This window comes from Paenibacillus chitinolyticus NBRC 15660, from assembly GCF_000739915.1.
GTDB lineage: Bacteria > Bacillota > Bacilli > Paenibacillales > NBRC-103111 > Paenibacillus_F > Paenibacillus_F chitinolyticus.
Genome location: NZ_BBJT01000003.1, coordinates 169,541 through 227,211 on the forward strand (window position 1 = coordinate 169,541; position 57,671 = coordinate 227,211).

Annotated in this window: 23 protein-coding genes (2 of these 23 running past the window's edge); 9 read left to right on the forward strand and 14 right to left on the reverse strand. The window is 53.4% G+C overall.

What is annotated here, in order from left to right; translation table 11 throughout:
* Positions 1–1,036, reverse strand: the 5' portion of a protein-coding gene (locus PCH01S_RS06330) for an extracellular solute-binding protein (RefSeq protein WP_042227780.1). It extends 590 nt beyond the left edge of the window; only the first 1,036 of its 1,626 coding nucleotides appear in the window; the start codon lies at positions 1,034–1,036; the stop codon falls past the left edge of the window.
* Between the two features lie 318 nt (positions 1,037–1,354).
* Between PCH01S_RS06330 and PCH01S_RS06335 the strand changes: the two genes are divergently transcribed.
* Both PCH01S_RS06335 and PCH01S_RS06340 read left to right on the forward strand, forming a co-directional pair.
* Positions 1,355–3,100 carry a sensor histidine kinase gene (locus PCH01S_RS06335; RefSeq protein WP_042227781.1) on the forward strand — a complete coding sequence of 582 codons (1,746 nt, stop codon included), beginning with the start codon at positions 1,355–1,357 and terminating at the stop codon, positions 3,098–3,100.
* A 327-nt stretch (positions 3,101–3,427) separates the two neighbouring features.
* On the forward strand, positions 3,428–4,012 hold the full coding sequence (locus PCH01S_RS06340) for an SMI1/KNR4 family protein (protein WP_042227783.1): 585 nt from the start codon (positions 3,428–3,430) through the stop codon (positions 4,010–4,012).
* A gap of 89 nt (positions 4,013–4,101) precedes the next feature.
* On the opposite strand, the gene PCH01S_RS06345 is transcribed toward PCH01S_RS06340, so the two are convergent.
* Positions 4,102–5,007: a LysR family transcriptional regulator gene (locus PCH01S_RS06345; RefSeq protein ID WP_042227785.1), complete on the reverse strand. Its 906-nt coding sequence runs from the start codon at positions 5,005–5,007 to the stop codon at positions 4,102–4,104.
* A gap of 118 nt (positions 5,008–5,125) precedes the next feature.
* On the opposite strand from PCH01S_RS06345, the gene PCH01S_RS06350 reads away from it, so the two are divergent.
* On the forward strand, positions 5,126–5,851 hold the full coding sequence (locus tag PCH01S_RS06350) for an O-methyltransferase (RefSeq protein WP_042227786.1): 726 nt from the start codon (positions 5,126–5,128) through the stop codon (positions 5,849–5,851).
* 116 nt (positions 5,852–5,967) lie between these two features.
* Here PCH01S_RS06350 and PCH01S_RS06355 read toward each other — a convergent pair whose 3' ends face one another.
* On the reverse strand, positions 5,968–6,705 hold the full coding sequence (locus tag PCH01S_RS06355; RefSeq protein ID WP_042227788.1) for a YheC/YheD family protein: 738 nt from the start codon (positions 6,703–6,705) through the stop codon (positions 5,968–5,970).
* A 321-nt stretch (positions 6,706–7,026) separates the two neighbouring features.
* On the opposite strand from PCH01S_RS06355, the gene PCH01S_RS06360 reads away from it, so the two are divergent.
* From PCH01S_RS06360 to PCH01S_RS06370, 3 genes are all read left to right on the forward strand, one after another.
* Complete coding sequence (locus PCH01S_RS06360) at positions 7,027–9,759, forward strand: PAS domain S-box protein (RefSeq protein ID WP_042227790.1); 2,733 nt, start codon at positions 7,027–7,029, stop codon at positions 9,757–9,759.
* A gap of 175 nt (positions 9,760–9,934) precedes the next feature.
* Complete coding sequence (locus PCH01S_RS06365; protein WP_009674103.1) at positions 9,935–10,378, forward strand: MarR family winged helix-turn-helix transcriptional regulator; 444 nt, start codon at positions 9,935–9,937, stop codon at positions 10,376–10,378.
* A gap of 87 nt (positions 10,379–10,465) precedes the next feature.
* Positions 10,466–11,827 (forward strand): serine hydrolase domain-containing protein, encoded by a 1,362-nt coding sequence (locus PCH01S_RS06370; protein WP_042227792.1) that lies wholly within the window; start codon positions 10,466–10,468, stop codon positions 11,825–11,827.
* A 330-nt stretch (positions 11,828–12,157) separates the two neighbouring features.
* Here PCH01S_RS06370 and PCH01S_RS06375 read toward each other — a convergent pair whose 3' ends face one another.
* Positions 12,158–13,558: a sensor histidine kinase gene (locus PCH01S_RS06375; protein WP_241688867.1), complete on the reverse strand. Its 1,401-nt coding sequence runs from the start codon at positions 13,556–13,558 to the stop codon at positions 12,158–12,160.
* 193 nt (positions 13,559–13,751) lie between these two features.
* Here PCH01S_RS06375 and PCH01S_RS06380 point away from each other — a divergent pair, with 193 nt between their 5' ends.
* Both PCH01S_RS06380 and PCH01S_RS06385 read left to right on the forward strand, forming a co-directional pair.
* Entirely contained in the window at positions 13,752–14,405 is a 654-nt protein-coding gene (locus PCH01S_RS06380; protein ID WP_042227797.1) for an EAL domain-containing protein, read from the forward strand.
* Positions 14,402–15,949: a sensor domain-containing diguanylate cyclase gene (locus PCH01S_RS06385; protein ID WP_042227799.1), complete on the forward strand. Its 1,548-nt coding sequence runs from the start codon at positions 14,402–14,404 to the stop codon at positions 15,947–15,949. The genes PCH01S_RS06380 and PCH01S_RS06385 overlap by 4 nt, the downstream gene beginning before the upstream one ends.
* 109 nt (positions 15,950–16,058) lie before the next feature.
* Here PCH01S_RS06385 and abc-f read toward each other — a convergent pair whose 3' ends face one another.
* From abc-f to PCH01S_RS06400, 4 genes are all read right to left on the reverse strand, one after another.
* Positions 16,059–18,029: a ribosomal protection-like ABC-F family protein gene (gene abc-f / locus PCH01S_RS06390; protein WP_042227801.1), complete on the reverse strand. Its 1,971-nt coding sequence runs from the start codon at positions 18,027–18,029 to the stop codon at positions 16,059–16,061.
* Between the two features lie 101 nt (positions 18,030–18,130).
* Positions 18,131–18,274, reverse strand: a complete 144-nt coding sequence (locus PCH01S_RS31595) for an RAxF-45 family protein (RefSeq protein ID WP_170318615.1) — start codon at positions 18,272–18,274, stop codon at positions 18,131–18,133.
* Between the two features lie 137 nt (positions 18,275–18,411).
* Positions 18,412–18,690 carry a hypothetical protein gene (locus PCH01S_RS06395; protein ID WP_009672538.1) on the reverse strand — a complete coding sequence of 93 codons (279 nt, stop codon included), beginning with the start codon at positions 18,688–18,690 and terminating at the stop codon, positions 18,412–18,414.
* 124 nt (positions 18,691–18,814) lie between these two features.
* Positions 18,815–19,543 (reverse strand): RNA polymerase sigma factor, encoded by a 729-nt coding sequence (locus PCH01S_RS06400; protein ID WP_042227804.1) that lies wholly within the window; start codon positions 19,541–19,543, stop codon positions 18,815–18,817.
* 324 nt (positions 19,544–19,867) lie between these two features.
* Here PCH01S_RS06400 and clpP point away from each other — a divergent pair, with 324 nt between their 5' ends.
* A complete protein-coding gene (clpP, locus tag PCH01S_RS06405) occupies positions 19,868–20,455 on the forward strand; it encodes an ATP-dependent Clp endopeptidase proteolytic subunit ClpP (RefSeq protein ID WP_042227806.1) in 588 nt (195 codons plus the stop codon).
* Positions 20,456–20,551: 96 nt separating this feature from the next.
* On the opposite strand, the gene PCH01S_RS06410 is transcribed toward clpP, so the two are convergent.
* The 6 genes from PCH01S_RS06410 to PCH01S_RS06435 form a co-directional block, all read right to left on the reverse strand.
* Entirely contained in the window at positions 20,552–21,544 is a 993-nt protein-coding gene (locus PCH01S_RS06410; protein ID WP_042227808.1) for an HD domain-containing protein, read from the reverse strand.
* A gap of 172 nt (positions 21,545–21,716) precedes the next feature.
* Positions 21,717–23,000, reverse strand: a complete 1,284-nt coding sequence (locus tag PCH01S_RS06415; RefSeq protein ID WP_042227809.1) for an MFS transporter — start codon at positions 22,998–23,000, stop codon at positions 21,717–21,719.
* 14 nt (positions 23,001–23,014) lie between these two features.
* Positions 23,015–31,114, reverse strand: a complete 8,100-nt coding sequence (locus PCH01S_RS06420) for a non-ribosomal peptide synthetase (protein WP_241688866.1) — start codon at positions 31,112–31,114, stop codon at positions 23,015–23,017.
* Between the two features lie 41 nt (positions 31,115–31,155).
* A complete protein-coding gene (locus PCH01S_RS06425) occupies positions 31,156–37,725 on the reverse strand; it encodes a non-ribosomal peptide synthetase (protein ID WP_042227811.1) in 6,570 nt (2,189 codons plus the stop codon).
* 94 nt (positions 37,726–37,819) lie between these two features.
* Positions 37,820–45,778 carry a non-ribosomal peptide synthetase gene (locus PCH01S_RS06430; protein ID WP_042227813.1) on the reverse strand — a complete coding sequence of 2,653 codons (7,959 nt, stop codon included), beginning with the start codon at positions 45,776–45,778 and terminating at the stop codon, positions 37,820–37,822.
* Between the two features lie 23 nt (positions 45,779–45,801).
* Positions 45,802–57,671, reverse strand: partial view of a non-ribosomal peptide synthetase gene (locus PCH01S_RS06435; RefSeq protein WP_042228837.1) — the 3' portion only. The gene runs 868 nt beyond the window's last position; the window shows 11,870 of its 12,738 coding nt (coding positions 869–12,738); the start codon falls outside the window, past its right edge — the gene reads right to left on this strand; its stop codon occupies positions 45,802–45,804.

A 57,671-nucleotide genomic window follows, 5' to 3' on the forward strand; every position in this document is an offset into this window, starting at 1 on the left:
CCACGCCCAGCCCGATCTGGGACTTGGCGGGTTTGCCGTCCGAGGAAGGAAGCGGGAAAACGCCCCACTCCTGCACGACTTTGCCGTCCTTGACCGCTCCGCTTGCCAGTTGGGCCGGCATCCACTCCGCCCCGTAGACCATACCGATGCTGTCGTTATACAGCATTTCGGAAGCTTTGGTCGCATCCTTAACCGCAAACTCCGGGTCGATCAGACCTTTCTTGTACAGATCTTGAAGACCCCGCAGCGCGTCTTTCATCTGGGGCTGAATATCCCCGAACTGGAGCTTGCCGGTTCCGTCATCCAGCCACTGGTTCGTGTAGGCGTGATAGCCGTTCAGGAAACCCGTGACACCAAGGGCGCCGTCGAACAGATTTTTGTTGAAAGCCAGGCCGTAAGCTTTTCCCGTTCCACCGGGGTCCTTCGTTTTAAAAGCCTCCGCGATTTTGGCAACGTCCTCCATCGTTTTCGGCTCGGGCAGGTTCAATTTCTTCAGCCAGTCCGTCCTCACCCACAAGAACTGGGCGTAATAAGGATTGGATGTTGAGGGAATCGCCATCAGCTTGCCGTCGAACGTGGCCGACTTCATCTGGAGGCCGCCGTCCATGGTCATCATTTTCTTTGTGTTTTCGGTGGCGACCTTGTCGTATACGGGTGTCAGATCCAGGATCATGTCCGCTTCGATAAGCTGCTGTAGCTGAGCCGCATCTACGGGAAAGAAATCCGGAATCTCGTTGGAAGCGATGGACATTTTCAGCTTTTCCGCGAACTGGCTTCCGTCGGCCACCCATTTGTTGGTGATTTTAACCCCGGTTTCTTTCTCGTACGCCGCGTAAACCGCATTGTTGTCGAAGGTTTCGCCCAGATCGAATTTCAGATACGGATCGCTTGCCCGGACCGTGGATACCTCCATGACTCCGCCCGTTTCCGGCGTTTTCGCCTCTTCGGGCGCCGCTGTGCTGCATGCTGTAACCGTTAACATTGCGGCTATGACGGCTGCCGGAAGCAGCCCTTTATGTCTGTTTTTTCTGCTCAATGCAATCCCTCCTGGGTATTGTTCCTGTACGGGCCGCTGTGACCGGCCTCTCGTTCCTTGCGTAGCTTAAGTATATGAAACGGGGTCCCGCGCTTCCATATACTCCTATTTACATTCGTATACACCTCTTGACTGACCTTGGCTCAATAAAACGCCGGGCACGGCAGGCAATGCCGCATGAAGCCTCGAATCTCCGCTTCTTAACCGCTTGGCTCCCCGTTCCTATCTTGTGTGAACTCACCCAGTTTTTGATATTGTAGAACGAGGTCGAATAACTTAGAATGATGAGGGAACTATGCGTTCGAAGGGAACTAGAAAATGTCTATAAAACGATTATCTGTCCTATTTTTAGCTGTTATTATGGCCATTCTGCTCGTCAATGACAGCGTCTTTTATTTTTCCACGAAAAAATCCCTAACGGCGAACATGGAAACGGAGTTGTTTTCTCTTTCCCAGCAAATCCAGTTAAGCATTGACCACGTGGAATATTCATCTCAAACCCGGGATAAACTCTTGTCCGATTCGTTAAGGCAAGTGGCCCTCGGCGTCAAAGCCTCCCTGCCTTCCCGTTACCGGGATATCGACAACAGCATGCTGGCAGAGCTCAGAGTCAAATATAACGTAAGCAACCTCACCTTGTTCGCCCAAATCGGGGACGAGATCGTCAGCGTCCGTTCCTCGGACCCCAAGGAAATTAACCTGAACGCGAAGTATTGGGGCAATTACCGGATCGCGCTCGAACAATTGTTCAGACTGGAAACGGTTACCGTATCCGAAGGCACTACGCTTCAGAGTTTCTGGGCGGGTAAAATATCGGGTTCCGCCTCCAATCCCGGTTCAAAAAGAAACAAATTCGGCTTCTATTACGACGGAACGACCGACTATATCATTAATCCGACGATGAACAGCTCTCTCATCGAGCAGTTCGATCAGAACGACGGCTCGGAGTTTATCGTTGCGGAGACGTTAAAGAACAACAAAAGCCTGCTCGAAATTACCGGATTCAATCCGCGGACCTTCTCCAAGCCCGATGACGATCCCAGCTTCTATACCGTAACGAACGGTTCCAAGAACATCCGGTACTCCGAACGCAAAATATTGTTCGGCCAGTACAACAGCAGATCGCCGGAGGACGTCACCCTGATCGAACAAGCCGTTAAACTCGATAAGCCGATCTTCTTCCCTACTAAAATCAACGACAAAAACGTGCTGAAAATTTTTTATCCGGTTAAGAGCGAACGCGTTCAGTTCCCATACGTAATCGGCTTGGTCAACGACATGGAGTATATTCACAATTCCTTGAACAAACAGCTGCTGAATTTCTTCCTCGTCATCGTTTCGGTTTCGATTGCCAGCCTGATCATGGTCTACTTTATTTACAAAGGGGTTAACCGGACGAAAGACGCCGTAGCCCAGACGATCCAAGAAAATTATACGGATGAAATGAACAGCCTTATGGTCGCGATCAAAGGACAGAATCACGATTTTACCAACCATCTGACCACGATCAGCTGTATGGTCCAGTTGAAAAAATTCGAAGAAACCAAAAAATATATCCACGAGCTAGTGGAAGAAACCAGACTCGTCAACAGCATCGTCCATGTGGGGCATCCGGCCCTCGCTTCCCTGATCAGTTCCAAGATTACGCAGTCGCAATTGAGAAAAATCCACTTCACTTACGAGCTGGACTTGGCGGACGATCTCACGAGCATTTCCGGACTGAAATCCGTCGATCTCGTGAAAATTTTAGGCAATTTGATCGACAATGCTTTCGATGAAGTAAGCGGAATGAACGTGGAGCAAAGAAACGTGCATCTTCTCGGCTATACGGAAGAGAACCGGCTGATCTTCAAACTGTCCAACCATATCAGCAAGAGCTTGTCCGAGAAAGATCTGCAGGCCATGTTTACAAGCGGTTTCTCCACGAAAAAAGACGGCGTCCACAAAGGCCTCGGTCTGGCCATCGTAAATCAGCTTGTTCAGCGGTACAAGGGAACGGTCTCCGCTGAAATTTCCGGAGCGAATACGATCCAATTCACCGTGATTCTGCCGATTTATTCCTAATCCGGAAGAACGAAAAATACGGATTGGAAGGCCGTGTCCCGTCTCGCAAGCTCCGACGTTCCGCCAAGAAGAAACACGGCCTGCTTCCTGCAGACCGTGTTTCTTCGCTTAACGGTTCAATTCGCGAAGAGCGCCGTAACCCGGATTATACCGCGTCCGTCCCTTAACCACACGGCATTTACTTACGACTGGGGACCGGCCCTCCGCTGCAATCCCATTTGTAACGCTTTATGGTGTGGCGCCTGTTTCACACGTTTTACCTCTTCCTTATCCTTCCTGTATACTGTGAATGAACCGTTTAATGATACCGTTACAGGAGGAACCGGAATGATCAAGCATCACATTGATAGGCTGGAAAAGCTGCTTCCCCTCAAAGTGGGAGAAGACTGTCAAGAAGAGTACGAAACCTATCTCAAGCTTGAAGGCGCAGGAGAAGAGCAGTTTGCTGTCCTGGAAATGAAATACGGCGTGATCCTGCCCGACGATTTCAAGGAATTTTACCGCTACAAAAACGGCAGCGGCTACCATTTCCATATTTTTTATCCCTCTTACGGTGAAGGGGCCGTTTCTCCTTTTTATCTGCTTTCTCTGGAGGAAATCGACAAACTGAAAGCTTATTTCTGCAGCGAGGACATCCTGCTCAGCGAGCATTTCGAGGAAGACGAAATCGCCCGGCTCGATAAACGGATCCGGCCTTACTACGGCAACCGAAAATGGCTTCCCATTGCGCAGCTCGCCGGAGGCAGCCTGTATCTGATGCTGGATTTTGACCCTTCCGAACACGGTAAGGCGGGACAAGTGATCGCATTTGTGCATGATCCGGACTTCATTTATTATGCGGCGGACAGCTTTGCGGAGCTGCTGGATATTTCCAACAAGAACCTCGAAGACTGGGAAGAAATTGATTATTAAACGCGAGACCGGACCGGCCGGCTCTGCAGCCGGCAAGCCATAAAAAACGGAGTGCGGAGCCTAAGCTCGAACACTCCGTTTCGTTTGTTTCAAGGCAGGGCTTGTCCCGCTCCTACGCTGGCTTTAATCATTTGAATGAACCGCTCCGCAGGGGGCGACAGAACCTCATCTGTACGCGTACATACCGCGATGATATTTTTTAACAGGATGTCCTTCACATATACCCGGGCCAATGCCCCGCGCTCCACATGATCCCGGACGACAAGCGAGGAAATAAAGTTCGTCCCGTACCCGGCCATCACCGCACTGATCGTCTCATTCAAGCCGTTGAACTGCAGGGCGATCTGGGGCGGACTCACATTATGCACCCTGCATAAGGAAAAAAGCCACTCCCGAGTCGAGCTTCCCTCTTCCCTCATAATGAACGGCTCCTTCACGATCTCGGCCAGAGTGATGTGCTCGTTGGCATACTTGTGATGGACGGGCACTACAAACCAAAGCTCATCCTCGAACAACTCCTCCCAATGGATGCCGGGCTGCCTTTCGCCCGCTCCGCCGTAAACGGCAATTTCGGCTTCGTAATTGAGCAGGCTGTCGAAAGCGCCCCGGGAATTCGTCGTGGTGATGACGAAATCCACTTCTTCATGGTCCCGTTTGAATTTGGCGACCCAAGCCGGGAGCAGGAAATTGGCCGGCAGATAGGTGGATACGAGGCGGATCGCACCGTTTCTTCCCGACGTGTAACCGTCGACAAAAGCTTCCATTTCCTCCTCCAGGGCAAACAGCTTTCTCGCATACTCCAGCAGCTTTTGTCCGGCATCGGTTAAGGAAATCCCTCTTCCCCGTGCGGCAAACAGCCGCATCCCGATTTCCTTTTCGAACCGTTTGATCTGGGAAGTGACAGCAGGCTGGGAAATCCGAAGCACCTCGGCCGCTCCCGTTATGCTCCCCGCTTTGGCCGTTTCGTAAAAAATCCGCAGAGCGTGAAGATTCATTTCGCACGCACCTATTCTTAACTAAAATTTATACTTTGATAATAATTATATATTTTATTTATGGATCATTCCAGCATACAGTAGAGGTAGATTCCAATACGAAAGGAGTTTTACCCCTATGACGCTTTCAAATGAATCTCCCGAAGTCCGTAACACTCCCGCCCAGGCCGAGGCCGACCTGTCCGGCAAATGGTCGCATGTGGATGCCTGCCTGAACGAATGGCTTGTCCCTGCCGACCCCGTCATGACGGAGGTTCTCGCAAACAACGCCAGCGCCTCCCTCCCGCCCATTGATGTGGCGCCCAACCAAGGGAAACTGCTCCACCTGCTCGCTAAAATCCAAGGAGCCCGCTCCATCCTGGAAATCGGCACGCTCGGCGGGTACAGCACGATCTGGCTCGCTCGCGCGCTGCCCGCGGACGGCAAAATCGTCACGCTCGAGTACGATCCTCACCATGCGGAGACGGCCCGCCAAAATTTGAGCCGGGCGGGCGTAAGCCATCTCGCGGAGCTGCGGATCGGCGAAGCGCTCGTGTCGCTGGAGCAGCTTTACGCGGAAGGGGCCGGGCCGTTCGATCTCATCTTCATCGACGCGGATAAACCGAACAACCCCGATTACTTCAAATGGGCGCTGAAGCTGTCGCGCCCGGGCAGTCTCATCATCGGGGACAATGTCATCCGCGACGGGGAAGTCGCCAACCCGCACAGCGACGACCCGCGCGTTCAAGGGGTCCGCACCTTCCTCGAGCTGATCGCGGCCGAGCCGCGGGTTACCGCGACCGCTCTGCAAACCGTCGGCAGCAAAGGCTACGACGGGTTTGTCCTCGCGCTGGTGACGGCCTGATTTAAGCGGAGGTTGTCCCGCTGCTGCACAGGAATGACTCCCGCGAAGCACCCGGGTCCGCCCAGCCGATCAGGAAAGTTCGGCCAAGGCGGGCCTTTTCATTGTCCGCGGCTTTGCTAGGCATGCCCGTGATATTTTTGGTAGCGCAGCATCTTCCGGTAAATGCTTTGATCCTTCAATGTTTTGAATCCGCGAATTTTGGGACGGGGATTCGCTTCCAGAATCCAAGGGTGCAGGTTAGGGTCCAACCCGATGTCCAATCCCACTTCTTTAATCCGCGGAAATGTTTTATTGAGATGGCGGGCCGCCCTGAGGCCCAAACTCCGCAAAGATGCCTGGTACCGTTTGATGTCCGCCCCATGCTCTTTAAGAAGAACCTCAACAGGTTTGGAAGAACCGCCCCTGCATAAGTTCGTAACGATTTTCCGGGGATGGCCGATGCGGCCGATGATACCGGTCGTTTCCCAGACTCCACTAGGATTTTTCTGGATCATGATTCTCAAATCGAAGAGCCGCCCCTTGTGGCGGAGAAGATGAATCCCCTGCTGAATAACGTAGGGGGTTTTTTTAATCCGTTTCCGGAGGGCCGCTGCCATGCTGTCAAAGTCCGGAAATTTTTTCACAAAAGTATGAAGCTGAAAGCTGTACCCGTTCTCTTTACGTTCCACCCGGATAACGCCATTGCCTCCCGTACCGCTGTTCGGCTTCACATACACCATTTTATACGTATCTAGCATCGTTTTTAATGTCCCTTTACTGTAAAGCCGGGTTTCCGGAACGTTCCGGCTGATTTCTCCCTGTTTCAGCAAAGAATCAGATACGTTCTGTTTGGTCGCATAGCCTCCCAAGTTCATCCATCCTTTCTTGATTCGTGGCACTAGTCTATCGATATGCCAGGATCTTGCCCTTGCTTGTGCGCATACCCACACGGGCTTTTTTCGATTCAGCCGGAGTTCCTTATGTAAAGCGTTGTTTCTCCATAGCCGTACACGAACAACCGTCTGATTAGCGGCAGTAAAAAAAGTGTAATCCAAGATAGATCGAAGTCCGGTTAAAAGATCATTCGCGCAAACCCGTCCCCTTACCGGGGATACCTGCGTAGAAGAGACCTTACATTGCCCTGCAAAAATGAGGTATACTGAACTGGCAATCCTTAGCCTGAGGAGACTGTTGGCATGAAACCCTTTGAAGATAAATGGTTGTTTGAAATAGCCTACGAGAACGCGCCGTTTGCCATGGGCGTTTATTCGCTGGCGGAAGACCGCTGGCTACGGGTCAACCCCTCCTTTTGCCGCATGCTCGGGTATACGGAGGACGAGCTGGTGAACCTCTCCGACAGGCGGATCACTTACCCGGAAGATATCGCGCTGTCCGGCGCTGATCCTTCCCTTTTCCGCTTCGAGAAAAGATATGTGCACAAAAACGGCGGAATCGTCTGGGCTGCCGTCGGCCTCTCCCCGCTTCCTCCGGACTCCGCGGAACCTGCCGCTTTTCTGGTTCAAGCCGTTGATCTGACGGCCAGTAAAGTACGGGAAGAGCAGCTTCTGGACATTGAACGCCAGTACCGGCTCATAACGGAAGCGTCGCTGGACTGGATCTCCAGGCACGCACCGGACGAGATGGCGACCATGACCTATTCGTCTCCCGTCTGCAAAACCTTTTTCGGCTATGAGCCCGAAGAAATGATCGGACAGGCCGCGATTCCTCTTGTTCATCCAGATGACCTGGACAGAGTTCTTATGTTCCTGGAACGGAACCGGCATACGGAAGGCGACAAGGTAACGTTCCGGTTTCGCTGCAAAAACGGCGTCTACGTCTGGCTGGAATCGACCACCCGCTACACGTACGATAAAGACGGGAATGTGAGCGAAATCGTTTCGATATCGCGGAATATTACCGAGCGCAAAAAAGCGGACCAGCAGCTTCAGGAAAGCGAACAGCGCTACAAATCGTTGTTCGACCACAACCCTGCCGCTGTCTATTCGATGAATCTGGACGGCGATTATAAAACCGCCAACAAAAATTTACAGAAAATCACCGGGTACACGCTGGAAGAGCTTATCGGCATGTATTGGGGACCGATCGTCGCCCCCATAGATCTGCCCAAAACGCTTCACCACTTCGAGCTCGCCAAGCAGGGCTTCCCCCAAAGCTATGACTTGACCATCATTCACAAAGACGGGCACCCCGTCGAAATCAATTCGACGAATATTCCGATCATCGTCGATAACGAAGTCGTCGGCGTCTACGGCATCACGATCGATATTACGGAACGGCAAAGATATCTCGAGCAAATCGAGAAGCTGAGCAGCGAGTATACGCTGATTTTGAATTCCGTGACAGAAGGTATTTTCGGCGTCGACTTCTCCGGTAACGCCATGTTTATCAATCCGGCCGGGGCGGACATGCTCGGATTCGTCCCCGAGGAACTCATCGGCAAGCCGTATTTAGGGCTGCTGCAAAACACGTTTGGCAGCCCCGCCCAACAGTCCGAGGATGAACAGGTTATTTACCGCGCCATCCGGGAGGGCCGCTCCTACCATAACAAGGAAGCGGTGTTCTGGCGCAAGGACGGCTCCAGTTTCCTCGCCGACTATCACGTGTCGCCGCTCATCGATAACGAGGAGCTGCGGGGCGCCGTTGTCGTCTTCAAAGATATTACGGGCGAGAAAGAAATCATACGGGCCAAAGAATCCGCGGAAAAAGCCGATCAGGCCAAGTCCGAGTTTCTGGCCATCATGAGCCATGAAATCCGGACGCCGATGAACGGGATTATCGGGATGGCGGATCTGTTGGCGGAAACGGAGCTGTCCGAGGAACAGCGGAGCTATGCCGACATTATTTTGCAGAGCAGCTACGCCCTGCTGCGGATTTTGAACGAGATCCTCGATTTCAGCAAAATCGAAGCCGGGAAAATGGTCGTTACCCACGAACCTTTCGATGTCCGCTCCGTTTTGAATCATGTTGCGGAGCTGTTTCATCCGAAAGCCGCGGAGCGCGGCATCCGTTTGACGTACGAATTGGACGGGAGCATTCCTTCTACACTTATCGGAGACGAGGGCATTTTGCGGCAGATTATCGTCAATCTGGTCGGGAATGCGATCAAGTTCACCGAGAAGGACGGCCATGTCTCCATCTCAGCCAAGCTGGACAAGATACCCGGACGCAGCGATGCCGTGCTGCAATTTTTCGTCCGGGATACGGGCATTGGAATTCCTGCCGACAAGCAGAGCCAGCTGTTCCAGTCCTTCACACAGCTGCACCCGACCATTAACCGCAAATACGGCGGCACGGGGCTCGGGCTTGCCATCTGCAAGAAGCTGGTGGAGCTCCTGGGCGGGGCGATCGGCGTCGACAGTCAGGTTAACGTGGGGTCCACGTTCCATTTCGTGCTGCCCTTCGAGCTGCCCGGCGAATCGCCTGCCCCGGATTCCGCTCCGGAAAAAACGCAGCGCAGCAAAACGGCGTCATCACTTGTAAGCGGCAGAGAAAGCGGCGCCCTTCCTTCGCCCAAGTTCGGTCCGATGAAACTGCTCGTTACGGACGATAACCCCGTAAACCGCCTGCTGCTGATTACCCTGCTCAAAAAACTCGGATACGAAGCGGACTATGCGGAGAACGGTGCGGAAGCGCTGCAGGCGGTCCGGTCCGACACCTACGATATGGTGTTTATGGACCTTCAGATGCCGGAAATGGACGGCTTCGAAACGACCGCGGCCATCCGCCGGATGAAAGGAGAAGCCTCGCGCCCGGCGATCGTGGCGGTGACCGCTTTTGCCCAGAAAGAAGATATGCAAATGTGCCTCGCTTCCGGCATGAACGATTTTATAAGCAAGCCGGTGTTTGCTCCGGAAGTTGAACGCGTCCTGAAGATATGGTCGCCTCACTGCAAGCAGGACCGAATCTGATCCCCCATCTTGAACATCTTCGCCTCGGCGGAGGTGTTTTTTTGTGAGTGCCGTGTACATCTGGCTTGAATAGACATCTCACGCAGGTACCAAACGGTCCTGTTGACAAGTGAACGTTCGGAGCATATACTGAGAGTATAAATAATTAAGTTAACTTAACAATTAAGGTGATGACATGGACGAACGCTTATACCAGACCGTAAAGGAGATTAACGAAGCCGAATATACGGCGAACCTGCTCCTTTTACAAGAGTACAACGAACTCCTGCAAGCAGATCTGACCTCCAAGCAAGCGGTCGTTCTTGAACACATTCACAAACACAAGCGTCTGACGGTCAAAGAACTGGCGGACCTGATGCTGATCACTTCCAGCGCGGTTAGTCAGCTCATCGGCAAGCTCGACAAGGAAGGCTACCTCAAGAGAGAGATTAACCCGAACAACCGCCGGGAAATTCTCGTCGAGCTCGATCAAGCCGGATGGGATTATTTCGAACGTCAGCAGAAGGTCGAGAAGAGCATCGCGGAACGTTTTTATTCCAAACTGGACCCCGAGGAATTAAGCGCGCTGCGCAAAATCACGTTCAAGCTTCAAAAAATTATCGAAGCCGAACTAAGGTGACGTCCAACGTCGCTTTTCGTCCAATATGTAAGATGCCTTAATTATTATGTTAGCTTAATTATTTTTATAAAAATAGGAGGGATTACCATGCAGAACAAACAAAAACAGCTTCAAGAACTTTTTGCGGCCATGTCGGAGAAAGGAGTTTTCAACGGGGTGTTTTTGGCGGCGGATAAAGGAGAAATCGTTTTTGAAGGCGCGTATGGCCTCGCGGATAGAGAGACGGGGCGCGCTCTGACCGTTCATTCCGTCTTCGAACTCGCTTCCGTTTCCAAAACCTTTACGGCCATGGGCATTCTTATTCTCGCCGAACAGGGAAAACTTTCTTTGAGCGATTTCGTGGAACAATGGATACCGGATTTCCCCTACAAGGGCATCACGGTGAAGGACCTTCTCCGGCATACCTCCGGCCTGCCCGACTATACGCCGCTTTTCATAAAAGACTGGGACCGCTCCAAAATCGCCACGAACTGGGACGTTCTGGAGTATTTCAATGTCCGTCGGCCTCCGCTGCAATTTCAGCCCGGCGAGAACTGGGAGTACACCAATACAGGGTATGTTTTACTGGCCTTGCTGATCGAAAAGATATCGGGTCTCTCCTTCGCCGAATATATGAGTGAAACGCTGTTCAAGCCTCTCGGCATGCATTCCACGCGGATTCATAACCGGCGTCTTTCCGGAAACGTGCCCCCGGATTTCGCTTTCGGATACGTATATTCCTTCGAAACGCACAGCTATCACCTGCCGGACGAACAGCCTGCGACCGATTTTGTCGTATACCTGGACGGAATCCAGGGAGACGGGACCGTAAATTCCACGCTGCACGATCTATTGCTTTGGGATCAAGCCCTGTATACGGAGAAATTGGTCAGCAAAAAGACACTCGACGAAGCTTTCACTTCCGGAAAACTGCCGGATAACAAACCTTATTCGTACGGGTACGGCTGGATCGTCGAACAGAAGGAGCACCTGGGTAAAGTCGTTTCTCACAGCGGCGGCTGGCCCGGCTACAGTACGAATCTGGCCCGTTACACGGATCACGGAAAAACGGCGATTTATCTTTCCAACACGGATCGCCAGCTGGACATTCAGCAGCAGATTATCAACGAGGCGGAGAACATTCTGTTCGGGCTTCCCCACTCCGTTCCCGATGTTCCGGCGGAACTCAGGTCCGTTAAGATCGACAAAACCGTGTATATGCTGTACCGGGGAGTTTACAAGATGGATATGGGGCTCGACCTCAGCGTAACGACAGGCCCCGAGTATGATCAGCTGTTCATCCAGCTAAGCGGACAGCCCCAGTACGAGATTTTACCGCTGTCCGAAGAACGTTTTTTTGTCCGGGAGCTTCAAATCGAAATTGAGTTTGCAGCCAAAAAAGCGGGTAAACCCGCCCACGAGCTTACGCTGTTTCAGTACGGCGAGCATCGGGGCGTAAGAGTGACGTAAACGGATGCCGCAGTAATGACGCGCCGCGCCGCACTGTACGCAGGCAGCCGCGTGCGACGCGTCTAGTAAGCGCCCGCCGCTAAACGCCCAAAAGGATTCCCCTGCACGTTAGGCGTGCGGAGGAATCCTTTTTTTATGGAGCCAGTGGTTCGGTAGTGCCGTTTTATTACAGGTATTCGGTTCATACGGTTCCGTGTGCATGCCTTTAATGCGGCATTATCAGCGGCTCTTTTACTTGGAGAACATGTACGTTCATTTGTTTATATTCCGGCAAAATAAGATTGAACAGCCCCTTACTGCGAACCTAGTCTGCCGCTGAATCCGCCATCTTCAGACCGACACAAACGTTCCGTGCGGCGGGATCACATGCAGAACCGGTTTCAACGGAATGCTGACCTGCATCTTTAATCCGCTCTTGTCCGACACGCACTGAATTTCTCCTTGAAGGCTCCGGACTCTCTGCTGCATTCCGTAAATCCCCATACTTCCGAACCCGTTGTCCGCCTGTTCCCTGGTTTTTGTGCCCACCCCGTTATCCCGGTAGGACAGAAGCAGATTTTGTTTGCCGCCCGTCAAAATCACATGGACCTCATCTGCCTTGGAATGCTTCATCGCATTGGACATAAGCTCCTGTGTAATCCGGTACACCGCAATCCGCTGTTCATCGTTCAAATAATCCCTGAAATGCTCCGCTTCGAAATAGATCGTAAAGTCCGCGTGTAGCTGGATGTGATCGAACAGGGCCTCCAGAGCCTGTACAAGCCCCCACTCTTTAAGAAAAGGAGGCCTGAGTTCGTTGCAGGTCAGGCGGATCTGGTACATCACATCGAGAAGACCGTCTCCGATTTGAGCGAGGCCTTCTTTAAGCTCGTCCGGTCCAAGGCCCGAAGTCCGAAGCTGCTCCAGCTTCCGGTACCAGATAATTTGCTCCTGAAGGGCCGCATCGTGCAGATCCTGGGACAGCCGCTTCCGCTCGTGCTCGGACAAACTGAAGAACAGGCGCAGCAGCCAGGGAGGGGTCTCCTGTTCCTCCATCGTCCGCTTCAGCTCAGCCGATAAGTCCTCGATGACAATGAGATTTTCATACACGACGTTTACGTAACGGATCAGAGTTTTCAGCCAGATTCTTTTGACGGGAAGACGCATACTATCCGTCAACTCCCCGAATATGAGCCAGAACGTCCTGCCTTTGAATTCCCCTATTTTCAGAAAAGATCCTTCTTCATATTCGAAAACTTCGCCGATCGAAAGCTGCTGGCCCTGGTGCTGCCGGATTTTGTTCAAAACGGCCCTAGGTACCTTACCGGTTCCCGTTTTTACCGAGCAGGACGGATGACCCGCTTGAGTTTCAATCAGGGAGACGCAGTCGATTTGAAAAATTAACTTCACTTCGGCCAGCAGCCGTGCCTCCAGCTCCGCGATTTTCATAATGCCGAACAGATCATGAGAAAAATTGTCGAGACTCGCCTGAAGCGCGGAATATCTCTCGTCAATGCGACGCAGCTGTTCCCTGCTGATATGGAGCTCCTCATTAATCAAATTCAATTCGGCCGCATAATAGCGGGCTCTATCGTAAAAACCGCCCAGAAAATAAGCGATGACGGTGCAAACAACGGCACCCGCCGCCTGCATTTCCCAGGCCTCCTCGATTACGAAATAGTAATATAGAAAAAACATAATCCCCACAACGGTCGTAAATCCGGCACCCGCAAGACGCCCAGTTCTTTTCATACGCAACGTTCAGCTCTCCTTCAAACTTCTTGGTGCATGTCCATCTTCGCCAATATATCATCCCCGGAACGAACCGATCACGCAAATTTTTTGCGTGTGCACGCAAAAATTTCCGATCCTGTAGAATCCGAATTATGTCCAGTGCTATGATTCTAGTTAACCCAAGCCCCTTGACACAGGAGAAACGATAAAAATGGAAATTCCAATAGAAAAGGGTCAAGAAGAGCTTCCCTTTTATCGGACCCTAATTACAGTCCTGACCGAACATACGCCAGTCGGCATCTATGCAATGGAAAACGGCGCCTTAACATATGCGAACGATTCTTACGCCAAGCCTGTCGGCTATGCCGCGAAAAAAATCCGCCCGGCGGAGTTTGGTTTTCTCGAACCGGGTGACTGCCCCATGACCGTACCTCTTTTTTCCGAACCGGACGACAGACGGAAAGGCGCCCCCCTCCGTATCCGGACGCGTCATAAAGACGGACATTGGCCTTTTTTTGCCGGACATGTCCTGTCAATTATGAAAGAGGACGGAAATGGAATTTCTTTTGACGATTTTGACACAGGGTACACCTCCCTGAACTATTTGCGTGAATGTCGATTCGATAAAGTAAAAATAGACCGGCCGTTCATCGAAGACATTAACCGGGGCCTGAACGGGAAACAAATTACTTCCGCGATCATCTCGCTCGCGCACAGTTTCCATATGAACATGGTCGCCGAAGACATTGAAAACGAGATCCAGCACAAGTATCTGCTCGGCGAAAACTGTAATGATGGACAGGGCTATTATTTCAGCCGCCCCCTTCCCGCAGATTCCTTGGCCGGCCTGCTAAAGCGCCCATGAAAACAAAACGCCTGCGCAAAGGGCTGACGCTGCGCCTGATTTTAAGCCTACTCGTTCTTGCTACCGTTTTCCTGACGGCCGCCGTAAGCGGATATGCGGCCTATCAGGCCAATTTAAAATCCCTGTCCGCGAGCTATCTGGTGAATAATTCCCAATATGCCCAGAAGCTCTCCTCCAACACGGGCAACCTGCTCAATCTGATGCAGACGAGTATGAACTCGATCGCGCAGTTAGCGGGCAAGCAATCGTTTACGGAAAAGGACCTGGACATGTGGTTCACGTTTAACCGGCAGTACTTTAACTCGGTTTTTGTCGCGGATGACGAGCGGGAAATAAAAGTGACTCTGCCTGCCGATGCCGGTGTCGTTGCAGGCACACGGCTGCTCTCCGAAGCTTCCAAACGTGCGGTTGAATCTAAAACACCGTTTATTTCCGAGCCTTATGTCAGTACAACCGGACGCCTGATCGTGCTGGTCTCCTCGCCAATTTTTAATGGGGACGGATCCTATGCCGGCTTTGTCGGCGGCACGATCTATCTGGAGGAAGAAAACGCCCTGAGCAAGCTGCTTAAAGAGCATTTTTACGGGAACGGATCCTACGTCTATGTCGTCGATAAAGAGTCCCGGCTTATTTTTCATCCCAACAAAGAACGGATTTATCAGACTATCTCCAGCAATGAAGTCATTCAAAAAGCGCTGGCAGGCAAAAACGGCTCCCAAAAAATCGTAAATTCGGAAGGAAACGAATTTTTCGCAGGCTATGCGTTTGAGCCGATAAGCGGGTGGGGAATTGTTTCCCAGACGCCTACCCGAGTGCTTGAGGAACCGCTGGAGCAGATGATTTCAAACTTGCTGATGCAAGCGCTCCCCCTGCTCGGCGTTGTGCTGACCGTCGCCTGGTGGCTCGCGAGCTGGATTACGAGACCTCTGTATACGCTTGCCCGGTATTCGGAAGAATCGGCCGTCCATGGAAACCTGACGGTACCCGCTTCCCCCAGCATTCATTCGGGACTTTACGAGGTCAGGCAGCTGTACCAAAGTATCAATTCCAATCTCAACCGGCTGAAAGCGGAATCACTTACCGACGGATTGACGGGCCTTGCCAACCGTAAAGCTTTCGATCTGCTCATCGCCGAGTGGGCGGAGCGGAAAGTTCCTTTTACCCTTATTCTGATGGACGTCGATCATTTCAAAAAAGTCAACGATCTTCACGGACACCTGATCGGAGATGAAGTGCTGAAATATTTGGCTTTGACGATTGACGCTTTTTCAAGAGAAGAAGATTTATGCTTCCGCTATGGCGGAGAGGAATTCGGGATTTTGCTGAAAGGATGCGATCTCGGCCGAGCCACCCGTATTGCGGAGCGGCTGCGCGAAAAAGTGGAAAGAAGCAAAAGTCCGATCGCTCAACCCCTGACGGTTTCGATCGGGGTCTCCTTCTCTTACAGCCGGGATACGGACGTCAAAACCATCATTGAAATGGCGGATAACGCGCTCTATCAATCCAAAACCGACGGAAGAAACCGGATAACGATTTATTCGTGACGGAGTGCATAGAAAAAACGGCGGAGAGCCCGGGCTGCAGCATGCAGCTCCTGTCTTTCCCGCCGTTTTTTGTTTGCCGAGCCCGCGTGATGTATTCTCTCGCGGGGCGTCAGCCCAGCTCCAGCCAGGCCGTCATCTCCGCGTCGAGCCGCGCCTGCAGCTCTTCCCGCTCGCGCCACCGCGCTTCCAGCTGCGCGGTATCGCCGCAGCCGCCGAGCTGCTGGAGCTCCGCGTCCGATGCGGCCAGCTGTGCTTCCAGCGCAGCGATCTGCGCCTCCAACTGCAGCCGCTTCCGCTCGGTTGCCCGCGCCTCGGCCGCCGCGGCTTTCGCTGCGGCGTTGGCCTCCGCCGCGCAGAGCGGCTGCTCGCCCGCGCGTACTGCGGTGCTGGCTGCGCCGGGCACGTCCGCCGGCGGACGTCCGTGCCCCCGATCCACAGCCGTCTGCTCCAGCTCGCGCTTTTTAGCCCGATATTCGTCAAACTGTCCGATATAGCTCGTTATTTGTCCGTCTTGAAGCTCCCAGACCCGCTGCGCAAGACGGTTGATGAAATATCGGTCGTGGGAGATGGCAAGCACGGTTCCCGGATACTCCTCCAGCGCCTCTTCAAGTGCTTCGCGGGAAGCGATGTCCAAATGGTTAGTCGGCTCATCCAGCAGCAGCAGATTCGGCTTCCGCCGGACAAGCAGCGCGAGCCGAAGACGGGACCGCTCTCCTCCCGACAGCATACTTACCGGTTTAAACACATCCGTCCCATAAAAAAGATACTTCGCAAGAATCCCCCTTGCTTCTCCTTCTTCTACTCCGGCCTCCAGGCGGAAGTAGTCTAGGACTGTCTTTTGAGGGTCTCTCGATTCCTCCTGCTGGGCCATATAGCCGATCTCCACACGCGAGCCAAGTTCAAGCGCTCCGTAATCCGGAACTTCCTGCCCAAGCAACAGCTTAAACAAGGTTGTTTTTCCCGTACCGTTGTCTCCGACCAGAACAATCTTCTCGCCGTAATGAAGGCTTCCTTCCGCACCTTTCAGAATCCGGCGCTCTCCGTACGATTTATGCACGCCGGAAAACTCCGCTACCCGTTTCGCGGAGCGGTCCTGGAGGTTCAAAGCGAAATCGGCGCTTTTTTGCTCCAGTATCGGACGCTTCATAACCTGCATCCTCTCCAATGCTTTACGCATGGAAGCCGCCCTTTTGAAAAACTTTTCGTTGTCCCCGATCCGCCCCCACTCTTCCAGCTTCCGGATCGTCTCTTTCATTTTTTTGATCGCTTTCTGCTGTTCCTGATACTGCGCGAACTGCTGCAGCAGCCGTTCTTCCTTCTCTTTCATATATCCGCTGTAGTTCGTTTGGTACGTAAAAGCTTCCCCGTCTTCCAGCTCGATCATTTTAGAAGCGGTACGGTCAAGAAAATAACGATCATGCGAAACGAGGACACAAGCCCCCGCGAAGCCTTGCAAAAACTGCTCCAGCCACTCGATTCCTCTTAAATCCAGATGATTCGTCGGTTCGTCAAGCAGCAGCAGATCCGGTCGCATGATTAACTGGGAAGCGAGCGCGATCCGTGTTTTTTCTCCGCCGGAAAAGGTAGAGAACTGACGGGCATACGTCTCTTTGGAGATCTGAAGCCCGATTGCAACGGAGTCTATAACGGCATCCATTTCATAGCCGCCGCCGCGCTCGAAGCGTTCCTGGACCGACGCGTACGCGTTCAGCAGCCCCTCCATTCGAGCCGAATCGGCCGAAGCGCCCGGCTCTGCCATATCGTGTTCCAATGCCGTCATCTCTTGTTGACACGCCGTCAAATGTCGGCAGCCGTAAGAGAGCACTTCATATACCGTAAGCCCTTCAAACTCCACTGGTATTTGCGGCAAATAACCGATCATAAGCTCTTTTTTGACTGTCAGCATTCCCTCGTCTATGCTCTGCTGACGGGAGATGAGCTGGAGTAGCGTCGATTTGCCGCTGCCGTTTCGGCCGATCAGACCGATTTTTTCTCCGGCATGCACTTCGAATGTGGCTCCATCCAGCACGAGGTTAGCTGCGTGGTATTTCTTTATCTGTTGACCGTTAACAAGTATCATTATGGATCCTCCTAGGAATGAAGACCCTTTCCCATACGACAAAAAAGAGCCGCGGCAATAAGCCCGCGACCCTTCTTCGGATGTGAAACTATCCGTATCGGTTAAGGTAGGCGTCTTCTCGCGATTGGGTGTACCGTATTCGTGAAAATGGACAGACTTCTCCCGTTAACCGGAAAAGCATGAACAATGCCAGCCATAGCAATCGGCAGCTGGCTAATACGGTCGTTAACCTTCTCGAGATTCACCTACCTCACCTCCTCATCGTCAAAGTTGCTTTTACTTTAGCATGAAAATTGTAATCTTTGCAAGTTCCGCTCTCCAAAACAGTCTCACACGCTCCTTGGCGTTGAATGATTTGGTCCCGAACGATGTCCGGATACTATCAATCCAGATAGCTTGCAATCCCTTTTTCCATGAGAAAGTCCATTTCTGCGTCCAGAATATTGTCCACTGTCAGCTCATCCAGCTTGATATCGGGCCTGCTCAGCACATAGTCGGCAATATCGTCACTGTCGATGTCGACCTCGCCCTTGGCATTTTTATGAGCTTTGTTGATAAAATCCTGCTCGTATTTCAGCACCGATTTTATTTTTTGCGGGTCCGCTTTAGTTTTTCCCGCGATGTAAGCTATGAGCTCCTGCTCGTTGATCTGTTCTGCCATCAATCGCCATCTCCTCGTCCATTCGGTGTCCAACTGCCATTGTACCACATCCGAGGAGAAAAATTTAAGTCAAAGAAGCTCCCGCCCCTAACGGGAGCGGCGGATAAAACGGCCGCGGTAAAATCTACGCGGTCATCCGCAGACTGCTTGGCAAATGAGGCACGGCGCCTGTGCGGCGTCTGCCGCTCCGCAGAATATGATTCTGGGCGAGACCGAAGGCAACCCCCGGCTCCACTTCATCACGCTGGGCAAGCTCGACAAGGAGGGCGATATCTCCTATTTCATAAGCGGCCGCCATCATACGCAGGTAAGCTTTCATTCCGTTCTCAGCCGGTTCGACCTGCGTGCCGGTCTCAATGTCTCTTCTAACGGCTTCCAAGGATTGGCGAGCACGGTACAGGGCCGCTTTAACCGCTCCTTCCGTAGTTCCAAGCCTGACAGCTGCTTCAAGACTGGAAAACCCCAGCACATCCCGGAGCAGGAAAACCGTTCTTTGCAGCGGAGGCAAATGCTTTAACAAAGCGCGAAAGGCTTCTTCGATTACCAAAAGCCCCTCGTCCCGCCGCGTTACCGCCTGCGTCTGCTCGCTTTTCATAATGCGGGCTAAGACTTGCTTTCGCCGCGATTGGTCGATCCACGTATTTTTAGCGATGCGAAGCAGCATAGCTTCTACGTTGGCGTGCCCCTTTCCTTGTGAAGACATCGCTCTCAACCAGGTCTCCTGGGCCAGATCCTCCGCCTCCCATGAAGATTTTGTCATGGACAGGCAGTACCGTTTTAACGTCTGCTGAAGCTGGTTGATCCGGGTGCTGTCCTTTACTTTTCCTTTTAATAGAAAATCGGCTGTCGACATCCGTATTCGCCCCCTTTTTTCCTGCAGCCGTTCAAATGCATCCGGCTCCCGGCCTGTAATGAACCTTTTTATATTCTGAGCGTCATTTTCCGGTTTTAGTAATCCTTCTGCAAAACGACTTCATTTTCTTCTTGTATTTGGATCTTAACGGCAAAGCCGCTGTAATCAGTAAACGAACGAACGACCGAAAAGGATACGCCGTTTCACACATTCTTAAAATATTTTTAGGATTTAAAATTTTGTGTTGGCATTCGTATCTTTTGGAGGGATGCATTCGTTTACAAGGAGAAATGCCATAACGAAACACATTGGAGGTTTTTGACGATGAGCAATTACGTCCCTTACGTCGTGGAGCAAACGAGCCGTGGTGAGAGATCCTATGATATTTATTCCCGGCTGCTCAAAGACCGGATCGTATTTCTGGGAGCGGCGATTGATGATCAGGTAGCCAACAGCATCATCGCCCAGCTGTTGTTTCTCGAAGCCGAAGATCCGCAAAAGGAGATCAGTCTATATATCAACAGTCCCGGCGGTTCTACGTCGGCCGGATTTGCCATTTACGATGCGATGCAGCTCGTGAAGCCGCCTGTTCATACGATTTGTACGGGTTTTGCCGCTTCGTTTGCCGCTATTCTACTGCTGGCCGGAGAAAAAGGCAAGCGCTTCGCGCTGCCGAACAGCGAGATCATGATTCATCAGCCTCACGGGGGCGTTCAGGGCCAGGCAAGCGACATCGCCATCAGCGCCAAGCGGATACTCGGCATACGGGAAAGACTGAACCGGATCACCTCGGAGCGCACCGGGCAGCCCATCGATAAAGTCGACCGGGACATGGATCGCGACTATTTTATGTCGGCGGAAGAAGCTAAGGAATACGGGATTATCGATCAGGTTGTGACGACAATTTCCTGACGAAACATATCTGTCTGTAAGCCGGATGTTTTCCCTGATAGCCAGCACAGGTTCTATCTTCCTTTGAGGGCCTGTGCCCCTTTTTCCATATCCCGATTACCCGATTGGTAATTCAGCGGATACTATTTTTACATACACTCCTCTTTCGGACTTCCTTTTTGCTTCCTCTCCCCATCTTCTAACGCTTCCGGATAATTCGGATACTTTCCATATTTTATTCCCGTACATCACATCGGGGTCAATCAGCCGCATTTTATTCGTCCGATGAAAATCGTAATCGATCTCGCTTTCTTTTACCTGGACGCCACAATGTAGATGCTTCAGAAGCCGCTGAGTATCCGGATCATCCGATGCACGAAGCAAGTCCAGGACCTCCCTGTCCGTCAGGAGCAAATTGCCGAGCGTAATTGTTTTTTTAGCCAAAGCTACTTTTACCGTCTCCGCCAAAAAATAACAGCCGTAAGCATTTAAAGGATGCATAAAGAAATCAACCACTTCGCGATAGTAGGTTTTAACGAACCATTCGGCAGACTCTATACAGGTGAGCATCATTTTTCCATCAAATGAAGTTAACTTTTCCAAGAATAGATTGATCTCTTCCAAAGTAATCTTTCCGTCGTGATATTGATCCCGCAGCGTATAATCGACCCGGTCTGCGCATAACGCGGGAGCTGACTGCTCGAGCAGTGTCCATTTGGAGTCATCCAGTAGCAGGCTCTTGTACGCATATCCGTATTTCTCCATAATCTTTGGGATTTCGGATTCCGTGATGATCTGACCGTATATTTTCTCGTGATAGTCTTCCTCTTTGCAGTCCAGCACGTAATCGATCACGTGTGAAAATGCCGTATGGGACACATCGTGAAGGAGCCCCGCAACCTGCTCTTCCAGAGAACCTCCGAGCCGCCGGATTAAGTGCATGACTCCTACCGAATGCTCGTACCTTGTAACATCCCACTTTTCGTTCACAAGGTAGCTCGCCCCTCCTTGATAAATGCCTTTTAAACGTTGTACGGAGCTACTGAGAATAAGCTCTTCAAGCAGTCCGTCCACAATAAATTCTCCGTAAATAGGATCCGAAATGAACACCCTGCACCTCTTCACTCATCAATCTATAGTTCGAGCCTACCATAACTCAGAGAACTCGATAAAGCGATTTCAGTTTTTTCGGGTGAGACGCATAGAAAAAAACGGCCTTCTGCTTCAAAAGCTAGAGGCCGTTTCCCAACATTAATCAGGCATAAACCGATGCTGCTTCGGTTTACAGAAATTCTTTAGCAACCGCGCCTTTACCGGCAAGGTTATCTTCCGTTTTTTCTTTGTCAGCGGTTTCCGAAGGAATCTGGAATGTCCTCACCGCTTTTAACGCCAGCAGCAAAACTCCGCACGCGACAATGACCAGAGCACTGATGAACAAAACGCTGTCCAGTTCGAAACGCAAAGCGAGAATGCCTCCGATAAACGCTCCCAGCGGTAAAGCCGCGTTGGACAGCGTATGCAGGAAGGCCATCACCCGGCCCATCAACTGAGAAGGAGTGATAATCTGGATCAGCGAAGTCTGCAGCACATTAATAATACCTGTAAACACGCCCATCAAAAGGATCGCGGAAAGCTTCATCCACAGCGCGGGAACAATCGCGAACAGATACAGCGAAGCGCCCATAAGCAGCCAAGATATTGCGATCATAAGCCCGTTTTTTTTGAGCACGTTAATCAGCGCTGACCCTACGAAAATGCCGACGAAAAAGGCGATGTACAGCAGGCTGTAATAAATCGGCGATCCGTAAGAGACCGACATAGAAGGAACGGTGATGATGAGAATAGACATGGAGAAGTTGGTCAACGCAAAGAACGGCAGCATGATTCTAAGAAACGGGTTGCCCGCGACAAACCGGTAGCCTTCCACAAGCTCGCTTGTATACTCTCTGATCTTCAGCGGACCCTTTGGCGCGCCTCCTTCGCTTTTCTCAGGCTCCATCTGTTTCTTAAGCTGCACATAGATGAGTCCCGACAGGAAAAGCATTCCGCTGGCCAGATAAAACGTATTTTTCATCCCCAACAGCAAAATAATAGAGGCCCCGACCAAGTATCCCGCCACATTAATTAGCTGGTCCGTTGACGAGATCATGGCATTGGCTTTGACGATTCTGTCCGGCGACTGGATCAACTGCGGAAGCATTTTATTGTTCGCCGGATAGAACAGCATCGAAAAACAGGATGCAACGAATACAAGGATAAGTATCGCTAGTAAATTGGCGCCTCCATCGGTGATCAGGAACGGTACCGCCAAAATCAGTACGGCCTGCACGAATAAAGAGATGCTGGCCAGCAAGGACGGAGAATACCGGTCAACCAGCGGTCCCAACAAAAAGCTGAAGATAGAAGCCGCCGAAATAGCGGTAAACGTAAAGCTCGTAAACGAAACGGAAGCCGTCGACTTCTGAATGAAATACAGCAGGACGATCGAATAAATGCTATCCGCGATGTTGGCAGAGGTTCTGGACAAATAAAAGCGGACAAACAAACTGTTTTTAAACAAAGACATCTCATTTCAACTCCTTACAGCTTGATGGTCTGGAAGGTTGGGATCACGGATTCGAACATGCGGCGGATCGTTTCTTCGTCTTCCTCATAAGGCAGCAGGAGAGAAATGTGCAGAAGGTTGCCCGTATGCTGTACGGTGAAATAAATGACAGGCCGAACTTCCGTTGAATCAATGTCCGGATCGTCCAGTTCTTGGAGAAGTTCTCCGTCTTGCTGGGTTTCGCCGAGATAATTCACAACAATTGGCAGCTTATGAAGACTGTTCTGTAAATAATAGCCCGACAGCGGATAATCTTCTGCCGTTTCCCGGTTATAGATCAGGTTGAAAAAGTTCAGATTATGCGTTGAAGCCGCTTGAAGAAGATTTTGTACGGAACGCTTCTCATCACCTGATATTCCGCCAAGCAGAACCGGAATCTGATCAATGAATTCGCCGATCGTATCGTAATAATGGCGCCCCGTATAATGCCTTCCGTAATTCGTAAGCCAGACTGGTACTTCTTCCAAGCCGACATACCTTGAGAAAAATCGTTCTGCAAGGTCAAGAGCCTTCTCCCACATACGCTCGGCGAGATCCGTTCCGGCATCCTGCCCTTCCATGTTAATCTCATGCCGATACTTTGTGGCTTTGGAACGTTTTTTCCCCTGTAGGGCTTCTCCGATCACCGATGTTTGCTGGTAAAAAGATTCCAATCTGAAGCGTTCGTTAATCTCTGCATCGCCGATTCCAGCCGGACCTTGCCGGACTTGACCAACATAGCTGCGGTACGAGTGGTCAGGCCTGTTTCCTTCGTGCCTTGAGGACTGGTCCTCGTCTGCGTTGTAATACGCAAGTACGTCAGATCTCAAAATTTCGCTGCTCATGCCGTCAAAGATGATGTGCGAGCACGGCAGCAGCAGGATGTGCTCCCGCAAATTGAGTGAAATCAAAGCAAACCGGTATAGAGCGGCGCTGCCTCCCAGCTCATAAGGGCGTAAATAAAGCTCTTTTAACAGTCCTGACATGATTCGCTGCTGCACGGAGGGCAAGTATGCCGATAAATCAACAACTGGAAGAGCAAATCCCGGTGATTTTTCTTTCAGTTCCCATCCCCACTGTTCACCCGTCTGTACGAGTTGGCTTCTCAGCAGATCATGCTTCTCGATCACCCGCTGCAAAGCCGCATTTAACCGCTGCGTATCGATTATTTCGTCAAAAGATAGGATCGTGCCCGATGCTTCAGGATAAGCCAAGTGATACTCTTGGATTGGCGCCAACGAGTACTGCTCGGCAGCCGGCATCTGCGTAAGGGCGGTTCCCCAAGCCTCATGGGCAGATGAGACTTTTTTCAGGACACGCATCAGAGTATCCTGCAGGTCCGATTCCGTTAAATTAAGCGCTTCTGCTTGCAATGCCTGTCCAATCTCGGCGGCTGCAACCTTCTCCTCGTCTCCCTCTTCAGAAACGAGCTGCGGTTCTATAAAATGTGGATGAAGGTCTTTATGGAAGTTGGAACGGATAAATTGAGTAATCTCCGGCAGCCGCTTCTCGTGATCAGAGAAAAGCTGTAGAATCACTACCTTTTTGTCCTCACGCATGTCTGCTTTCAACCCGAATCCGGGACCGAACGTGTCGCGCAATAGCTGTTCCGCTTCTTCGAAAATCTTAGTGACGGCATTGTCCCTAACATGGTCGGAATGCTTGCCGGGAGACTCTGATCCGGCTTCTTCCGCCTCCTTAAAGGCAGGAAGAAGTTCCGACAATCCGCGAATCGTCTGCACCTGGAATAACTGATGCATCCCTATTTCCAGACCCAGCTCCTGCGCTTTGGATATAAGCTGGATAGCTTTAAGGGAGTGCCCGCCGAGTTCGAAGAAATTATCGTCGATACCGACCCTCTCCACACCAAGTACGCTTTCCCATACACCTGCCAGAAGTCTTTCCTTGGCGCTTCTCGGCGGGGCATACGGGGATGAGGAGAGTCCGTCCTGCTCCGGTTCTGGAAGTGCGCGGCGGTCGATTTTTCCGTTTTTCGTAAGCGGTAGAGAAGGCAGGAACACGAAGCGGGCAGGGATCATGTAATCGGGAATGCGCCCGCTCAAGTACGCTTTCACCTCAGACGGCGTGAGGAAGTCACTTGTTCCGATATAAGCGCAAAGGAATTTTAGTCCCTCTCCGGATTCTTTCACGGCGACAAATGCCTCGCGCACAGATTCGTGCCCAAGCAGCCGGGTCTCGATTTCCCCCGGTTCGATCCGGTAGCCGCGGATTTTGACCTGCTGGTCCATCCGCCCCAAATATTCGATGCTTCCGTCCGGCAGCCACCGTCCCAAATCGCCGGTCCGGTACATTCTTTCACCGGGACGGAACGGGTTCGGCACAAATTTCTCCCGGTTCAGATCTTCACGGTTCAAATAGCCCCTAGCCAGCCCGTCACCGCCGACGCAGATTTCTCCTTGAAGACCGACAGGCAGCAGCCTGCCCGACAAGTCCACCACATAGGCGGTTGAATTCGCGATCGGTCGGCCGATCGGAATGTTTCCATACTCCCGGTCGATAGGAAAGCAGCAGGAGAACGTCGTATTTTCCGTAGGGCCATAGCCGTTGATAACCGTAAGCTGCGGACAAGAGTTTCTTACCGAAGCGATCATGGTCGGCGAAAGCACGTCTCCGCCTACGAGCAGATACCGAAGCGGCGCAAACAAGGCCGGATTGGTTAACGCCAACTGATTGAAAAGTGGCGATGTCAACCACATCGTGGTAATTCCATATGCTTGCAAAGCCTCTTCCAACTTGCCGGCGTGCAGGAAAACGGATTCCGGCACAATGCATAGCTGGAGTCCGTTAAGCAAAGCGCCCCAGATTTCAAACGTGCAAGCATCGAACACAAGCGCGCCAGTAAGCAAAATGCGATCCGATGGTCCAAACGTAACAAAGTTGGTGTTTTTGACAAGACGGACAACGCTTCGGTGCTCGATCATTACACCTTTGGGACGCCCTGTCGAACCTGATGTGTACATGACATAAGCGAGAGATTCCGCATTCGCCGTGCGCGGTAAGTTGCTTTCGCTGCCGGTATACACTGAAGGGTCCGCCAAACTCAAAACAGTCCCTTTGAAGCTGCCAAGTAAACTTTGGGCCGAATTCGGGTCTCCTGCAAGCATTACTGCTGCCGAACTGTCATCCAGCATGTATGCGATGCGATCTTCGGGGTAAGAAGGATCGATGGGCAGGAAAGCTCCTCCCGCTTTGAGAATGGCTAGTATTGCAACGATCATTTCGGGCGACCGTTCAGCCATAATCCCCACTAGCGTATCCTTTGCGACACCAATTTCATGCAGTTTCCAGGCAAGCTGATTGGCTTTCCGGTTAAGCTCGGCGTAGGTGATCTCCTTGTCTCCAAAAAGAACAGCCGCTTCGTCCGGCCTCAGCGCAGCCTGTTCTTCAAACAATTCATGTACGGCGGCATCCCTCGGATACTCTGTCTTCGTCGCATTGAACTGTTCCAGAATCAGGTCTCGTTCACTGACGGTTAATAAGTCGATATCCGACAGTTTCATATCCGGGTTCTGAGAAATCTGCTTTAACAGCTGCACATAATGATCGGCAAATTTTCGTATAGTGTCTTCTTTGTACAGCTTTGTCGCATATTCAAAGCTTAAAGAAAGAAGCGGGCCTTCCGTGCTTTCCGTTTCCTGAGCGGTGAGAGTCAGATCAAACTTGGAAATTCCGTTGTGATGCTCAACCGCAGCAAACTCGACGCCATCCGCTCCCGGCTCGCGGGATTCCGTATTTTGAAGTACAAATACGGTGTCGAACAGCGGGTTGCGGCTAACATCCCGGCGCAGTTGAAGTTTCAAAATCAGGTCTTCAAGCGGTACCAGTTGGTTTTCAAACGCCTGCAGGGCGTTCTGTTTCACCTCATCGAGAAAAGCGGCGAACGTCTTCGAACCTGACGGATAATTGCGCAATGGAAGCGTGTTTACGAACATGCCCAAAACGTCCTCTAAATCTGCATGAGGCCTTCCGGCTACAGGAGTGCCGATAATCAGATCATCCTGTCCGGAATACTGGGCGAGCAGCGCGTTATAAGCGGCAAGCAGAATCATATAAAGCGTTGCACCCTGACGGGAAGCGGCTTGCTGCAGCCTCCGTGTCAGATCGTGATCCGCCTCGAAACCATAGACGGCCCCTTCAAAGCTCTGAAGTTGCGGACGCGCATAATCCAAAGGAAAGTTCAGGACAGGAATCTCGCCGCTGAACGTATCCAGCCAAAACTTTTCCTGACGTGCCACGGTGCCGTCTGCCGATAACTGATTCTGCCACAACGTGTAATCTTTGTACTGAACAGAAAGCTCCTCTAGTTCTTCTCCCCGATAGAGCCGGGTAAACTCCTCGGTCATCCGCTCAAGAGAAGTGCCGTCGGTAATAAGATGGTGCATATCGATCAGCAGCAGGTGACGCTCGACCTCCGTCTTTACGAGACTCGCACGCAGAAGAGGTGCCGTTCCCAAGTCAAACGGACGGATAAAGCCGTCTGCAATTGTTTTTATATGCGCTTCATTTTGATCGTCCGTCCAATCTGTGGACAAATCGGCAAGCTCCGTAACCTCTACCTGAAAAGAGATCTGCGCCGGATCATGAATGACCTGTACATACTCCTCCTGAATTCGAGTGAATGAAGTCCGAAGCGCTTCATGCCTTGCAATCAGCTTACGGAAGGTCTCATTAACCTTCTCGGGATTGAGCGCCCCTTTTACCTCGAGAATCAAAGGAACGTTATAGGCCGTTGCAGCTCCCGAGATTTCCTGTACGACCAGCAATCTGTGCTGGGCCGGAGATACCGGATACCAGGGTTTTTCAGTAGCTTTAGAGATCGGTGCATACGCTGCCTCCGTTCTGCCCTTTGCGGTGATTGCATCCGCCTGTGCTTGCAATGTCTGGGCCTCGAATACTTTTCGAAGAGGAAGCTCAACGCCGAATTCCTTCGATATTTTGGCAAGAAGAAGCGCCGCTTTCAAAGAATGCCCGCCACGTTCGAAAAAATTATCGTGGAGGCTCACGCGCTCGGCACCAAGCACTTCTTGCCACAACGAAACCAGACGAACTTCTGTCTCGGTTTCCGGTGCTGTATACTCATCGGAAGCTCCACTGGACGGATCGGGCGCTTGGAGCGCTTTTCTGTCGATCTTGCCGTTAGGCGTAAGCGGAAACTCCTTCAACGGGATAAAATGAGCCGGCACCATGTAAGACGGCAAACCCGAAGCCATATGTTCGCGAAGCTCGGAGGCGGCCGGAGATTCCCCTTCGGATGTGTAATACGCGCACAGCGTTTTTTCCGACGAGATTTCGTGAACGAGAACAATCGTCTCCCTTACCCCGCCGTGCTGCAGTAGTCGCGTTTCGATTTCACCGAGCTCGATCCGGTAGCCTCGGATTTTGACCTGGTGATCGATACGGCCCAAATATTCCAGATTGCCGTCAGGCAGCCATCTGGCGAGATCGCCCGTACGATACATTTTCCGCCCGGGGTCAAAAGGATTCGGAACGAATTTTTCGCCTGTGAGAGCTTCGCGGTGCAAGTAGCCGCGCGACAAAGCCTCTCCGCCGATACAAAGTTCCCCTGCCGTTCCCCGAGGTACAAGCTGCAAATCGGCATTCACCAGGTACACCTGCGTATTGTAAAGCGGCTTGCCGATCGGAATCATCCGGTGATTTTGCACGGCCGTGCCCCGCTTCGCTTCCCATACAGTCGCGCAAATCGTCGCTTCCGTCGGACCATAAGCATTAAAATAATCCACATGCGGACTCCATCTGCGGACCAGTTCCGGTGAAGATTCGGAACCTCCCGTAATCAATATCCGCAACGACGGTAAACGTCCGGGATCCAGATAAACGGCGAAAGTCGGCGGAAGCATGGCAAGCGTTATTCCGTTATCCCGGACAAACGCTTCAAAGGAATCCAATTGAACCAGCTTTTCTTTCGGGGCCAGGTATAGTCCTCCGCCCATAAAGAGCGCCATATACATTTCCCAAACGGAAGCGTCAAATGAAAAACTGGCAAATTGCACGATACGGTCTTCGGGACCCAATCCCAGCGTATTCTCGTAGAAAAGCTTCATGTTTGCCATACCCCGATGCTCGATCATGACGCCTTTTGGCTTGCCCGTAGTTCCGGATGTATATATCACATAAGCGAGATGGTCAGAGGTGACAGAAACGTGCGGATTGGTTTCAACCCCCGTATACCACTGCTCGTCCTCCATAAAGACCGTATGCCCGGTAAATTCCGTACTGCCCGCAAGATGCCGATGCGTCAGCAAAATCCGGGTTCCGCTATCCTCGAGCATGTACGAGATTCTCTCCTGCGGATACTCGGGATCTACCGGGAGATAGGCGCCTCCCGCTTTTAAAATGGCGAGAATTCCGATCACCATTTCGGGAGAGCGTTCGGGCATAATAGCTACAATGGTATCCGGCCCGACACCCAAATCCTGCATTGCTGCGGCAAGCCGGTTGGAACGTGCATTCAGCTCGTAGTAGGTATACCGCCGATCCTCAAACGACACGGCGATACGGTCGGGGTGTTTTTCCACCTGCTCTTCGAATAAGCCATGTATCGTTGAGGTTCGAGAGTACGGTGCAGCCGTCTCGTTCAGTTCTTCCAGAAGCAGCCGCCTCTCCTCTGCGGACAGCATGCCGATTTGTGAGAGCATTAAACTCCTGTTCTCCGCAATTTCCCGGAGAATCTGTATATAATGGCCGGCTAACCGCTCGACAGTTTGTTTTGCGTATAGTTTGGTCGCGTACTCAAAAGTAAATGTCAGCTCTTCGTCTTCTTCCGCCAAAAGCGAAAGATCGAATTTGGAAACGCCCGACTGGGCTTCATAAGGCTCCAGGAGCAGTCCTTCCATTTCCATCGACTGGGAACCTTTAGTCTGCAAGGAAAAAACCGTATCGAAAAGCGGATTGCGGCTGACATCCCTGCGAAGGCCCAGCTTTTCAAGCAGGCTTTCCAGCGGATACTCCTCGTGATCAAAAGCTCCCAAAGTTCCTTCCTTGATTTCGTTCAAGAAGGAGAGGAAGGTTTTGGATCCGGCAGGTGCCTGGCGGATGGCTAGCGTATTCACAAACATCCCGATCAGCGGCTGAAGCTGAGTATGAGTCCGGCCCCCGACCGGAGTTCCGATGACGATGTCTTCCTGATCGGTATATTTATGAAGCAGGACGTAATAAGCCGCAAGGAGCACCATGTAAAGTGTGGAACCGGTCTCCGAAGCCAGACGGCGGAGTTTATCCGCCAGCCCTCTGTCCGTCTCGAACTCGCAGCGTCCGCCTTCGAAGCTTTGCAATTGAGGTCTCGGGAAATCGGCGGGCATGTTCAGGACGGGAATTTCGCCCTCGAACACGTCCAGCCAGTATTTTTCCTGCTTAAGGAATACACCGTCACGCATTCGTTCCTGCTGCCAATACGCGTATTCCTTGTAGTGTACGGGCAGTTCGGGCAAAATTTCACCACGGTAGAGCCGGTTGAATTCTTCCGCCAAAATTTGCAGCGACAGGCCGTCCGAAACGGTATGATGCATATCCGTCATCAAAAGATGCCGCTCCGGCGCCAACCTGATCAAAGCGGCTCTGAACAGCGGTGCCCGGCTTACATCAAACGGACGGATAAAAGAGGAAACGCATCTTTCGATGACGTTTCTCTCTTCTTCCACGCTGGAAACCGTTTCTTCCGAATAGTCCAGCTTAAACAAGATCTCGTCCGGTCCATGAATGATCTGATCGTACTCCCCATCCCTCTTCCGGAAGGAGGTACGTAGCGTTTCATGACGGGAAATCAAGGCTTCAAACGCTCCTTGAATCTTCCCTACATGTACCGGACCTCTTGCTAGCAGGACGAAGGGCATATTGTAGGCGGCGGCCGTATCCCCGATTTCCTGAATCAGAAGCAACCTTTTCTGGCCGGCCGATACCGGATAAGCGTCCATTTTCTCCAGGGGCCTTAGACCGGCCGACGTGCCCGCCCCGCCTCCTGCCGGGCGGGACGCGGACAACCCTTCCTGAGCAAGCCTCGCTTCCAGAAGTTTACGTTTTTCCGGCGAGAGACTGGCTATTCGTTTCGATAAATCCACTTGGCGCACTCCCCTCTCCTGGTCTGTACCGTCTGTACCCTCTACACCTGCTCAAGCGCTTCGATTTCCCGTAAAATTTCCTCCAGCCTGCGAATCTCGTCCAATTCCTGCCGGAGATGCTCCGCAATTTCCGCGATAGTCGGCTGCCGGAAAAGCTGGCGCAGCTCCAGCTCGACCCCCCATTGTTCACGGACCTGGGCAACGAACAAAGACGCCTTAAGCGAATGTCCGCCGAGCTCGAAGAAATTATCGTGAACTCCCACTCTTGCAGCACTCAGAATACCGGCCCACATGGTGGCTAATTGCTCTTCGATCTCATCTCCGGGAGCTACGTAAACGGCTACGGAAGTTTGCACGGCATCCATGCCGAGCAGCGCTTTGCGATCCGTTTTTCCGTTCGGCGTCAAAGGGAACTTCTCAAGCTGGGCGAATGCGGCCGGGATCATGTAATCCGGCAGAATTTGTCCAAGGAAGGTACGGATTTCCGATGCCGGAATCTCCGTTTTCACAACGAGATATCCCGTTAACGTGTGTCCGCCGGAAGCATCCTCTCTTGCGAGGACAACAGCTTCTTCCACGGCTTCATGGCGTACGAGAGCGGTCTCGATCTCGCCCAGTTCGATACGATACCCTCTGACCTTGACCTGATGGTCCAACCGTCCGAGAAACTCGAGGCTGCCGTCCGGGAGCCACCGGGCAAGGTCGCCTGTCTTGTACATGCGTCCCCCCCCTTTGCCGAACGTGCAGGGAACGAATTTCTCCTCCGTCAGATCAGGCCTGTTCCAGTAACCGCGTGCCAGCCCTTCGCCCGCAATGCAGAGCTCGCCCGGCACTCCGGCAGGCTGCAGCTTGCCTCCCGCGTCGACAATGTAAATCTGCGTGTTGGCGATGGGCCTGCCGATATCGATGGAATCGGCTCTTGTCAGGTTCTGCACGGCAGACCAAACCGTCGTTTCCGTCGGTCCGTACATGTTGAAGATGTTCAAACCCGGGAACTCCTGCAATGAACGCAGAAGCGCAACCGGCATAGCCTCGCCGCCTACGAGAATATTGCGGACGTTCTGCAGGCTTGAGGCTCCTTCAGGGCTGCCGAGCAGCATTTGAAGCCGAGAAGGAGTAATTTGCAGCGTATCCATGCCGTGAGCGGAAATCAGGCCGCTGAGCGCTCCCGGTTCCGTCTGATGCAGTGTTTCCGCAAGGACGACGCTCATCCCGCAGGTAAGCGGAAGCAGCGTTTCCAGCACGAAGATATCGAAAGATACGGTCGTTAAAGCCAAAATTTTACGACCGGGAACGAATTCGATTTTTTCCCGCATCCCGGTAAAAAAGTTCGATACGGAACGGTGCTGGAGCATGACCCCTTTCGGATTGCCCGTTGAGCCCGACGTGTAGATGACGTAAGCGAGATGATGAGGTTCGCTGGCAGGCTCCAAATTGCCTGTTTCGCCGCTGTAAACTCCTTCATCATCAAGGGAGATGACGGCACCCGCAGTCTGTAAACCTTCCGTCAGTGCTCCCTCGGTCAGTAACACACGGGCTTCGCTGTCTTCCAGCATGTAGGCAACGCGTGCCGCCGGGAAATCGGGGTCAATCGGCACATAGGCGCCGCCCGCTTTCAGAACGGCCAGGAGGCCGATCATCATTGAAGGAGAGCGCTCCGTCAGCAGCCCGACGAGCCGGTCCGGTCCGACTCCGTGACTTTGCAGCGTGCGGGCCAGCGAATTCGCTTTTTCGTTCAGCTCCCGATAAGTGAAGACCTGATCGCCGAACAATAAAGCAGGGGCGTCGGGAGTCAAAGCCGCCTGTTCTTCGAACTGACGGTGAATCGTTTTGTCGTGGGCGAACGCTACGACCGTATCGTTAAATGACTCCACAAGCATGCGTCGTTCCCGTTCTTCCAGCATATTGATCGCCGACAATTTAATGTCCGGATTGCGAACGGCAGCCTCCAGTATGCGAACATAATGACCGGCAAGCCTCTGAACCGTTTCTTTTCTGAACAAGCCGGTTGCATATTCGAAGTGGAAATCGATGCCGCCGGTTTCGTTTTCTTCCGCCTGGAGTGTGAGATCCAGCTTCGATACGGCATGCCCGAACTCATAAGATTGGAACAGCTCACCCGGCTGGCCGATCTCTTCGATACCGAGATTTTGAAAAATAAACATCATATCAAACAAAGGATTACGGCTTAAGTCACGCTTGAGAGACAGCTTGTCCAGAATCGTCTCCAAGGGTATCTCTTGGTTTTGAAAACCTTCAAGAGCGGTTCGCTTAACCTCTTTAAGCAACTGACTGAACGTTTTATCCCCGGCGGGAAAACTTCTCATCGGCAGCGTATTGACGAACATCCCGATCAGCGGCTGCAAATCCGCATGCGTCCTGCCGGCAACGGGCGATCCGACAATAATGTCTTCTTGTCCCGTATAGCGATGCAGCAGCGTGTTGAAGGAAGCGAGCAGGACCATATATAAAGTCGCGCCGGCACGGGATGCCGCTTGCTTCAGCGCGTTGGCTTCACTTGATCCGAGCGTGAAGACATACCGGTCTCCCTCGAAGCTCTGGAGCGGTGGCCGCATATAATCGGTCGGGAAGTTCAGAACCGGCAGCTCGCCGCTCAGTTTCTCCGTCCAATAAGCTTCCTGGGCGTCCAATACGCCACTGGAGCTGCGTTTTTGCTGCCAGACGGCGTAATCCTTGTACTGGATTTTAAGAGGGGCCAGCTCTTCTCCGGCATAAAGCCGGTTAAATTCATTGGCAATAACCGCCATGGAAACACCATCGGCTATAATATGGTGTAGATCGATGAGAAGCGCCGTTCCCCCACAGATCAGATCCGCAGCTCCAACTCGGATGAGAGGAGCCTCCCCAAGTGTAAAGGGACGGATGAACCCTTCGATAACCCGGTCAAGCGCCTCTTTCTCGGCAGTTGTAAGAATATCTTGTACAGCAGTCCGCTCTTCCGGATGCCCGCTCGCTCCGTTACCGTCCGTATTTTCCGGCGTGATCTCTTCATCGGTTTTCAAAACCGCCGAAAATCCTGAAAAGGCCGGAATCTCCTCAATCCCGCTCTTCTCCTTTATTTCCGCCCTTTCGCCAAGTTCCGTTAAGGAAGGTGCCTCCGCTCCTGACAAAGTGACTTCTTCTACTTCAAAAACCACCTCCGGGTGACTTCTCTGAACGATATCGGATTCAATCTGCTCAAAGGAAGTTCGGAGCGGCTCATGGCGGGCAATCAACTTCTCAAAAACGGTTTGGAGGCGTCTGCGATCCAATGGAACCCTGCTGATCAGCACATGCGGAATATGATAAGCCGTGCTCTCTTGTTCGAGCTGATCCAGCACCATTAATCTTTTTTGAGCCGAAGTGACAGGATAAACGTCTTGTGGTTCGGCAGGCTCGATAGCTTGGTGAGCCGAGTAGGCTTCCTTGCGGATCGCCTCGGCCATCGTACGGATCGTAGGCGATTCGAACACCTGACGCAGCGGTAGATCAACCTGCAGCCGCTGATGTATTTTGGAAACCAGCAGCGCCGCTTTCAGGGAGTGCCCGCCCCGGTCAAAAAACGAATCGCCGGCACCGAGGTGTTCGACCCCCAGCACTTCCTTCCAGATGGCGGCAAGCGCTTCTTCCGTTTCGCCCTCGGGCGGAATATACCCGCTTTCATCCCAGGCCGTGTCCGGTGAAGGGAGCGCTCTGCGGTTCACTTTGCCATTGGATGTAAGCGGCATTTCCGGCAGGAATACGAAATAAGAAGGAATCATATACCCCGGAAGCTTTACGGCAAGGGACTCCCTCAGAAGTACCGTTTCCGGGGCAGGGTCCGGTCCGCAGACGAGATAGGCGCACAACACCTTCTGTCCCTGCCCGTCGGTCCGGTCCATCACGAGTGCTTCCTTTACCATCGGATGCCGGAGCAAAGCCGCTTCGATTTCGCCCAGCTCGATCCGGTAGCCACGGATTTTGACCTGGTGATCCAGCCGTCCGAGATACTCGATGTTGCCGTCCGGAAGCCAGCGGGCCAAATCACCCGTTTTGTAAATGCGGCCGGAAGGATCAAAATTCGCTGCCGCGAATTTTTCAGCTGTCAGCTCGGGCCGGTTCAAATATCCTCTGGCCAACCCCGTTCCTGCGATACAGAGCTCGCCCGCAACTCCGACAGGCTGGAGGCGGCCCGCGTTATCCGTAATGTAGAGTCGGATATTATCGATCGGTTTTCCGATCGGCACGCGATCCAGCGAATCTTTTCCAAAAGAACAATCAAAATAAGAAACATCTATGGTCGCTTCCGTCGGTCCGTACAGGTTAATCAGCCGAGAGCCGTTGGTTTGGTAAAACAGCGAATTAAACCGGTTTGCCTGTTGAGGATTGAGTGCTTCTCCGCTGGCGAATACATAGCGCAAACTAGCCAGAGCACCCGGTTCCAGCCGGCTCTCCGCATGCTCGAGAAAAACGGATAACATGGAAGGCACAAAATGCATCGTCGTCACATTGTACTTGTCGATAGCCTTTGCGATCTGCGCAGGATCTTTTTCCGCTCCCGGTTCCAGAAAAACGACTTTAGCCCCGTACGCCCCCCACCAGAACAGCTCCCAGACGGATACGTCGAAGCTGTAAGGCGTTTTCTGTAAAATGACGTCTTTTTCGTCCAACGGGTAACGTTTCTGCATCCAGTGAAGGCGGTTGATCAGAGCCCGATGCTCGATCATGACCCCCTTCGGATTTCCGGTCGTGCCGGACGTATATATGACATAAGCCAGATGCTCCGGTCCCGATCCGCGAGAAAGATTGCTTCCGTCACCCGTCAAAAGATTTTCAGCATCGAGCTCGACGGTTTCCGCACCGGCCGGAGCACGTTCCAACAGTTCCTTCTGCGCAAGTACAAGGACAGCCCCGCTGTCGGCGAACATGTAATCGATTCTTTCCTGCGGATGCCCCGGATCAATCGGCAGATAGGCACCGCCCGCCTTTAATATGGCCAACAACCCAACCATCAGCTCAATGGACCGCTCACAAAGAATACCGACCACAGAGTCCGGCTCCACGCCTTTTAAGCGCAGCTGCCGGGCAAGACGGTTGGCGCGCACGTTCAGTTCACGGTACGTAAGACGCTTCTCGCCGAATATGACGGCAATTTTTTCCGGTGTCATGGCTGCCTGGAGTTCAAACCAGCCGTGCATGGTTTTCTCGGCAGGATAGGAAGCACCGGTGTCGTTAAAACTACGCAGTTGGCTGCGTTCTTCATCCGTGAGCAGATTTATGCTGTCTAACGGAATGTCAGGCGTTTCCGTAATTTGCTCCAGCACCTGATGCAGATGCCCGGCAATCGCACGGATTCCCCCAAATTCGACATTCTCCGCATTAAAGCTGAATTTGATTTCAAGCTCTCGCCCCGGTATTACCGTCAGCGTAAGCTCATAATTCGTCTGCTCGAAGCCGTCCACTTCCGTGATGCGGAGGCTGTTTTTGGCCGGTTCCCCGTCTGCCCGTCGCCCTCCTCCTGTTTCATCTCCGGTACCGATCAGTTCTTCGGATATCGGATAATTTTCGAACACAACGAGATGACGGATCAGATTATGCTTTAACTGGGACTGCGCCTGAATGTCCGCAAGCGAAAGATAAGAATGCGCGTTGGATTCCATCCAGTCGCTCTGCACACGGCTCAATAAGGCGGCAAAGCTTTCGCTCTTCTCCCCGCTGATGCGTAACGGAATTGTATTGATGAACAGCCCGACCATGTTCTCGATGCCCTTAATTTCTTCGGGCCGGCCCGAAACGACGGTGCCGAAAACGACATCCGTGCTGTTGTTATACCCTTGGAGAAGCACGCCCCAGGCTGTCTGGAAAACAGTGCTTACCGTAACCTGCTGGCGCTTTGCGATCTGCTCCATCTTTTGTGTAAGTGCGGCGTCCAGCTTCAAAGAATGATGTTCAAGCCGGAAAGGGGTGCTGCCCTCCGCCCGATTGAACCCGGGAACTGTCGTTTCGTTTTCCAAGCCATCCAGGTACTTGCTCCAATAGTCTGCGGCTTCTTCCCTGTTCTGATTTTCCAGCCACTGGATAAAACTGCTGAACGGATACACCGGCTCTAGGCTGGCTCGAATTCCGTCCCGAAGCGACGTGTACAGGCTGAAAAAGTCGTTGGCGACGATGCCGAGGCACCAGCCGTCCATAACGATATGCGGAAAACTCCATACGAGTTTGCAGGTGGTCTCGCTCCATTTAAACAAAGCCAGACGAAGGGGAACGTCTTTTTCCAAATCGAAACCGTTCGTCCTGTCACTTCCGGTAAATTGTTCAAGCGCAGCCGTTTTGCGATCTTCGCTCAAGCCGCTAACGTCTTCCGTGTGGACGGAAGGCGCCTCCCTCTCCTGAAGCACCACCTGAAGAGGACGCTCCGTTTCTTTATATACAAACACCGTGCGGAAAATATCGTATCTCTCTATAAGCAGCTGAAGGCTCTGCTGCACCAGCTCACGATCCAACACTTCACCGACGGTAATGATATTTTGCTGAAAATAAGCTTCGGAATCCCGATCCAGCATGGAATGATACAGCATGCCTTCCTGCATGGGGGACAGCGGATAGATGTCCTTAATCTTCACTTGAGACACAATTTCACTCTCCTTTAAACTTCCGGCCGTCCCGCAGGACAGCCCGGAAGCGTATGTCCGCCTTAAGCGGTGAAACGGGGAGAACCAAAGGTTTTTAAAGCTTTAGTTTGCCGGCCAACTGGGCCGCCATATTCTCGAACTGTCCGATGGACAGGTTCTGGTAAGTAAAGTCGGTCGGACTCTGCTCGACGGTCTCTTTTTCACAGCAGTGGCGGATCAGCTCCAGCAGATATTTCTTGAATCCGCCTGCCAACTTCTCGACCGTGTCGTCCCGGTACTGGTGACGGTTGTAATTGAAGGTCAAGCGGAACACTCCATCCGAGACCTGTCCGTTGATATCGAAAGCGAACGGTCTCTCGCTGCCGCCGCCGATTTCATCGCCTGTCTGGTGAGAGGAAGGCGTGAATCTTGCTCCCCCGTCACCCTCGCCGTCGAATTGTCCCAGGTAATTAAAACTGATTTGCGGTTCTTCGAAAGCGAAAGGAAGTTCCTCGGGATTGACACCTTCTGCTAAATAGCGCAGGATGCCATAGCCGATTCCTTTGTTCGGTACGCGTCGCAGCCCGTCCTTCACCAGCTTGATCTGATGCCCCAAGTCTCCTTGACCGTTCATATCCAGCACAAACGGATACATGACGGTAAACCAGCCGACCGTACGGGATACGTCCACATCTTTCATAATTTCTTCCCGGCCGTGTCCCTCGATGCTGACGGCAATCCGGGAAAGTCCGCTCCATTCTTGGAAAGTCATTCCTAACGCCGTAAGGAGCAGATCGTTAATTTCGGTGTTGTAGGCTTGCTGGGCGTGTTTCAGCAGCTTTTCCGTACTTTCGCGGTCGAGCTCGATTTCAAAGTCTTTGCCGTCTTCGGCTTTATCCGAAGCTGCCTTATTATCGTACGGCAGCGAATCCGGAATTTGCGATGAGACAGCGGACCAATAGCTCAGTTCCGATTGAGCGCGGCTGCTGTTCGCATATTCCGCCAGCCGGGCAGCCCACTCGCGGTAGGAATCGGTTTTGGCCGGAAGTGAAACGGCATGGCCGTCCAGCGCTTGTCCGTAGGCGGTTTCCAGATCTTCCAGCAGAATTCTCCAGGAAACTCCATCGACAACCAGATGATGAATAACAATCAGAAGATGGTCGCTTTCGGCTGTGCGGAAAAGAGCTAGCTTCACAAGCGGGCCGCGATTCAGCGCGAATCCGCTTTGCAGTTTATCCGCAAGCGTCCCGATCTCTGGGCCGGGTTCTCGCGCAGGAGTAAGATCATAGGCGAGCAGCTCGTATGTCTCTCCCTCTTTCCAGTCCAGCGTTTCAGCTGTAACGCCGCCTTCTTCCGTAGACCGGAATACGGTGCGCAGCGCATCGTGGTGCAGGGTCAGCTTATCCCAAGCCTGGCGAAGCACAGCTTCATTCAGCCTGGCTTTGCTTTCCAGCATAACGGCCTGATTATAATGATGCCGGTCCGTATGGTGACGCTCGAAAAATCTCCGCTGAATAGGAGCAAGCTCCGTCTGTCCTTGGACGGTCCCTTGAGGAATTGTCCTCTGTACAACCTGGATATAAGGAATCACCAGCTCGATCTGCGGATGGCGGAACAAATCCCGCAGCTCCATTTTGAGCCCTCTTCCGTTCAAACGCGCGGCAATTTGCAGGGCTTTGATCGAATCGCCGCCCAGTTCGAAGAAATTATCGCGCACTCCCACCTTCTTGGTTCCCAGCACATCCTGCCAGATTTCGGCCAATGTGTGCTCCATCTCCGTTTCCGGCTGGACGTAATCGGCCGTCAGTCTAACCGAGCCGTCCGGTTCCGGAAGAGCCCTGCGGTTGATTTTGCCGTTGCTTGTGAGCGGCATCGCATCCAGAAAAACGAACTGCGCGGGTATCATATAATCCGGCAGTCTTTCGGCGAGTCCGCTGCGAAGCTCGGAAACCGTCAACTCCGCATCTTCCGCGCAAACCAGATAGGCGCACAAATATTTCTGCCCGTTCGCGTCCGTTCGGTCCATGACAATTGTTTCTTTTACTTCGTCCCGGTTCAAAAGCTTCGCTTCGATCTCACCCAGTTCAATCCGATAACCGCGGATTTTGACTTGATGATCGATCCGCCCGATATATTCCACGCTGCCGTCCGGCAGCCAACGGGCCAGATCTCCCGTTTTGTACATCTTCGCTTCGGGACGGTGCGGGATCGGTACGAACTTCTCCGCCGTCAGCTCGGGACGGTTAAGGTAACCTCTGGCCAAGCCCGTTCCGGCAATGCAAAGTTCCCCCGGTACGCCTACCGGCTGGATTTGATGCTTGGCGTCCACTATGAACAGCTCCGTATTGTCAATCGGTTTGCCGATTGGCACCTGCTCCAGCTGCTGACCTTGCGGACAGTCAAAGTACGTCACATCGATGGTCACTTCGGTAGGACCGTACAGGTTGGCCAGTACGGCTCCGCCCGGAGTACCAATCAGCCGGTCAAACCGGTTTGCATGCTGGGCCTGAAGCGCCTCCCCGCTGGCGAAAACATAACGGAGCGAGCCCAACTCTCCCGCCTGCCGGTTTTGCTCGATATGGTCAAGAAATACAGACAGCATGGAGGGAACGAAATGCAGGGTGGTCACGCGGCTTCGCTTGATTTCATCCACAATAAGCTGCGGCTCTTTCTCTCCGCCGGGAGCCAGGAATACGACTCGTGCGCCCTGTGTCCCCCACCAGAACAGCTCCCATACGGATACGTCGAAGCTGTAAGGTGTTTTTTGCAAAATAACATCGTCGCGGCCGATCGGGTATTTTTTCTGCATCCAGTGAATTCGATTCACCAGCGCACGGTGTTCGATCATAACGCCTTTCGGATTACCGGTCGTACCCGAGGTGTAAATGACATAAGCCAGATTTCCGGGCCCTGCCGATCCTTCGGAAGACAGCGGGCTGAAATCTTCATGGTAAGACTTCTCCTCATCCAGCAGGACGCACTCGTATCCGGCAGGCAGTTGCTCGGCCCACTTCGAAGCGGTAAGCACGATACGCGCTCCGCTGTCGTCCAGCATGAAGGCGACCCGGTCACGGGGATGAGCGGGATCGACCGGCAAATATGCGCTGCCCGCTTTAAGAATGGCAAGGAGACCGATCATCATTTCGGCCGATCTCTCGGTCAAAATGGCGACAACTCCGTCTGTCCGCGCGCCTTTGGCCCTCAGAGTACGGGCGAGGCGGTTCGCACGCTCGTCCAATTCCCCGTAGGTGAGCCGGTTCGCGCCGAAAACGACGGCAATCCGGTCCGGATCCTCCGCAGCCTGTTCCTCAATCCACCCGTGGATCGTTTTATCTTCCGGGAACAGGGCCTTCGTATCGTTAAATTCCACGATAATCCGGTGTTTTTCCGTTTCGGTCAGCAACTCGATATCGGAGAGATTCACAGCCGGATTGCGGACGACGGTTTCAAGAATATTAAGGAAATGACGACTCAGCTTCTCAATCGTTTCCCGCTTAAACAGCTTGACCGCATATTCGAACGACAAGCCAAGCCTATCGGAGAACTCTTCGACGCTCAGCGTCAGATCGAATTTCGCGATCCCCATTTCAAACTCAACGGGCCGGAACGTAATCTCGTCGAACTGGAACTGGTTCATGCCGGTGTTCTGCAGTACGAACATCACATCGAACAACGGATTGCGGCTCACGTCACGACGCAGTTGCAGACGCTCGACGACTTCCTCGAACGGAATGTCCTGATTTTCGTAGGCATGCAGCGCTCTGTCTTTTACTTCCTTCAAAAAATGCGAAAACGGCTTATCAGCGGAAGGAAAATTCCGCATCGGCAGCGTGTTGACGAACATTCCCAGCATCGTCTCGAGATCAGGGTGCGGACGTCCCGCCACCGGAGATCCTACGACAATATCTTCCTGACCTGTGTATCTATGAAGCAGGGTGTTGAAAGCAGCGAGAAGAACCATGTACAAGGTCGTCCCCGTCTGGGCGCACAAGCGCTGCAGGTCGGCTGTCAGTCCGCTGCCGATTTCATAGGTCAGGCTGTCGCCTTCAAAGCTTTTGATCGCCGGCCTGATATAATCGGCAGGCATGTCCAAGACAGGTACGTCCTCTCCGCCGCCAAATAGCTCCTTCCAGTACTCGGCTTGCTTCTCGGCCGCCCCTTGGGCGATCTGCCCGTTCTGCCACGCGGCAAAATCTTTGTACTGGATGCGGAGCGGAGGAAGCGTCTCGCCGGCATAAAGACGGCTGAACTCCTCTACGAACACCTCGATCGAGATACCGTCGGTAATAATGTGGTGCATGTCGGCCAGAAGCAGATGCCTTCCTTCTTCCAGCCTGATCAGCTCCGCACGTATAAGAGGCGCCTGTTCCAAATTAAACGGGCGGATAAACGGCATAATAAGCGATTCCAGCGCCGAATCGGGCTGCTTCGCACCGACTTGGGCACCGCTTGAGCCGGATTCGGCTTCTGCCGGCAACCCGCTTACCGATGCCGCGGCGGCTTCATTGCGGGCTTCGTGGTGCCCGTCCGAGTCCAGCTCGCGGTAGGAAACCCGGAAATCCAGCGTTTTGTGGATATGCTGTACGGGTGCTCCGTCGATTACGGCAAAAGACGTTCGCAGCGACTCGTGGCGATCGATCATCGTCCGGAATGCCTCTTCCAGCCGCTCTCTGTCAAGGGGACCTGTCATTTCCAGCGCGGCGCACATGTTATAAGCGCTCTCCGCGTCTCCCAGACGGTCGATAATGAGCAATCTTTTCTGAGCCGGCGATACCGGATGGTAGTCCTTCTCGCCGACTGGTTCAATATCCGCAAAGGCGCTTTCCACCGAGCCGGCGATTAGCGGGGCCAGCCCGCGCACGGTCGGATGGGCGAAAACTTCCCGCAGCGGCACCTCGACGCTGAACTGCTTGGCGATACGGCCGATGAGAAGAACCGCCTTGAGCGAGTGCCCGCCAAGCTCGAAGAACGAATCGTCGATGCCGACGGTTTTGACGCCGAGCACTTCCTGCCACAGCTCCGCGAGCTGCGCTTCCGTTAAAGTGCGCGGAGCGGCGTAAGCCGACACCGGTGCCGGATCCCCGGTAGGCGCCGGCAATGCCTTGCGGTCGATTTTGCCGTTAGGCGTAAGCGGCAGGCTATCCAACCGCACGATATGGGCCGGAACCATGTAGCCCGGCAGTTCGGCGGCGAGCCGCTTCCGCAGCCATGCCTCGTCGGCAGGACCCGCTACATAAGCGCACAAATACTTGTGCCCGCTTGAATCCGTGCGGTCGGTGACAACGGCCTGCGCAACTCCTTCGAGCTTCAGCAGCGCCGATTCTATCTCGCCGGGCTCGATGCGGTATCCGCGGATTTTGACCTGGTAGTCGATCCGGCCGATAAAATCGACGTTTCCGTCCGGCATCCAACGGGCCAAATCTCCTGTCCGGTACAACCGGCCGCCTTCCGCAAACGGGCTGGGGACAAACTTCTCCGCCGTCAGTTCAGGACGGTTGAGATAGCCGCGCGCCACGGAATCTCCGCCGATGCACAGCTCGCCCGCCACCCCCGCCGGGACTGGCCGCAGCGCGGAATCCACGATGTAGAAGCGGTGATTGCCCAACGGTCTGCCGATAGGAACATTGCCTGATTCAGGCAGCTTGTCCGCAGCTTCCTCGTAAAAGCTGGAATCGATGGCCGCTTCCGTCACACCGTAGCTGTTCATGATCCGCATGCTTCCCGCAAAACGCGACAGCAGCGTCCGGTAATCGTGCACGCTGCAGCTGTCGGAGCTCGTGATCAGCAGCTTCAGCGCGCTGATGTCCGTCCCGTGATCGTACACGTGCTCCATAAGCGGCAAAATGAGAGCCGGCGTAGATTCGAACACCGTGATCCGGTGTTTTTCCAGATAGCTCGCCAATGCGGAAGGATCGATCCGCACCTCCTGGGGACAAATAACCATCGTCCCCCCGTTCACGAACGTCCGTGCGAGATCGCCCGCAAATACGTCAAACGAAAAACTCGCAATCTGCAGGAGTTTTACGTCAAATTCCCTCAACCGATACCCGTACCGGTATCCGAACGAAGTGTTCACATAATGCCTGTGCTCAATCATCACACCCTTGGCATTGCCCGTCGTTCCCGACGTGTAGATCACATAAGCAAGGTCATCGGGTTTATTGACCGGCTCAAGGTTGCTTACCGCTTCTTCCGGGTTCAAGCCGGAAAGCCAGGCTTTCTCCTCACCTGAATTCGAGGCCGCTTGCTCTCCCGCTTTCAAAGGCTTTACAAAACCTTGATTTTCTGCGGCTTCCAGAAGGCCCTGCATATCGAGAATACTTCCCGGATAATCCGCTCCTTGGAGCAGACCGGTCAGTTTTGCCTGGGTAAGCAGTACCCCCGCACCGCTGTCTCGGAGCATGTATGCAATGCGCTCTGCCGGATAAGTCGGATCGATCGGAATATAGGCACCGCCCGCTTTCTGAATGGCGAGAACCGCCGTCACCATATCGGCCGAGCGCTCAAGCAGAACGGCGGCCGGACTGTCCGGTCTCACGCCCTGTTTTCTGAGAATTCGCGCCAGCACATTCGCCCGCTCGTTCAACTCCCGGTAGGTCAGCGAAGTCTCTTCGTACACGACCGCCGTTTTGTCCGGAGTCTGTGCCGCTTGTGCCTCGAAAAGCTCATGAAACGTCCCTTCCGGGAAAGCGGCCGAGGTACCGCTCCATACTTCCGTAAGTTCTTGTCGCTCCTGCTCGGACAAAAGAGTGAATTCGGAGACGATTTTTTCCGGCTGGCTGGAGGCCTGGCCCAGAACCGTCTCCAAGTGCCCCTGAATCCTCGCGATTTCCGCTTCTCCGTATGTGTGCCCGTTATAGGAAAGGGTAATGTTTAAAACATCCCCGTCTTCTACCTCGATATTAAAATCGTAAGGAGTCTGCTCGGATAATCCCGCCTCCGTAATAGCGAATCCGAGCCGGTTTTCCAAGTCCTCCTGACCGATCAGTTCCTGCAGCGGATAATTTTCAAATACGACGATATGCCCGATAAGATCCTGTTTCAAGGCTGATTGAGCCTGGATTTCCGCCAGTGAATAATAGTCGTACGCACGTGATTGAACCGTCTGCCGCTGAATTTCCTTCAACAAACCGGTAAACGTATTGTCCGACTGCAGCGAGATCCGCACGGGAACCGTATTAATGAACAAGCCCACCATCCGCTCGATACCTTCAATCTCCGGCGGTCTGCCTGACACGACGGTCCCGAAAACGACATCTTCGCTTCGGTTATAGCGACCGAGAATGAGCGCCCAAGCGGCCAGAAACAAGCTGCTGATTGTCGCTCCGCTGCGTTCCGCAATACCGCGGAGCTGGCGGCCCGTATCCGCCCCGACCGTAAACTTCCGTTCCGACGGAAGGTAGCCTTTGCCGCCGGATATCGCGGTATTGCCGGGCAATCCCGACGGTTCTTCCACGCCTTCCAGCAGAGCCTGCCAGTAATCCGACGCAGCCGTCTGATCCTGCTTTTGCAGCCACTGCACATACAGGCTGTAGGGACGGACCTCGGGTAGGGACGCTTGCCGTCCGTTCTTTTCGGCTTCATAGTAACTAAGAAACTCTTCCAGCACAATGCCGATGCACCAGCCGTCCATAATAATATGATGAAACGTGAAGAGCAGCGTATATTCCTGCTGGCTTGTCCGAAGAACGGTTAACCGCACCAGCAGTTCTTTGCTTATGTCAAAAGGACGATTTTTATCGGCTTGGATCAGCGATTCAAGTTCGGCATTCCGTTCGCTGTCCTGCAACAAGGCCAGATCCTTAAAAAAGACAGATGCCTCTCGTTCTTTGAATACGATTTGCCGGGGTTTCGCGACATTTTTGTGATACATATTCGAACGGAGCGTTTCATGCCGCTGTACAAGAAGGCGAAAACTCCTTTCCAGCGCCTGCATATCCAGATCTCCGCGTATGGACAGGCTCACCTGCTCCAGGTAAGCGTGCGAATCGGGATTCATCAGCGCATGAAACAGCATACCTTCTTGTAAAGGCGTCAAATGGGACATTTTCTCAATTTCTAGTCCTTTACTCATCCGTAACTCCCCCTTTGCAACCCTTATACGCTCTCATAAAATTGTTTAATGTCCTCGAACTCATCGAGATCCAGATCGTTTGCCCCGACATCGGCCGGCGTTAACTCTCTCTCTGTTTTGGCTTCGCAGTGGCGCAGCACCTCATCCAAATTTTCTTCCAGACGATGAAGCAAATCCGATGCTGTCTTTTCCGTGTACGCATGGCCGTCATAATCGAGCCGGAGGGTGAGGACGCCCGATTCGAACGTGCTCTTGAGATACCAGCTGTACTCCCGTGCCGCCCACAATTCGTCTGTTATTCTATCGCCCGCGTTAAACGAATCAAAATAAGGAGTTACGACACCCGAAGGCTCCAAGTGGACGAACCCGATCCGCGGCTTCTTCCGGACTGCGGTTTCTTCTGATTGCCGACCCGAAGACGCAAGATCGTACAAAGCCCCGTACCCGATTCCTCCGTCCGGGACTTGACGTACCGTTTCTTTAACTTGTTTGAGATAGCCCGCCAAATCACCGGTATGCGAGGTATCCAGCACAAGCGGATACTGCGTATCGAACCAGCCCACTGTCCGCGAGAAATCCAGCCTCTTATCAGCGCACAGCTTTCTGCCGTCTGCCGTCAGTTCCACGGGGAAACGTTTGAGTCCCGAGGATTCGCCGAATGTTTTGCCGAGTGCGGATAAAATCGCTTCGCGGGCCTCCATCGAATAAATCTCTTTCACGCCTGTGAGCAATTGGCTCGTCTTTTCCGCCGGGATAACCGCACAGACCGAATTTCGGAGCGGCGGAAGACCCGCCTCGGTTTCTTTATCAGGCGGAACAGTCCATTCCTCCGCATTGCCGGGCAGAGTCCAATACTCCCGCTGGGCCTGCGACTGACTGCTCTCCGCGTATTTTGCCAAATGGGCTGCCCACGTTCGGAAAGCATCTGTTTTGAGAGGGAGCGATACGCTTTCTCCCGCTATAAGCTGTCCGTAAACGGTCGCCAAATCTTCCAAAATTACCGAAAAAGAAGTCTCGTCGGTAATCAGACGGTGGATCGCAATCAGAAGATAGTCACCTTCGCCTGTCTTGAACAGCACGCTTTTTGCCAGCGGTCCTTCTTTCAGGGAAAGACCCGATTCGATCCCTTTGCTTTGCAGTTCAACGGCCGCTCTGAAATCGGACTTATCCCCGTCCAGACGTATGACGCTTAGTCCCGCATCTTCTTCCAAGGAACGGTGCTCCAGCTTCAAGTTCCCTTCTTTCAAAACGGCACGCAAACGAAGGGCGTCATGCTGTTTCAGCACCTTGTCCCAAGCCGAACGGACATGGTTTTCTTCCAGACCGGCTTCGGAAAACAACAGCGCCGAAAGCGACGATGCGGATTCGTAACCGCCTTGTTCGAAAAACCGGTTCTGCACAGGGGTCAGCACCATTTCTCCTTCGACCGGACCTTGTGCGATTTCACGGACGGACGACCTCACATACGCGCCGAGATCCCCGATGGACGGATGCTCGAACAACTGCTTGATATCCAGCGCATACCCTTCCGCTCTCATGCGGGCCACGACCTGGATGCCTTTGATCGAATCTCCCCCTAGGAGGAAGAAATTGTCGTGAATGCCGATGCCGGTTCGACCCAGCACATCCTGCCATACACCGGCCAGCGCCTCTTCCACTTCATTGCGGGGAGGGGCGTACTCCGTATCCGGACGGAACAGATCATCCGGTTCGGGAAGCGACTTCCGATCGGTTTTACCGTTTGGCGTAAGCGGAAGCTTGTCTAGAAATACATAGTGCGACGGGACCGAATAGTAAGGCAGTTGTCTGGCCAACTGCTCCCTGACCTCCGCCGCGCTTATAGCCGAATCCGACTTTGGCACGACATACGCGCACAAAACGGCCTCGTGTCCACCGCTTTGATTGACCGTAACAGCCGCCTCCTGAACGGATGGCACCCTTATCAAAGCATTTTCGATCTCCCCGAGCTCGATGCGGAAGCCTCTCACTTTCACCTGGTGATCAATCCGGCCCAGGAATTCCAGGTTCCCGTCCGGCTTCCAGCGTGCAAGATCGCCTGTTCTGTACATTTTCGTTCCGGGGACAAACGGATTGGGCACGAATTTCTCCGCCGTGAGATCCTCACGTTTCCAGTACCCCCGTGCCAGCCCTTCTCCGGCTATACACAATTCGCCCGGCACTCCGACAGGCTGCAGGTTGGAACGCGCATCGACGATATACACTTGCGTGTTGGCGATCGGTCGGCCGATATCGATCCGGCTTGCCTGAGTCAGTTCCCTGACCGCGGACCATACCGTCGTTTCGGTCGGTCCGTACATGTTGTAGATCCTCAGTCCGTCAAGCGTCTGCAGGTGCTCCAGCAGCGCATGCGGGAGGGCTTCGCCGCCGACCATAATTTCCTTCACTCCGTTCAGCGCCCGCTTGCCTTCTTCGTTGGCGAGCAGCATTTGCAGACGGGAAGGCGTCATTTGCAGCATTTCAATCTCACGCGAACGAATGAGTTCACCGAGAGCTTCGGCTTCAAGCTGATGATGCCGGTCTCCAACGACGACTGTCATTCCCGTCAGAAGGGGCACCAGAGATTCCAAAACGAAGATGTCGAACGAGATGGTCGTTAACGACAAAATCGTTTTATCCGGGCGGAAAGCAATCTGCTCTTTCATCCCGGTTACGAAGTTCATGACGGAACGATGCGGCAGCATGACACCCTTCGGATTTCCTGTCGATCCCGACGTATAGATGACATAAGCCAGATGCTCAGGCTTTGTGCCCCCAACGTCCAGATTGGAACCGTCGTTCCGATAGATTTCTTCCTCTTCGAGGAATAGCACGCTTCCGTCGTAGTCCAGGTCTTCGATCAAGCTGCGGCTGGTCAGCAGCACCGCTGCTTCACTGTCCTGAAGCATATAGAGAACACGTGCCGAAGGATAATCCGGATCGATGGGCACGTACGCGCCTCCGGCTTTCAGCACGGCCAGCTGGCCGATGATCATTTCGATCGAGCGCGGCACCATAAGCCCGACAAGCCGGTCGGGTCCCACGCCCAGCTCTCGCAGTGTCCGGGCAGCGGAATTGGCGCGTTCGTTCAATTCCCGGTACGTCAAGCTCCGGCCTTCGAAAACGAGCGCGGCAGCTTCCGGCGTTTTCGCAGCCTGCTCCTCAAATGCTTCGTGGATCGTTATGCCAGTAGGAAACTCCGCCGCCGTGGCGTTTAATCCGCTGATCAAGTCCTCTTTCTCCGTTGCCGTGAGCATTCCGATATCCCCAAGCAGAATATCCGCCGATCCGGCTATCGTCTCCAGGATGACCGAATAGTGCCGGGCCAGACGCTCCACTGTTTCACGCGCGAACAGATCTGTAGCATACTCCCAGGTAAACAGCAGCCCGTCTTTCTGCTCCGTAACATGCAAGGAGAAATCAACTTTGGAGATGCCTACATTAAACTCTCCGGGCTTAAAGGAAAGCTTGCCCGTCTTCACGACGTCCGTTCCTACATTCTGCAGGCTGAAAATCGTATCAAAGAGAGGATTGCGGCTTAAATCCCGCACAAGCTGCAGCTTCTCGACAATTTCCTCGAACGGATATTCCTGATTTTCGAACGCTTCGAGAGACTGACGTTTCACCTCTTGCAAAAATTGTCCGAAAGCCAGAGAGGACTCGGGCTTGCTGCGGATCGCCAGCGTATTTACGAACATACCCGCCATATTTTCCGTATCGGCGTGTCTTCTCCCTGCGGCAGGCGTACCGACAAGGATGTCCTCCTGACCGGAATATTTGGCCAGCAGCACATTATAGGCAGCAAGCAGCACCATGTATAGCGTCGTTTCATTGTTTTTCGCCAGGCTGTACAGCGCCTTTGTCAATTTCCCGTCCGGAAGCTGGACGAAGCTGTCCCCTTTAAAGCTTTGAGCGGCCGGGCGCGGATAATCCGTCGGCATCTGAAGAACGGGAAGCTCGCCTTCCAGCGTCTGGAGCCAATAAGCTTCCTGTCTGCTGAATTTTCCTTCAGCCAGCTGTTCGTTCTGCCAGATCGCATAATCTTTGTAATGCACATTTCGCGGAGGCAGAAGCCGCCCCTGATAAAGCTGGATAAAATCATCCAGAAGCACGGCCATGGAATAACCGTCCGCCACAGCATGGTGAACATCGATCAGCAGAACGCTGCCGCCCGTTTCCAGCTCGAACAGACCGGCCCGGAATAAAGGCGCTTTTGTGAGATCGAACGGCCGGACGAACTGCATCTGCAGCGTCTCTATCTCTTCCGCCCGCACTGTCGAGACGGGAACATCGAGATCGGCTTCTTCCGCGATTTTTTGTACCACTTCCCCGTTTTCCAGCTCGAAATAGGTCCGAAACGATTCATGTCGCGCAGCCGCCTGCCGAAGTGCCCGAATAAGACGCTCCCGGTCGATTTCTCCTTCTATAAAAAGGCGTCCCGGCACGTTGTAAGCCGTCCCTCCGCCGCCCAATTGATCGAGAACGTACATTCTTTTTTGGGCTGACGAGACTGGATAAGACTGTTTCGGCTGAACCGGCTGGATAGGTTCGTACGTTTGTCCGGAACCGCCCGTGATGAACTGTTCCAGGTCCCCAACCGTCTGCAGGGCAAAAAGCTCGCTTAACGGAATATGAATGCCGAATTCTTTGTTTACCCTCGAAAGAATGACGGTCGCTTTTAATGAATCACCGCCCAGCTGGAAAAAATTATCCGTGGCATTCACATGAGCGGCGCCAAGCACATCTTTCCAAATAGCTGTGAGCTTGTCCGTTACGCTTCCTTGCAAGTTTTGTTTGCCGGGAAGCGGCAAATTGCCGCCGGAGGGAGCAGGTAAAGCCGCAAAATCCGTCTCACCGTCTGGCAGCAGCGGAAGCTCCGCCATCGGAATCACATACCGGGGGACCGCATAATCCGGCAAGGTTTCGTGCAGCAGCGAAAAACTTTCTATTTCTTTCCATATTTTTGAAGGGTTAGCAACGATGTAGGCCGTCATATAGTCAACGGCTTCATTTTCAGGGTGAAGCTGAGCGGTTACGACACATGCCTCAAGGTGAAGCGTGTGCAGCAAATGCTCTTCGATCTGATCCAAAAACACGCGGTTCCCGCGTACAAAGACAGAGCGCGAAGATTTTCCGAGCCGTTTAATGGCTCCGCTGGGGTAGCTGTAGGCCCATTTCCCCGTACCCGTGAAACGGTTCGACGGAGATTTGACTTTTCCGCCCGAAACCGCATAGACTTCGCCGATCGTTCCGGGTGGGGCCGGATATTTGTAAGCGTCCAGAATACATTCGTAGCTCCCGTTCTCATCCGCATGCAGGGCCCATCTCGCCCACACCCGCTCGCTTTCCTCCGCACTAAGGAGAGACAGTTCGGGCAGGCGTTTATCGCCCCCTTGAGCGATAGACTCGAGCAAACGAATGAAATAACGGGACCAGGTTTCAACCGTTTCAGGCTGGAAAAGGTCCGCATTATAATCGAAATCGAGCCTCAGCTCTTTCGAAATCTCCGTCACGTTCAAGAAAAGCTCGTACTTGCAATACGCCGGATCATGAACAAGCAGTTCCGTGTCAAGCTCGTGAAAAGCGAGCTTCGGCAGCGGACGGTCCATGTTGAATACGGCCGTAAGGACAGGCAGATTACGCAGCCCGCGCTCCGCCAGCGCCGCAAAGCTGTATGCCTGATATGCGTCCAGCTCGTTCATTCTTTGCTTGATAGAACCCGCATAAGCGGCAAAGCTCTGCTCGGAGGAAGCCCGGCTGAGAACAGGGAGCAGATTGACACAGTTTCCTATCAGAAAAGGAGCTTCCATCTGCGACTGTCCGGCCGTGGGTACCCCGACCGTAATATCGCTCTGGCCCGTTAACCGGTGCAGAAAAAGATGAAATCCCGAAAGCAGCGTCACAAAAAGACTGCTTCCGAGCTTTATGCTGGTTTTTTTCAGTTCTTGTACAAGAGAGGTCTGAAGTATAGTTGTATGCCTTCCGCCCCGGGAAGTCGGAAGAACCGTTCCCCGGACGGGGGAAGGCAGCTCGACCACGGGAACCTGCTTCTCGAAAAGTCCGTTCCAATAAGCGGCGGCTTCAGCGCTTTGCGGTTTCTTCAGCTGTTCGGACTGCCAAGCGGCATATCTTCTGAAAGGCGCCGGTTCTGGCAGGCGGTAAGCTTCCTGACGGACAAGAGCGGAATAAATCCGCTCCAGTTCCTGGACGAACAGAGCCATGGACCATCCGTCCGCAATCAGGTGATGAAAAGTGAACACGGCCGTATGCTCGTCAGCCGATGTACGGAGAAGATGAATACGGAACAGCGGTGTCTTCTGCTCCAAATCGAACGGCGTCTGACTCTCGCTATGGAGCCAAATCCGAATCTGGCGTTCCTGTTCCGCAGAATTAAAACCCGTTAAATCCACAACCGGAACCGGCACATTCAAGGCATCCGTTACGATCTGGGTTTCACCGTCTTGACTGATGACTAGACGAAGTGCTTCATGTCTAGCGGTAACGGCCCGGACAGCCTGCTCGAACACCTCATTCCTCAGCGGTCCGCGAAACCGCAGAAGTGCGGTTTCGTGAAGCGCCGGGGAATCCTTGCGATTGGAAACGGAGGCGAACCAGAGCTGCTTCTGGTCGGGAGTCAGCGGAAACGTTTCTCCTTGACCGTCTGCCGGCAGCTTGTCGGCGGGAAGCCTGCTGCCGGAAGGATCGTCATCATCCGGGGACGGGTCCCGGTCGGGAAGAAATCCGCCTTTCCGCAGTTCGCCGATGCTGTCTTTGACAGCTTGTACAATGCGTGAGATATCTTCTTCCGAGTGGGCGGTGGACAAGAAGCAGTTGCGCCCCTCCCAGATATAAATGCCTTTATCGAGCATGTGATAGTAGAACAGCTCAAGGTCGCCTTTAAGTACAAAGCGGAAAAGCGAACCGAAGTGCACCACCTTGATCGGCACGCCTTCCCGGCCGAAATACGTGTTCAGCTCATCGGCGAAACGCGCCGTGCGAGCATTCAGCGCAGCCTGAACCTGGCCTCCCGAGGCTTCCAGATGGTTCAGTACGGCGAGGGATGCCGCCATTGCCAGCGGATGATGGCAGAACGTACCCGCTACGAACGTTCTCCGGTGTTCGTTCTGCGGGAAGGAATCGTCGCCGAATTTCCAAGTTCCTCCGTCAATGCCGTCCATAAATGCCGAGGAACCGGCGACGATACCGATCGGCATGCCGCCCCCGATGACCTTCCCGTACGTGACCAGGTCCGCTTTAATGCCGAACCATGCCTGGGCGCCGCCCGGATGCAGGCGGAAACCGGTAATCACTTCATCGAAGATGAAAGCGGTGCGGGACTGGGCCGTAATACGGCGGATTTCTTCCAGGAATGCTTTCGGCTGGAAATCGGGCCGGCGGCTTTGCACGGGCTCGACCACTACGGCAGCCAATTCATGGGCGTGCGTACGGATATATTCCAGCGAGTCTTCGCTTCCGTAATTGAGCACGACCACGTCGTCCACCATATTTTGCAAAATGCCCGGGGCCAGCGGAGTCGAATGCTCCTTGTTCGTTCCCGCGCTTCCCAATGCGAGCACGCCGTCGAACGTACCGTGATAAGAACCGGCGAAAATAACGACCTTCGCACGTCCGGTCGCGGCACGGGCAAGCCTCAGGGCAACCATCACGGCTTCCGTTCCGGAATTGTACAGCGCGATGCGTTCCACTCGGGTCATCCTGCAGATGGATTCGGCGACCTGACCGGCGAGGTTGGACATAGGGCCGACGCACATGCCGTTCGCAAGCTCCCGTTCAATCTTTTCGCGCACGAACGCAGGGTTGTGTCCGAACAGATTCACACCGAAACCCATCGTCAAATCGACATACTCGTTGCCGTCAAGGTCCCACAGCTTGGAGCCCTCGGCGCGTTCCGAAATAATCTGGTAAACCATTTCTTTCAAAAGAGGCCGGAAACCGGCGACATTGCGGTTGTTCGCATACACATCGCGGTACTGCTGGGTGTACGCTTTCGTACGACCCGTCCGTGCCGTGTACCGCTCTATCAGCTCGCGCACATGCTTTTCCTGTCTCTGTGACAGCGATTCGCGGGCCTTCAGGTCCAAAGCTTTATAAGGTACGTAGGGTTTCGGCTCCTCGCCGTTTACCTGTGGCGGGGCAGGTCTCGTTTCGACGGCTGCGGCGACTTCTCTCGTCGTTCCGGCATGCAGCCGGGCGTCAGACTGCGCCGGAGACGCCGCAATCACCCTCACGGCAGGTGCCGGACCGGGCACGGCGGCCGGTTGAACGGGCAGCGGCGCTTGCGCTGCCGGACGGTTTCCGAGCACTTGCAGCTGCTGTGACATCAGCTGTAGCTGCTGCTCCACGATGCGCTCGACTGCGGAAGAAGCTGCGCTTCCGGCGATACCTACGACAGGAACGGACGCGGCCTCTGCCTGTCCTTGTCCGCCCGCAGTTCCGGCAGGCTCGCTGTAGCTGTACGGCTCCGCAGGAACAGTTCGCTCGTAAACGGCAGACGCCGTCTCGGCGGGAGACACTTGCAGGACCTCTTCTGAACGGATCACGGACGCGGTTTCGGCCTGCGGCACCCGTTCGACGATATATGCCGTCAGCAGGTCCAGGTTTGTGAGCGATTCGAAGAAATCGCTCATGGGTACATCCAGTCCGAACGCGTCTTTAATGCTGTGACGGACCTGGGATAAATTGATGGAGTCCAGTCCCAGCTCCAGGAAATGTGTCTGAGGCTGAAGCTCTTCCGTACTGAGCTGCGATACGTTGCCGATCATCGTAATCAGCGTCTGACGGATGGAATCGGCGTGACGGGCGGAGGCTGTTTCCGCCTGTAGCTGTTCGTTCACCACACTCACCTGCTCCTTTGCGGATATATATTGTTCCCGTTCCGGTTGACCCGTTGGCGCCGAATGCAGCGATTGCGCCGCAGATGCTGCCTGTCCGGCCTTGACGGGAACGTCGACCCAGCATCTTTTCCGCTGGAACGGATACGTCGGAAGGGATACTTTTCTGAACGATCCTTTCGCATATAGGGCCTTCCAATCTACGGATGCTCCCTGTACATACTGTCGGGCCAGTTCCTGCACAGCTTCCGCGCCAAGATCGGCGAAATTTCCCGGATGCGTGTATTCTTGCACTTGAGCGCTGTCTATTTTGCCGATATAAACGCCGTCCGAACCCTTGCCTTCCCTATGAAGACGCTGCAGTTTCTGTTTCAATTCGGCTGCATCGGATGCCGTAACCGCCAACCGGTAAGTCAGATGGCTGCGGCCCGTGCCGGCCGTATAACATACATTCTGCATGTCGCGTTCATCCGTACGGGCAAACAGTTGGTCGTAATCCCGGATAAGCTCCTGCAGTCCTTCCTCGGTTTTAGCCGATAGCGTGAGCAGCAGCGGGACGCTGCCTTCGGGTCCGCTATTTGCCGCAGATGCTTCGGGCAGAGGTTCGGGGGCTCCCGTGTACTCTTCCAGTACGACATGGCAATTGGTTCCGCTAAAGCCGAACGAGCTGATCCCGCATCTTCTCGGGGCGCCGTCCGTTTTCCATTCTTTTAACTGGGTATTCACATAAACCGGCGATTCCTCGAAACTGATTTTCCGGTTCGGAACCCGGTAATGAACGGAAGGGGCGATCTGCTTGTGCTGCAGGGAAAGCACCGTCTTGATCAATCCTGCGATTCCGGCCGCTTCATACAAGTGACCGATATTGGATTTAACCGTGCTGATGGCACAGAACTGCTTGCGTTTCGTCCTTCTGCGGAAAGCCTTCCCGATTCCGTCGATTTCGACCGGATCGCCGAGTTTGGTTCCGGTTCCGTGAGCTTCGATATAAGTCACCGTCTCCGGATCGATCCGTGCATTGCGCCAAGCTTGAGAAATGACATCCGCCTGGGAGGATGCGTTCGGGGCCGATATGCCCACAGTACTTCCATCCTGGTTAATCGCGCTCCCCTTGATCACAGCAAGGATGTTGTCCTTGTCTTTGATCGCTTTGCCGAGAGGTTTCAGGAAAACGGCACCCACACCCTCGCCCCAGCCCGTTCCGTCCGAACTGTCGTCGAAAGCCCGGGCACGGTCGTCGGAGGATTCCATGCCGATGCCCGCCTTAACCGGCAGCAGGATCGTTTTCACGCCGCCCGCAAGCGCCATATCGCAGTCTCCGCTCAGAATCGCTTTGCAGGCCAGATGAACGGCTACCAGCGAGGAAGAACATGCGGTATCAACGGTGACGGCAGGTCCTTTGAGATCAAGCAGATACGATATCCGGCTTGAAATGATCGAGGACAAATTTCCGATCGCGAAATTCGGAAGAGAAGCCGGGGACACTTCGGACAGAAGCCGCTCGTATTCGAAGCTGGTTTTGGAAAATCCGACGTAAACGCCTACTCGTTTGCCGGAAAGATTGGAACCGCCGTAGCCCGCATCCTCGATCGCGCTCCATACGGTTTGCAGAAAAAGCCGCTGGTTCGGATCCATCAGTGAAGCTTCGCGCGGCGTCAGCTTGAAGAACGAATAGTCGAACGTATCGATTTCGTCCAGATAACCGCCTTCCGCGAGCGACAAATCCCGGCCCTCCGTATTCAAATGAGAAATGAACGCCTCGGCGTCCTTTCTCCTCTTTTCGCCATACGGGGCTATACAATCACGGCCCTCGGAGATATTCGTCCAAAACTGCTTAAGGTTGTCCGCCTGCGGGAATTTCCCGGACATTCCGATGATCGCGATATCGCCGTCGGTTTCCTGGCCGGAATCCGCCAGTCTATCGCTCTGCTCGACACGGTCGGCCTCATCCCCCTGCGAAATAAAGCCGGCCAGCTTCGAAATCGTCGGATAGGAGAAAAAGTCCGTCACGGACACTTGAACGCCCAACTGGGTTTCGAGCTCCTCAACGATTTGCACGAGCTGGAGGGAGCTGGCCCCGATATCGAAATAGCTCTCGTGCGTATCAATATCGTCAACCTGCAAAATTTGCTTCACGATGGCAAGCAGCTTCTGCTCCGCTACGCTGCGCGGAATGACAGCCGCACGCGCACTTTGCTTTTCCTGCTCCCAAATTTTCTGGAGCCCAGCAATCATTTCTTCAAACTTCCCGTCCGTATAGTCCTGGGCAAGCTTGTACCGCTGCACTTTGCCGCTGGTCGTTTTGGGAATCCGCCGGATGGGGAGAACCGCTTGAATGTCCCACCCTCCCCGGTAATTCAAATGACCCTTGAGACGTTTGGCCAGCGGGGCGAAATCTTCGATTTTTTTCGTGTGCATCACAAAAACGATAATCCGGTCCTGGCGGGTCGCCGGATCGTAGGCACCGCAAACCGCTACTTTACCCAGCTCCACGCCTTCCACTTCTTCCGCAACCCGCTCGATGTCGTGAGGATACACATTTTGCCCGTTCGCAAAAATGATATCCTTCGCCCGGCCCGTAATAATGAGCCGACCCTCTCGCATAAAGCCCAGGTCGCCTGTTATGAGCCATCCGTCCGGAGTAATGACCTTGGCGGTCGCCTCGGGATTGTTGTAATAGCCGGACGTTACGTTCATGCCGCGGATTTGAATATTCCCGATCACGTAATCGTCCAGAGGCAGGTTCGCGTCGTCACAGATGCGGATATAGCTGTTTTGCAGCGGATGACCGACATCCACAAACGTCAAGCAGCGGTTATCCGAAGCGTCTATCTGAACCACCTTTTCGCCGATATTCAAATGCTCACGATCCAGGTGAAGACGCCGGAAATTTTCTTCCAAAGGGGGCAGAGACATGCCCACGCTTGCCTCGGCCATGCCGTATACGGTAAACATGGCGGTACTTCTCAGGTGGTGTTTGCTCATGGCCTCCATAAACACGTCGCATAGCTCGCTGGAAATCGGCTCCGCCCCGTTATAAATCA

Excerpts from the sequence above, each read along its gene's own strand:
- PCH01S_RS06335 (WP_042227781.1), top strand. The coding sequence starts at position 1,355 with ATGTCTATAAAACGATTATCTGTCCTATTTTTAGCTGTTATTATGGCC.
- PCH01S_RS06340 (WP_042227783.1), top strand. The coding sequence starts at position 3,428 with ATGATCAAGCATCACATTGATAGGCTGGAAAAGCTGCTTCCCCTCAAA.
- PCH01S_RS06345 (WP_042227785.1), bottom strand. The coding sequence starts at position 5,007 with ATGAATCTTCACGCTCTGCGGATTTTTTACGAAACGGCCAAAGCGGGG.
- PCH01S_RS06350 (WP_042227786.1), top strand. The coding sequence starts at position 5,126 with ATGACGCTTTCAAATGAATCTCCCGAAGTCCGTAACACTCCCGCCCAG.
- PCH01S_RS06355 (WP_042227788.1), bottom strand. The coding sequence starts at position 6,705 with ATGAACTTGGGAGGCTATGCGACCAAACAGAACGTATCTGATTCTTTG.
- PCH01S_RS06360 (WP_042227790.1), top strand. The coding sequence starts at position 7,027 with ATGAAACCCTTTGAAGATAAATGGTTGTTTGAAATAGCCTACGAGAAC.
- PCH01S_RS06365 (WP_009674103.1), top strand. The coding sequence starts at position 9,935 with ATGGACGAACGCTTATACCAGACCGTAAAGGAGATTAACGAAGCCGAA.
- PCH01S_RS06370 (WP_042227792.1), top strand. The coding sequence starts at position 10,466 with ATGCAGAACAAACAAAAACAGCTTCAAGAACTTTTTGCGGCCATGTCG.
- PCH01S_RS06375 (WP_241688867.1), bottom strand. The coding sequence starts at position 13,558 with ATGAAAAGAACTGGGCGTCTTGCGGGTGCCGGATTTACGACCGTTGTG.
- PCH01S_RS06380 (WP_042227797.1), top strand. The coding sequence starts at position 13,752 with ATGGAAATTCCAATAGAAAAGGGTCAAGAAGAGCTTCCCTTTTATCGG.
- PCH01S_RS06385 (WP_042227799.1), top strand. The coding sequence starts at position 14,402 with ATGAAAACAAAACGCCTGCGCAAAGGGCTGACGCTGCGCCTGATTTTA.
- abc-f (WP_042227801.1), bottom strand. The coding sequence starts at position 18,029 with ATGATACTTGTTAACGGTCAACAGATAAAGAAATACCACGCAGCTAAC.
- PCH01S_RS06395 (WP_009672538.1), bottom strand. The coding sequence starts at position 18,690 with ATGGCAGAACAGATCAACGAGCAGGAGCTCATAGCTTACATCGCGGGA.
- PCH01S_RS06400 (WP_042227804.1), bottom strand. The coding sequence starts at position 19,543 with ATGTCGACAGCCGATTTTCTATTAAAAGGAAAAGTAAAGGACAGCACC.
- clpP (WP_042227806.1), top strand. The coding sequence starts at position 19,868 with ATGAGCAATTACGTCCCTTACGTCGTGGAGCAAACGAGCCGTGGTGAG.
- PCH01S_RS06415 (WP_042227809.1), bottom strand. The coding sequence starts at position 23,000 with ATGTCTTTGTTTAAAAACAGTTTGTTTGTCCGCTTTTATTTGTCCAGA.
- PCH01S_RS06430 (WP_042227813.1), bottom strand. The coding sequence starts at position 45,778 with ATGAGTAAAGGACTAGAAATTGAGAAAATGTCCCATTTGACGCCTTTA.